At 42.9% G+C, this 57,671-nt stretch carries 47 protein-coding genes and 5 tRNA genes (1 of these 52 running past the window's edge); 17 read left to right on the forward strand and 35 right to left on the reverse strand.

Annotation, left to right across the window (positions count from 1 at the left end; genetic code table 11):
• Positions 1-420: 420 nt before the first annotated feature.
• Together B5F91_RS10735 and B5F91_RS10740 are read left to right on the forward strand one after the other, a co-directional pair.
• Entirely contained in the window at positions 421-3,741 is a 3,321-nt protein-coding gene (locus B5F91_RS10735) for a TonB-dependent receptor (protein WP_087429097.1), read from the forward strand.
• Between the two features lie 10 nt (positions 3,742-3,751).
• Positions 3,752-5,773 carry a RagB/SusD family nutrient uptake outer membrane protein gene (locus B5F91_RS10740; RefSeq protein ID WP_204244683.1) on the forward strand — a complete coding sequence of 674 codons (2,022 nt, stop codon included), beginning with the start codon at positions 3,752-3,754 and terminating at the stop codon, positions 5,771-5,773.
• Positions 5,774-5,936: 163 nt separating this feature from the next.
• Here B5F91_RS10740 and tsf read toward each other — a convergent pair whose 3' ends face one another.
• The 8 genes from tsf to purB form a co-directional block, all read right to left on the reverse strand.
• A complete protein-coding gene (gene tsf / locus B5F91_RS10745; protein ID WP_087429098.1) occupies positions 5,937-6,935 on the reverse strand; it encodes a translation elongation factor Ts in 999 nt (332 codons plus the stop codon).
• Between the two features lie 130 nt (positions 6,936-7,065).
• Complete coding sequence (rpsB, locus tag B5F91_RS10750; RefSeq protein ID WP_087429099.1) at positions 7,066-7,905, reverse strand: 30S ribosomal protein S2; 840 nt, start codon at positions 7,903-7,905, stop codon at positions 7,066-7,068.
• A gap of 209 nt (positions 7,906-8,114) precedes the next feature.
• Positions 8,115-8,501, reverse strand: a complete 387-nt coding sequence (gene rpsI, locus B5F91_RS10755) for a 30S ribosomal protein S9 (RefSeq protein WP_087429100.1) — start codon at positions 8,499-8,501, stop codon at positions 8,115-8,117.
• Between the two features lie 6 nt (positions 8,502-8,507).
• Positions 8,508-8,969 carry a 50S ribosomal protein L13 gene (rplM, locus tag B5F91_RS10760; RefSeq protein WP_087429101.1) on the reverse strand — a complete coding sequence of 154 codons (462 nt, stop codon included), beginning with the start codon at positions 8,967-8,969 and terminating at the stop codon, positions 8,508-8,510.
• Between the two features lie 352 nt (positions 8,970-9,321).
• A complete protein-coding gene (locus tag B5F91_RS10765) occupies positions 9,322-9,804 on the reverse strand; it encodes a DUF4488 domain-containing protein (RefSeq protein ID WP_087429102.1) in 483 nt (160 codons plus the stop codon).
• Positions 9,805-10,000: 196 nt separating this feature from the next.
• Positions 10,001-11,404 carry an asparagine--tRNA ligase gene (gene asnS, locus B5F91_RS10770; protein ID WP_087429103.1) on the reverse strand — a complete coding sequence of 468 codons (1,404 nt, stop codon included), beginning with the start codon at positions 11,402-11,404 and terminating at the stop codon, positions 10,001-10,003.
• Positions 11,405-11,421: 17 nt separating this feature from the next.
• Positions 11,422-12,723, reverse strand: a complete 1,302-nt coding sequence (locus tag B5F91_RS10775) for a pseudouridine synthase (RefSeq protein WP_087429104.1) — start codon at positions 12,721-12,723, stop codon at positions 11,422-11,424.
• Positions 12,724-12,789: 66 nt separating this feature from the next.
• Complete coding sequence (purB, locus tag B5F91_RS10780; protein WP_087429142.1) at positions 12,790-14,136, reverse strand: adenylosuccinate lyase; 1,347 nt, start codon at positions 14,134-14,136, stop codon at positions 12,790-12,792.
• Positions 14,137-14,338: 202 nt separating this feature from the next.
• Between purB and B5F91_RS10785 the strand changes: the two genes are divergently transcribed.
• Positions 14,339-14,515 carry a DUF4250 domain-containing protein gene (locus B5F91_RS10785; protein ID WP_087429105.1) on the forward strand — a complete coding sequence of 59 codons (177 nt, stop codon included), beginning with the start codon at positions 14,339-14,341 and terminating at the stop codon, positions 14,513-14,515.
• Positions 14,516-14,601: 86 nt separating this feature from the next.
• On the opposite strand, the gene B5F91_RS10790 is transcribed toward B5F91_RS10785, so the two are convergent.
• The 7 genes from B5F91_RS10790 to rsmH are packed head-to-tail and all read right to left on the reverse strand — an operon-like array spanning position 14,602 to position 23,369.
• Positions 14,602-15,831 (reverse strand): FtsW/RodA/SpoVE family cell cycle protein, encoded by a 1,230-nt coding sequence (locus B5F91_RS10790; protein WP_087429106.1) that lies wholly within the window; start codon positions 15,829-15,831, stop codon positions 14,602-14,604.
• A gap of 3 nt (positions 15,832-15,834) precedes the next feature.
• Entirely contained in the window at positions 15,835-17,169 is a 1,335-nt protein-coding gene (gene murD / locus B5F91_RS10795) for a UDP-N-acetylmuramoyl-L-alanine--D-glutamate ligase (RefSeq protein ID WP_087429107.1), read from the reverse strand.
• A gap of 9 nt (positions 17,170-17,178) precedes the next feature.
• Positions 17,179-18,447, reverse strand: a complete 1,269-nt coding sequence (gene mraY / locus B5F91_RS10800; protein WP_087429108.1) for a phospho-N-acetylmuramoyl-pentapeptide-transferase — start codon at positions 18,445-18,447, stop codon at positions 17,179-17,181.
• Positions 18,448-18,459: 12 nt separating this feature from the next.
• The gene (locus tag B5F91_RS10805; protein WP_087429109.1) at positions 18,460-19,914 is read right to left on the reverse strand and encodes a UDP-N-acetylmuramoyl-L-alanyl-D-glutamate--2,6-diaminopimelate ligase; all 1,455 of its coding nucleotides are present in this window, start codon (positions 19,912-19,914) and stop codon (positions 18,460-18,462) included.
• Between the two features lie 14 nt (positions 19,915-19,928).
• Entirely contained in the window at positions 19,929-22,076 is a 2,148-nt protein-coding gene (locus B5F91_RS10810) for a penicillin-binding protein (RefSeq protein ID WP_204244684.1), read from the reverse strand.
• Between the two features lie 6 nt (positions 22,077-22,082).
• The gene (locus B5F91_RS10815; protein WP_087429110.1) at positions 22,083-22,436 is read right to left on the reverse strand and encodes an FtsL-like putative cell division protein; all 354 of its coding nucleotides are present in this window, start codon (positions 22,434-22,436) and stop codon (positions 22,083-22,085) included.
• A 12-nt stretch (positions 22,437-22,448) separates the two neighbouring features.
• Positions 22,449-23,369: a 16S rRNA (cytosine(1402)-N(4))-methyltransferase RsmH gene (rsmH, locus tag B5F91_RS10820; RefSeq protein WP_087429144.1), complete on the reverse strand. Its 921-nt coding sequence runs from the start codon at positions 23,367-23,369 to the stop codon at positions 22,449-22,451.
• Positions 23,370-23,682: 313 nt separating this feature from the next.
• Between rsmH and B5F91_RS10825 the strand changes: the two genes are divergently transcribed.
• From B5F91_RS10825 to B5F91_RS10850, 6 genes are all read left to right on the forward strand, one after another.
• Positions 23,683-24,501 (forward strand): 1-acyl-sn-glycerol-3-phosphate acyltransferase, encoded by an 819-nt coding sequence (locus B5F91_RS10825; RefSeq protein ID WP_087429111.1) that lies wholly within the window; start codon positions 23,683-23,685, stop codon positions 24,499-24,501.
• 19 nt (positions 24,502-24,520) lie between these two features.
• Complete coding sequence (locus B5F91_RS10830) at positions 24,521-25,516, forward strand: GNAT family N-acetyltransferase (RefSeq protein ID WP_087429112.1); 996 nt, start codon at positions 24,521-24,523, stop codon at positions 25,514-25,516.
• Between the two features lie 349 nt (positions 25,517-25,865).
• Entirely contained in the window at positions 25,866-26,777 is a 912-nt protein-coding gene (locus B5F91_RS10835; protein WP_087429113.1) for a DNA adenine methylase, read from the forward strand.
• Positions 26,778-26,783: 6 nt separating this feature from the next.
• A complete protein-coding gene (locus tag B5F91_RS10840) occupies positions 26,784-27,644 on the forward strand; it encodes a type II restriction endonuclease (RefSeq protein ID WP_087429114.1) in 861 nt (286 codons plus the stop codon).
• Positions 27,645-27,653: 9 nt separating this feature from the next.
• Positions 27,654-28,175, forward strand: coding sequence for a hypothetical protein (locus B5F91_RS10845; RefSeq protein ID WP_087429145.1), 522 nt, complete (start codon positions 27,654-27,656; stop codon positions 28,173-28,175).
• Positions 28,172-29,047, forward strand: a complete 876-nt coding sequence (locus B5F91_RS10850; protein WP_204244685.1) for a DNA methyltransferase — start codon at positions 28,172-28,174, stop codon at positions 29,045-29,047. The genes B5F91_RS10845 and B5F91_RS10850 overlap by 4 nt, the downstream gene beginning before the upstream one ends.
• Before the next feature lie 100 nt (positions 29,048-29,147).
• On the opposite strand, the gene B5F91_RS10855 is transcribed toward B5F91_RS10850, so the two are convergent.
• Complete coding sequence (locus tag B5F91_RS10855) at positions 29,148-29,594, reverse strand: GNAT family N-acetyltransferase (protein ID WP_087429115.1); 447 nt, start codon at positions 29,592-29,594, stop codon at positions 29,148-29,150.
• A 195-nt stretch (positions 29,595-29,789) separates the two neighbouring features.
• Here B5F91_RS10855 and B5F91_RS10860 point away from each other — a divergent pair, with 195 nt between their 5' ends.
• Positions 29,790-31,130 (forward strand): cytidylate kinase family protein, encoded by a 1,341-nt coding sequence (locus B5F91_RS10860; RefSeq protein ID WP_087429116.1) that lies wholly within the window; start codon positions 29,790-29,792, stop codon positions 31,128-31,130.
• A gap of 3 nt (positions 31,131-31,133) precedes the next feature.
• On the opposite strand, the gene dgt is transcribed toward B5F91_RS10860, so the two are convergent.
• Positions 31,134-32,465: a dGTP triphosphohydrolase gene (gene dgt, locus B5F91_RS10865; protein WP_087429147.1), complete on the reverse strand. Its 1,332-nt coding sequence runs from the start codon at positions 32,463-32,465 to the stop codon at positions 31,134-31,136.
• 271 nt (positions 32,466-32,736) lie between these two features.
• On the opposite strand from dgt, the gene dut reads away from it, so the two are divergent.
• The 4 genes from dut to B5F91_RS10885 all read left to right on the forward strand — a co-directional run bounded on the left by dut (position 32,737) and on the right by B5F91_RS10885 (position 37,262).
• Positions 32,737-33,171, forward strand: a complete 435-nt coding sequence (dut, locus tag B5F91_RS10870; protein WP_087429117.1) for a dUTP diphosphatase — start codon at positions 32,737-32,739, stop codon at positions 33,169-33,171.
• Positions 33,172-33,180: 9 nt separating this feature from the next.
• Positions 33,181-34,965: a tetratricopeptide repeat protein gene (locus B5F91_RS10875; protein ID WP_087429118.1), complete on the forward strand. Its 1,785-nt coding sequence runs from the start codon at positions 33,181-33,183 to the stop codon at positions 34,963-34,965.
• Positions 34,966-35,148: 183 nt separating this feature from the next.
• On the forward strand, positions 35,149-35,970 hold the full coding sequence (locus tag B5F91_RS10880) for a DUF4292 domain-containing protein (protein ID WP_087429119.1): 822 nt from the start codon (positions 35,149-35,151) through the stop codon (positions 35,968-35,970).
• Positions 35,967-37,262 carry a peptidoglycan DD-metalloendopeptidase family protein gene (locus tag B5F91_RS10885; protein WP_087429120.1) on the forward strand — a complete coding sequence of 432 codons (1,296 nt, stop codon included), beginning with the start codon at positions 35,967-35,969 and terminating at the stop codon, positions 37,260-37,262. Before B5F91_RS10880 ends, B5F91_RS10885 begins: the two co-directional genes overlap by 4 nt.
• Positions 37,263-37,382: 120 nt before the next feature.
• Here B5F91_RS10885 and rpoC read toward each other — a convergent pair whose 3' ends face one another.
• From rpoC to rpsU, 17 genes are all read right to left on the reverse strand, one after another.
• A complete protein-coding gene (rpoC, locus tag B5F91_RS10890; protein ID WP_087429121.1) occupies positions 37,383-41,669 on the reverse strand; it encodes a DNA-directed RNA polymerase subunit beta' in 4,287 nt (1,428 codons plus the stop codon).
• A 26-nt stretch (positions 41,670-41,695) separates the two neighbouring features.
• Positions 41,696-45,508, reverse strand: a complete 3,813-nt coding sequence (rpoB, locus tag B5F91_RS10895) for a DNA-directed RNA polymerase subunit beta (protein WP_087429122.1) — start codon at positions 45,506-45,508, stop codon at positions 41,696-41,698.
• A gap of 111 nt (positions 45,509-45,619) precedes the next feature.
• Positions 45,620-45,997, reverse strand: a complete 378-nt coding sequence (gene rplL / locus B5F91_RS10900) for a 50S ribosomal protein L7/L12 (protein ID WP_087429123.1) — start codon at positions 45,995-45,997, stop codon at positions 45,620-45,622.
• Between the two features lie 50 nt (positions 45,998-46,047).
• Positions 46,048-46,563: a 50S ribosomal protein L10 gene (gene rplJ, locus B5F91_RS10905; RefSeq protein ID WP_087429124.1), complete on the reverse strand. Its 516-nt coding sequence runs from the start codon at positions 46,561-46,563 to the stop codon at positions 46,048-46,050.
• A gap of 16 nt (positions 46,564-46,579) precedes the next feature.
• Positions 46,580-47,278 (reverse strand): 50S ribosomal protein L1, encoded by a 699-nt coding sequence (gene rplA, locus B5F91_RS10910; RefSeq protein WP_087429125.1) that lies wholly within the window; start codon positions 47,276-47,278, stop codon positions 46,580-46,582.
• A gap of 16 nt (positions 47,279-47,294) precedes the next feature.
• Entirely contained in the window at positions 47,295-47,738 is a 444-nt protein-coding gene (gene rplK, locus B5F91_RS10915) for a 50S ribosomal protein L11 (RefSeq protein WP_013618475.1), read from the reverse strand.
• A gap of 63 nt (positions 47,739-47,801) precedes the next feature.
• A complete protein-coding gene (nusG, locus tag B5F91_RS10920) occupies positions 47,802-48,344 on the reverse strand; it encodes a transcription termination/antitermination protein NusG (protein WP_087429126.1) in 543 nt (180 codons plus the stop codon).
• A gap of 14 nt (positions 48,345-48,358) precedes the next feature.
• Positions 48,359-48,553 carry a preprotein translocase subunit SecE gene (secE, locus tag B5F91_RS10925; RefSeq protein ID WP_022040815.1) on the reverse strand — a complete coding sequence of 65 codons (195 nt, stop codon included), beginning with the start codon at positions 48,551-48,553 and terminating at the stop codon, positions 48,359-48,361.
• 16 nt (positions 48,554-48,569) lie between these two features.
• Positions 48,570-48,642, reverse strand: a tRNA-Trp gene (locus B5F91_RS10930).
• 58 nt (positions 48,643-48,700) lie between these two features.
• Complete coding sequence (tuf, locus tag B5F91_RS10935; RefSeq protein ID WP_087429127.1) at positions 48,701-49,885, reverse strand: elongation factor Tu; 1,185 nt, start codon at positions 49,883-49,885, stop codon at positions 48,701-48,703.
• Positions 49,886-49,935: 50 nt separating this feature from the next.
• Positions 49,936-50,007: transfer RNA gene (locus B5F91_RS10940), tRNA-Thr, on the reverse strand.
• 18 nt (positions 50,008-50,025) lie between these two features.
• Positions 50,026-50,098: transfer RNA gene (locus B5F91_RS10945), tRNA-Gly, on the reverse strand.
• 11 nt (positions 50,099-50,109) lie between these two features.
• Positions 50,110-50,192 (reverse strand) — tRNA-Tyr (locus B5F91_RS10950).
• An 18-nt stretch (positions 50,193-50,210) separates the two neighbouring features.
• Positions 50,211-50,284, reverse strand: a tRNA-Thr gene (locus tag B5F91_RS10955).
• A gap of 93 nt (positions 50,285-50,377) precedes the next feature.
• On the reverse strand, positions 50,378-50,677 hold the full coding sequence (gene raiA, locus B5F91_RS10960) for a ribosome-associated translation inhibitor RaiA (protein ID WP_013618471.1): 300 nt from the start codon (positions 50,675-50,677) through the stop codon (positions 50,378-50,380).
• A 15-nt stretch (positions 50,678-50,692) separates the two neighbouring features.
• Positions 50,693-51,571: a tyrosine-type recombinase/integrase gene (locus B5F91_RS10965; RefSeq protein ID WP_087429128.1), complete on the reverse strand. Its 879-nt coding sequence runs from the start codon at positions 51,569-51,571 to the stop codon at positions 50,693-50,695.
• A gap of 75 nt (positions 51,572-51,646) precedes the next feature.
• The gene (gene rpsU, locus B5F91_RS10970) at positions 51,647-51,838 is read right to left on the reverse strand and encodes a 30S ribosomal protein S21 (RefSeq protein WP_087429129.1); all 192 of its coding nucleotides are present in this window, start codon (positions 51,836-51,838) and stop codon (positions 51,647-51,649) included.
• A 166-nt stretch (positions 51,839-52,004) separates the two neighbouring features.
• On the opposite strand from rpsU, the gene B5F91_RS10975 reads away from it, so the two are divergent.
• Both B5F91_RS10975 and B5F91_RS10980 read left to right on the forward strand, forming a co-directional pair.
• Positions 52,005-53,792, forward strand: a complete 1,788-nt coding sequence (locus B5F91_RS10975) for an aminopeptidase P family protein (protein WP_087429130.1) — start codon at positions 52,005-52,007, stop codon at positions 53,790-53,792.
• Positions 53,793-53,846: 54 nt separating this feature from the next.
• A complete protein-coding gene (locus B5F91_RS10980; RefSeq protein WP_087429131.1) occupies positions 53,847-54,359 on the forward strand; it encodes a gamma carbonic anhydrase family protein in 513 nt (170 codons plus the stop codon).
• 90 nt (positions 54,360-54,449) lie between these two features.
• Here B5F91_RS10980 and B5F91_RS10985 read toward each other — a convergent pair whose 3' ends face one another.
• Positions 54,450-55,475, reverse strand: coding sequence for an aminotransferase class I/II-fold pyridoxal phosphate-dependent enzyme (locus B5F91_RS10985; protein WP_087429132.1), 1,026 nt, complete (start codon positions 55,473-55,475; stop codon positions 54,450-54,452).
• Between the two features lie 415 nt (positions 55,476-55,890).
• On the opposite strand from B5F91_RS10985, the gene B5F91_RS10990 reads away from it, so the two are divergent.
• Positions 55,891-57,671: the 5' end (the start) of a PL29 family lyase N-terminal domain-containing protein gene (locus tag B5F91_RS10990; RefSeq protein WP_087429133.1), read on the forward strand. The gene runs 1,876 nt beyond the window's last position; the window shows 1,781 of its 3,657 coding nt (coding positions 1-1,781); it begins with the start codon at positions 55,891-55,893; the stop codon falls past the right edge of the window.

Genomic DNA, 57,671 nt, shown 5'->3' on the forward strand with positions numbered 1-57,671 from the left:
ATAGTTTGGTACCTTTAAAGATATAACATTTTTCCAATTGACCGACTGATTTGAGATCTGAAGATGCTTATAACATTATTCTTGAATCAATTCAAAACAGTTTCTTAGTATTATTAATAAGTACGTGATTTGTATTATCGTCATTCATAAATAAGGCTAATCCTTTACACACAATTCTTTCATTTACCATAAGAGGCAGTGTCAAAATAAAAGCTAATTTCTATTTTGACACTGCCTCAATAACGTTATGCTAATATATCTGAAAGACACATAGGTTCGCTCCTACTAATTAATGACATATCGAAAGACATGCGTTTTCACTAAAAAAAAGAATCGTAATATCAATTATATTTTTAACGTCCCTACTTGCATTGTTTAATTATTATTTATACATTCGCAAAATTTATAATGTAATCTAATATGAAAAACCTAAGAACCCTCATGGATAATAAAGCGCAGCAAAAAACGTTGTTTGCTTTATTATTATCTGCAGGATTTGTGGTGAGTCCTGCATTCGTATTTGCTAATCCGGAACCGATTCCGGTAACACAAGAGAATCAACAAAACAAAGTTAAAGTAAGCGGTACTGTTATTGATGCAACAGGATTGCCGGTTATTGGTGCAAGCGTTGTAGAAAAAGGAAGCTCCAATAATGGCACCATAACGGACTTAGATGGTAATTTCACTTTGTCCGTAGCTTCAGGTGCAGTGTTGGAAATTTCTTTTATCGGTTTTCAATCACAAGAAATCCAGACAACGCCTGGAAAGCATGTCAGTGTAACACTGAAAGAAGACAGCGAAATGTTGGAAGAAGTGGTTGTTGTCGGTTTCGGTACACAGAAAAAAGTCAACCTTACCGGTTCGGTAAGTGTGGTTACTTCCGAAGAAATTGCTCAACGTCCGGTTACGAATGTAACTCAAGCTTTGCAAGGTGTTGTTCCTGGATTACAAATTTCACAAACTAACGGTAGTTTGGAGAACACTCCTAGCATTAATGTGCGTGGTACAACAACAATTGGACAAGGAACTAGTGGAGATCCGTTGGTTTTAATTGATGGAATGGAAGGCGATCTGAACACAATCAACCCTCAAGACATTGCCAGTATTTCGGTACTAAAAGATGCTGCGGCATCTTCTATTTATGGTTCGCGTGCTCCGTTCGGTGTAATCCTTATTACTACAAAGTCGGGAACAACCGAAGGAAAAACAAGCGTGAACTATAATAATAGTTTCCGTTGGGGTACTCCGGTGAATATGAACCACATGATGAATTCTGTCAACTTTGCCAGTTGGATGAACGATACGTTCTCGAATGGCGGTAGTGGCGTTTATTTTACTCCGGAACGTATGGATCAAATTGTTGCTTATCATAATGCGGCTCCTTATGGTCCCGGACAACGCATAACAGAAGATGGTACTATTCTGTATAGCATAGCACCTAATACAAGTAACGGACAATGGCTTGACGGATATGCTAACGGTATTGACGATGTAGATTGGTATGATGCCATTTATAAGAAATGGACATTTTCTCAAGAACATAATTTCAGCGTAAATGGAGGAACCAAAAAGCTGAATTATTATGCTTCATTCAATTACTTGAGCCAAGGCGGTTTCATGAATTTGGGAGAAGAAGGATTGAAACGTTTCAACGGAACGGCTAAAATAGGTTCGGAAATCACCGAATGGCTGCGTTTTAATTACACCATGCGTTTTACACGTGAGGATTATAAACGTCCTGCTAATTTGACTGATAATCTTTACAACGATATGGCACGCCAAGGTTGGCCCGTATTGCCCTTGTATGACCGTAACGGATATTATTTCAGTGCTCCGTCGCCAGCTTTAGGATTGGCAGAAGCCGGAACCGACAAGAAACAGACCGATGACATGTATCATCAGATAAGTTTCCAAATAGAGCCGATTAAGAACTGGATTACCCATATTGATTTTAATTATCACATCAATTCTGCAAACCGTCATTGGGATAAAGCAATGCTCTATAACCATGACATCAACGGAAATCCGTATGTGACAGATCAAGGTTCAAATGTTCACGAAGATTATTATAAAGAGAACTACTATAATTTCCAAGTTTACACAGAGTATACTCATTCGTTCAATGAAAAGCACAATCTGCATGTCATGGGTGGTTTCCAGGCAGAAAACTTGAAACAGACCCAATTCGGTTTGCAGAATAACGGTCTTATGTTTGCTAATAAACCGGAAGTGGATTTAACAACTGGATTGGACTATTATGGCAATCCGATTACGCCGGATGTAAACGGTTCGCGTAATGAATGGGCAACTGCCGGTTTCTTTGCCCGTGTCAATTATGACTATCAAGGCAAATACTTGATTGAAGCGAATCTGCGTGCTGATGGTACTTCACGTTTCCGCAAAGGCAACCAATGGAAAGCATTCCCTTCTGTTTCTGTAGGTTGGAACATTGCCCGTGAAAATTTCTTCGAACCCATCAGTAACATTGTTGGAACATTGAAACTCCGTGGTTCTTACGGTTCATTAGGAAACCAAAATACAACGAACTGGTATCAGACTTACCAAACAATGTCAGTAGGAGCGTCCGATGGTTCGTGGCTATTGAATGGTGTAAAGCCTAATACGGCAACCGCTCCAGGTCTTGTGTCTACCGCATTGACATGGGAAACCATTGAATCTTACAACATTGGTCTTGACTGGGGATTATTCAACAACCGTTTGACAGGTTCATTCGATTACTACGTACGTAATACCAAAAACATGGTAGGAAATGCGCCCGAACTTCCAGCTATTTTAGGTACAGCCGTTCCCGTGACCAACAATACAGACTTACGTACCTCAGGATGGGAACTTACCATAGGTTGGAATGATTTGTTAGACAATGGCTTATCATACGGAATCCGTTTCAATGTATCTGACGCACGTACAAAAATTACCCGCTATCCGAATAACCCGACCAATGCAATCGACACTTATATTACAGGACGTTATATCAATGAAATTTGGGGATATACTACGATAGGAATTGCCAAGACAGACCAAGAAATGCAAGACCATTTGGCTACATTACCTAATGGCGGGCAGGACGCTATCGGTTCGTCATGGGCAGCCGGTGATATTATGTATGCTGATGTAAACGGTGACGGAAGAATCTCTGGAGGTTCAGGCACATTAGGTGATACAGGTGACCGTACGGTTATCGGTAACAGCACTCCACGTTATTTGTTCGGTTTAGACTTGAATGCTAGTTGGAAAGGTTTCGACGTACGTCTGTTCTTCCAAGGAGTAGGAAAACGTGACTATTGGCAAGGAAGTACTTATATGTTTGGTGCAGCAAGTAACGGACAGTGGTGGGCTACAGGTTTGGATGCCGTATCCGACTATTTCCGTGACGAAAATACATGGTCAGTACAAAACGGATACCAAGATGTCAATCTTGATAGTTACTTGCCTCGTCCGCTTTATAGCGACAAGAACCAGCAATGTCAAACGGGCTATCTGCAAAGCGCAGCTTATATCCGTTTAAAGAATTTGCAAATAGGGTATACATTCCCTACACGCTGGACAACCCGTATGGGAATCCAAAACCTGCGTATATTCTTCTCGGGTGAAAATTTGTGGACGGGCACCAGCCTTGTTTCTCAATTTGACCCGGAAACTATTGCCGGCGGTAATGGCGGAAACGGAAATGCTTATCCGTTGTCAAAGACGTTGTCGTGTGGCTTAAATGTAACATTCTAACAGGAGGAGTATGATTATGAAACTGATAAAATATTTACCTATAGCTATTTTTGCAACCGCACTCGTTTCTTGTGAAGACTTTTTAGACAAGGAACCCCCTTCTTACGTCGTTCCAGAAGATTATTATCAGACGGAAGACCAATTGCAGGCTGTCTGCAATAAATTCTATCCTGATGTACTTCCTTCGCATGGAGGCTGGAGTTATGGAACATTCGGTACAGACAACAATACCGATAATCAGGCAGGACTTTCAGCTGACGGGAAATACGCTACCGGTCAATGGCTTGTAGGGTTGAATAATGACAATTGGGCATGGACAAATATCCGCAACATTAATTATTCAATTAATACGATTTTGGGACACTACCGGAATGGAGCAATAACAGGTGCCGAACAAAATATACGTCATTATATCGGTGAATTGTATTTCTTCCGCGCATTCTGTTATTTCGATATGCTTCAAAAGTGGGGCGACCTGCCTATCATCAAGGAAGCACTCCCGGATGATAATGCCATTTTGACTGCAGCATGTGTACGTATGCCCCGTAATGAAGTCGCACGTTTCATTCTGAACGATTTAGACAGTGCACGTGTTTGCATGACAAATATGGATTCGCGTAAGAACCGACTTTCGCCCGATGTCGCTACACTGATGAAATCACGTGTTGCATTGTTCGAAGCATCATGGCTGAAATATTTCAAGGGAACTCCTTTCGTACCTAATGGCGAAGGATGGCCCGGAGCAACCAAAGATTATAATGCCAATTATGAATATCCGACCGGAAGCATTGATAATGAAATCAATTACTTCTATCAAGTTGCGGCAGAATGTGCTGAAGAAGTGGCAGATAAATATGTAGGAAGCCTGACCCAAAATAACGGAACAGTACCTCAAGCAGAATCAGATGCCGACAATCCCTATTTCAGCATGTTCGGTAGTACAGACATGTCGGGATTCCCTGATGTATTATTGTGGCGGGCATATAATAAAGGTTTAGGCATAACCAACAATGTGGAAGTTGCTGTGACACGCGGAAATTATGCTATTGGTCCTACCCGAAGTATGATAGAAAGCTTTGTCATGAAAGACGGAAAGCCTATTTATGCTTCACACGATGGTTTCGCTTATTCGGATGAAACAATTGCTGCTGTAAGACAAAACGCCGACCCGCGTTTAACTATTTTCTTGAAAGAACCAGGACAGATTAATTTGTTTAAAAACATGGACGATGGCGCTGGCGACCAAGGTGTGACCATAGAACCTAATCCGTCTATCCTTCGTGGAGATGGTGAATGGGGATATTCTACCGGATATGCCCTTAGAAAAGGTGGTACATTTGACCGTGCTCTGACAGCAGGTAATGGCGGCTATGTAGGTTCTATTACTTTCCGGGCTACAGAAGCACTTCTCAACTATATGGAAGCTGAATACGAACTTACGCATGCTTTATCGGGCAAGATATTGGAATATTGGCGAGCTATCCGTACTGCAGCAGGCTTTAGCGGAGATGCAGTGGATCCACAAGTTACTATTGATGCAACTGATATAGCACAAGAGAAATTGGATTGGGGGTCTTATTCTGCAGGCACACAACTGACAGATAAAGTGCTTTACAATATCCGTCGTGAACGCCGTTGTGAACTGATGGCAGAAGGTTTGCGCTGGATGGACTTAATTCGTTGGCGTGCACTTGACCAAATGATAAACGAACCTTATCACGTAGAAGGAATTCATTTGTGGGGAACCCCAATGGAAAGTTGGGATTTCGGTGGAACTTTCACAGATGATGGCAGTGTTTCGGCAAACGTATCCAGTCGTGACTTGAGTGAATATCTTCGTCCGTATGAGAAAAACATGACAGGTAATAATGTATTCCGTGATGGATATGTATGGCACATGGCGCATTATCTCCAGCCACTGCCTATCCGCCAATTCTTACTGACTGCTTCTGATAGTCACTCTGTAGACTTATCTCCGTTGTATCAGAATCCTTATTGGCCTACTACAGCTGATATGCCAGCAGAACGGTAAAAAGATAGTAATAGCTTTAAGATTTTACGACTAATAATTTTAAAGCAAGAAACATTATTTACTATGGTAAACCCACAAAATAACAACAAATAGTAATAAAAATAGGGACTATTTCAAATGGATTTTGAAATAGTCCCCTATTTTTTCAATACTGACTTATTGATTATTCAGCACGCAAAGTGAAACGTTTGAATTCTGTAACAACCAATTCCGGGTCTGCAGCTTTCAATGCTTCTGCAACGGTCTTCTTCGGATCCATGATGCTTTCTTGGTTCAACAGACAAACTTCTTTTAAGAATTTGCCCAAACGGCCTTTTGCAATATTTTCAATCATTGCCTGAGGCAAGTTGGCAGCCTTTTCAGCAGCAACTGTAGCTTTGATTTCTTTTGCCTTAGCAACGTCTTCAGCTGTAATCCAACCCTTAGCCATGTTGCTTTCCATGTGCTCTTCGCTGTCTACGTGAGCAGGATTGATGCCGGCTTTCTTCAAAGCAGCGTCTACTGCCTTTTGGATTTGTTCAGCTTTAGTCTTTTCAATCGCAACGTTGATTTCTTCTTGTTTTACTGATTCTGGAACACCAGCTTCGTCAATAGCAATCGGATTCATTGCCGCAATCTGCATACAGATTTCGTGTGCAATCTGTGCATCGCAAACCTTATTGAAAGCAACAATGGTGCAAAGCTGATTCTTGTTCATGTGATTGTAAACAGCAGTGCAAGCACCTGAAACGAAGTTATAACCATCCAATTCAGTCTTTTCGCCAGTCACACCGCTACGTTCTACTACAGCATCAGCAACAGTACCATTGCCCATAGGCAACGCTTTCACTTCATCCAATGTCTGACATTTATTAGCGATAGCAGCATCCAAAATAGCTTGAGTCAACGCTACGAAGTCTGCATTCTTAGCCACGAAGTCTGTTTCACACTTCAAAGCAATCATTGCAGCATAATCGCCAGTAGACTTAGCCAATACGCAACCTTCTGAAGTTTCACGGTCAGAACGTTTAGCAGCTACTGCCTGTCCTTTTTTACGGATAATTTCCATTGCTTTATCGAAATCGCCTTCAGATTCTGTTAAAGCGTTTTTACAGTCCATCATACCAGCTCCGGTCATCTTACGAAGCTTGGTGATATCAGCCATACTTATACTTACAGCCATAATAATTTTCTTATTTAAATTAATGAATGAATAATCGTTATAAAGCAAATTGAGAGTTGAGAATAGAGCTATCGAGAATCGCTTATACAGTAACTCTCACTTCTCAATTCTCAACTCTCAACTATCTGTATTAAGCTTCTTCGTCTTCCTTAGACATGAACGCAGCAGCCTTAGACGCATTGATTGCATCTTGTTCAGCCTTGTCCATACGAGCCTTAGCAGCTTTTTTCTTTCCAGCCTTCGGTGCGTTTTCACCGGCAGCTTCCATGTCTACCTTTTCAGCTTTTCTTTCTTCCAAACCTTCTGCCATAGCAGCGCAGCATGCATCCAAGATAACTTCTACAGACTTCGTAGCGTCATCGTTAGCCGGGATTACAAAATCTACATTGGTAGGATCAGAGTTTGTATCTACAATCGCAAATACAGGAATACCCAAACGGTTAGCTTCACGTACAGCGATGTTTTCTTTCATTACGTCAACAACGAACAATGCAGACGGCAGACGAGTCAAGTCAGCGATAGAACCCAAGTTCTTTTCCAATTTAGCACGCTGACGAGAGATTTGAAGAATTTCTCTCTTCGACAAGTTTGCGTATGTTCCGTCATTGGTCAACTTATCAATAGTAGCCATTTTCTTCACAGCCTTACGGATTGTCGGGAAGTTAGTCAACATGCCGCCCGGCCAACGTTCGATTACGTAGGGCATGTTTACAGAAGTAGCTTTTTCTGCTACAATCTGTTTTGCTTGTTTCTTAGTAGCAACGAACAGGACTTTCTTTCCTGATTTTGCGATTTGTTTCAAAGCTTCAGCAGCTTCGTCTACTTTAGCAACGGTCTTGTTCAGGTCGATGATATGGATTCCGTTGCGTTCCATAAAGATATAAGGAGCCATTGCAGGGTTCCACTTTCTTTTCAAGTGTCCGAAGTGGCAACCAGCCTCCAATAATGTATCAAAATTTACTCTTGACATGTTTTAATTCTTTTAATCGTTTACTTTCTTTTTTGTTGTTAATTGAACCAACCGTTTGGTAGTCTCTCTACAAACACATGCAAGGAAAATCCAAACAGTTTAGATACTAAACGCTACTTAGTTGACGAGGTGTCAGTTGACGTGGCAACAAGGTTTGCAAATAACAAAAAATCCTTGTCAACTTGTCCCCTATCCAACTTGTCCCCTCGTTAACGTTTACTGAACTGGAATCTACGACGTGCTTTCGGACGACCCGGTTTCTTACGTTCAACCGCACGTGAATCACGAGTCATGAAGCCTTCTGCACGAAGTGTCTTCTTGTCTTCAGGATTGATTTTCACCAAAGCGCGGGCGATTGCCAAGCGCAAAGCCTGAGACTGTCCTGTAAATCCGCCACCGTTCAGGTTTACTTTGATATCATATTTTTCAGCCACTTCCAACTTGTTCAACGGCTGCTTTACTACATACTGCAGAATAGATGATGGAAAGTACTCTGCAAGGTCTCTCTTGTTAATAGTAATCTTTCCTGTACCTTCAGTAACGAAAATGCGAGCTACTGCACTTTTACGTCTGCCTAATGCATTTACTACTTCCATGCTTTATTATTTAAGTGAATTAATATCAATTACTTTCGGAGATTGAGCTTCATGTTTGTGCTCAGCTCCTTCATATACATACAGGTTGCTTAACAATTTTGCGCCCAAACGGTTTTTAGGAAGCATGCCTTTTACAACACGTCTCATCAGTTTGTCATAACCATTAGGTTTACGAACTAAAGCAGCAGGAGTGATTTCACGCTGACCTCCAGGGTAACCCGTATAGCTCAGGTAAATCTTGTCATTCCACTTGTTTCCTGTAAATTTCACTTTGTCTGCGTTAATGATAATCACATTATCACCGCAATCTACATGAGGGGTGAAGTTGGGTTTGTACTTACCTCTCAACAGTTTCGCAACTTTTGCACCGAGACGGCCAACAACCTGATCGGTAGCATCTACTATGACCCATTCTTTGTTCACAGTAGCCTTGTTTGCAGAAATGGTCTTGTAACTTAAAGTATCCACTCTTAAATCAATTTAAAATGTTAACTACTAAAAAACTATCTTCCACGCTTTCCCCTCTCCGGACAAAAGAGAAAGAAAGGTGTCAGACCTATTTATACTATTTGATAATAATCGGCTTGCAAAGGTACGGCTTTTATCCGAACCCACAAAGATTTTAAATATTTTTTTCTTTGTAAGAGCCTGACCAATGCGAAAATAAGGCACAAATGACATTGATTTAAACAAGAATGCACATACCCCCACTTACTTATCTACCCTCGGCAATACACAAAGGTAAACACATAAGCAAGTGGGGATATGTGCATAAAAGAAGCAGTACTATTACACGCTTCTACACAGAAACAGAGAATCGTCAACGTACAATGTCTGTCGGATAAGTAGACGGCATATCTATTTTCCGCCAAATTTCATGAGACCATACATCGTCTCCCGCTTCAGACGATTTGAACTTTACAAACATCAACTTGCCGTTTTCAGCAAGTTCAAAATGCATCACGTTATCTTTACCGTCTAATTCCGGAAGATGAATGTTTTTCTTAACATGCTCAGTAAAAGTTGAATCAGAATCCAGCGTATACGTACCCGACCCGATAATGATTGCGCCTGTAGGCATCATTACCACATTGGTAAACTCACCGCCTTCACCCAAAATCTTCAAAGAGTTACTCGATTTCAACTCACCCGGAAGAGCCGGCAGAGACGAACTGTAGAAACACATTTGCCATACGCCTTGCAACGATTTCGGAGTAGTTTCATTAAACCAATCTTGAGCATACGTATTCACCACACCCATAAAGGAGCACAATACCGCGATAAATAAAGAACGTGCTTTCATGATGTAAATTTTTAGAGTTAAACAAAATGTTGATGTACAAATATATAGAACTTTTCTGGAAAACGTTACGTTTGAGAGGATAAATTTAAGGAAAAGGTGTGTTAAAGATAGTAAAGAAGCTAAAAGAATTAAGCCCAATAGCCTAGATGATGTTTTTTCATCAACCAAACTATTGAGCTTATTTTTTACTCCTTTATTAAAACTCAGCATTATGCGGAGTGCGCGGGAACGGAATTACATCGCGGATGTTTGCCATACCGGTCACAAACAAAAGCAGACGCTCGAAACCAAGGCCGAAACCGGAGTGCGGGCAACTTCCGTATTTACGGGTATCCAAATACCACCACATATCCTTCATCGGTATATTCAGTTCCTTGATACGGGTCAGCAACTTATCGTAATCGGCTTCACGTTCCGAACCTCCGATAATCTCGCCAATCTTCGGGAACAAAACATCCATGGCACGTACAGTCTTACCGTCTTCGTTTTGCTTCATATAGAATGCCTTGATTTCCTTCGGATAGTCGGTCAGGATTACCGGACGCTTGAAGTGTTCTTCCACCAAGTAACGTTCGTGTTCTGAAGCCAAATCTACACCCCAATATACGGGGAACTCAAACTTATGCCCGTTTGCTACGGCTTCTTCCAATATCTTAATACCATCGGTATAAGGCAGACGGACAAAGCTTTCTTTCAGTACACCCTGCAGACGCTCGATGAGTTCCTTATCGAAATGGTCGTTCAAGAACTTCACATCATCGTAACAATTATCAAGTGCCCATTGCACGCAATACTTGATGAACTCTTCTGCCAAGTCCATATTGTCGTTGATATCATTGAAAGCTACTTCCGGCTCAATCATCCAGAACTCTGCCAAGTGGCGCGGCGTATTCGAATTCTCGGCACGGAACGTAGGACCGAACGTATAAATAGCTCCCAAAGCCGTTGCAGCCAATTCACCTTCCAACTGACCTGATACCGTCAGGCTGGCTTGCTTACCAAAGAAATCATTATCATAAATGATAGAACCGTTTTCATCTTTCTTCAAGTCATACAGATTCATTGTGGTAACTTGGAACATCTGACCGGCACCTTCACAATCGGAAGCCGTAATCAGCGGTGTATGGAAATAGAAGAAACCGCGTTCGTGAAAGAACTTATGGATAGCAATCGCCATATTGTGACGGATACGGAATACAGCTCCGAAAGTGTTGGTACGCGGACGCAGATGTGCGATTTCGCGAAGGAATTCCATTGAGTGACCCTTCTTTTGAAGCGGATAAGTATTATCACAAGCGCCCAAAACCTCAATCTCACGAGCCTGTATTTCAGCAGCCTGACCTGCTCCAACAGACTCCACCAATATACCGTTGACACTCAAGCAAGCTCCGGTAGTGATTTGCTTCAACAGTTCTTCATCAAAATTAGCAAGATCAACAACAATCTGTACATTATTTATTGTAGAACCGTCATTCAAAGCAATAAAACTAACTTGTTTGCTACCCCGGCGGGTACGTACCCACCCTTTTGCATTAACCAGCGTACCGAACTCACGGCACTTCAGCAGGTCAACAATCTTTGTTCTACGAATCTTTTCCATTTTTCTATTCTTAATTATTATTCAAAAGCTCCCATACGGAGTATATTCACTTCACGTTCGGTCAGGTAACGCCAATCGCCCCGGCGCAATCCTTTTTTAGTCAATCCGGCAAAGTAAACGCGGTCCAATTTAACAACCCGATAGCCTAACGACTCAAAGATACGACGGACAATACGGTTCTTTCCCGAATGGATTTCGATACCAACCTGCGACTTATCTGTATCCGACGCATAACTGATAGCATCAGCATGAATTTCACCATCATCCAAAGTAATGCCCGAAGCAATTTGATCCAAATCCGCTTTCGTCACATTCTTATCAAGGAATACATGATAAATCTTCTTCTTCAAATATTTAGGATGAGTCAGCTTCGAAGCCAAATCGCCGTCATTAGTCAATAACAGAACACCGGTCGTATTGCGATCCAGACGTCCTACGGGATAGATACGTTCCGTACAAGCATCTTTTACCAAATCCAAAACGGTCTTGCGTTCTTGCGGGTCATCCGAAGTAGTCACACAATCTTTCGGCTTATTCAATAATACATATACTTTCCGTTCGATTTTAACCACCTGGTCATGAAACTTCACTTCATCACTCCGTTTCACCTTAGTTCCCAATTCCGTTACGACTTCACCATTTACCGAAACCACTCCGGCAGTGATAAACTCATCGGCTTCACGGCGTGAACACAATCCTGCATTTGCCAAGAACTTATTCAAGCGAATCGGTTCGTTCGGGTCTGTAAACTGTTCTTTATATTCGATTTGCTTTTTCTTGCTATACTTAGCATTCGGATTATAATCAGCGGTACGCGGACGTCCTCCTTGCGGACGGCCATAATTTCCCGATTGACCCGGATTATACGGACGTGACGGGCGATAACCACCTTCACCTGATTGCCCGTTATTATAGCGCGGACGATACGGACGTTGTTCACCATTCTCATCCTTATTATAACGGGGATTATATGAAGAACGTTGCGGACGATAACCACCTTCACCTTGTTGCCCATTGTTATAACGGGGACGGTAAGGACGTTGTTCGCCTCCGTCTTCTCTATTATTGAAACGGGGATTATACGAAGAACGTTGCGGACGATAGCCTCCCTCTTCACCCTGATTATTATAACGCGGGCGGTAAGGACGCTGCGGACGTTCCTCCGAATTGGAATTAAAACGAGGACGACGTTCATATCCGCCATTACCTCTTTCTCCCCGATTATACTTATTATATCCTTCTCTGTTGTTATACGATTTGTAACCGTCACGGCCAGACTGGTAGTTTTCACCTTCTTGTCTGATTTCTTTCTCTGTCATAGTCCTTTTTGCTTTTTATAAATTAATATTATACCCTTCGCGGGCGTTATTCTTAATCAACTAATATTACATTCCCGTATAGTTATGCGGAGTAATCTTACGCAATTCTTGTTTTACTTCTTCGCTTACGTTTAATGTTTCGATAAAATTCTTGATTGATGCCTCATTAATCGCTTGATTGGTACGGGTCAAGTCCTTCAATGCCTCATACGGATGCGGATAGCCTTCCCGGCGCAAAATGGTCTGAATAGCCTCAGCTACAACGCTCCAGCAATTATCCAAATCCTCGTAAATCTTGTGTTCGTTCAATAACAATTTGCCTAAGCCTTTCAATGAGCTTTGGATAGCGATAACCGTATGACCGAAAGGCACTCCAATGTTACGCAACACCGTAGAGTCGGTCAAATCGCGTTGCAAACGGGATATCGGCAATTTAGCGGACAAATGAGCCAATACAGCATTCGCCATGCCCAAGTTTCCTTCCGCATTCTCGAAATCAATCGGGTTCACCTTATGTGGCATCGCGCTCGAACCTACTTCCCCAGCCTTAATCTTCTGTTTGAAATACTCCATGGAGATATATTGCCAGAAGTCGCGGTTCATATCAATCATAATGGTGTTGATGCGCTTCATCGTATCGAAGATGGCGCCTAAATTATCATAGTTAGAAATCTGCGTGGTGTACTCTTCCCGTTCCAAGCCCAACTTCTCTGCCACGAACTTATTGCCGAAAGCTTTCCAGTCGAATTCCGGATAAGCCACATGGTGCGCATTATAGTTTCCGGTAGCACCGCCAAACTTCGCCGTAACCGGACAAGCCTTCAATACAGCCAACTGACGTTTCAATCGGTAAGCAAATACTTCGATTTCCTTGCCTAAACGAGTAGGAGAAGCCGGTTGCCCGTGCGTCTTGGCAAGCATCGGGATGTCTTTCCATTCTTCGGCATACGTTTCCAGTTGGTCAATGAGTTTCTGGATTTGCGGATAATACACTTCATCCAGCGCATCTTTGATAGACAAAGGAACCGACGTATTGTTTATATCTTGAGAAGTCAAGCCGAAATGGATAAACTCTTTATACGTTTCCAGCCCGCCCAAGCGGTCGAACTGCTCTTTAATGAAATATTCCACGGCTTTCACATCGTGATTGGTCACGCTCTCTATTTCCTTAATCCGTCCGGCATCCGCTTCCGAAAAGTTACGGTAAATGTCCCGCAACGATTCAAAACGCGCATGGTCTATGCCTTTCAGTTGCGGCAAAGGCAATTCGCACAAGGTAATAAAATATTCTATTTCCACCCGCACCCGATATTTCATGAGTGCATACTCAGAGAAATAAGCAGCCAAAGCACCGGCCTTATTTCTATATCGCCCGTCTATAGGAGATATAGCGGTGAGTAAATCAAGCTCCATCATGATTCTACTAGTAGTTTTTGATTCTTAAATATATAATGATCATTAACGGCAGCAAAGGTACGATTTTTTCCTGAGTTAAACAGACTAATACAGAAAAGTTTAGTATTAATTTCACAATATCTGCCTCAAATGAGAACAACGTATGAAAGAATCACGTAACTTTGCACCTGCAAAAACAAAATATTTAATTTCAAGCACTATGGAATTACCCAAAGACCCGATGATGCTTTTCAGCTTCATCAACACGAAATTACGTGATTTTTATCCTTCACTCGACGCGCTTTGCAAAGATATGAACGTGAAAGAAGAAGACATTGTAAATGCCCTGAAAGCTGTAGGATTTGAATACAACCGCGAACTGAACAAGTTCTGGTAATAAACTTAAAGAAAGTGAGTTTTTGAATATCAATCTCGTAGAAGCATATCAATACACCTCTACGAGATAATATTTCATTATCAATATCAATTCAAATTAGCTTCCTGAATTTGCTCCTCCTGCTTTTCGATAGCAGCTTGTGCGGCTTGCGCCTCTTGTTTCTTTAGTTCATTAACATGCCGGCTAATACTAAGTACCATGCCTATGTAAGCACAATTAATAAGGGTGGAAGTTCCGCCTTTACTGATGAGCGGGAGCGGTTGCCCCGTAACAGGCATGATGCCTACCGCTACCAGCATGTTGAACATGGCTTGAGTCACTAAAAGAAAACCAATACCCATGACCAAGAAGGCATAGTAAGGCTTATCACAATTCCGGGCTATCTTACCAATGCGCATTAATAACCAAATATAGAGAAAAGCGACAATAGTGCCTCCTACCAGTCCTAATTCTTCAATGATAATGGCATAAATAAAATCAGAAAAAGCTTGCGACAAGAAATCGCGTTGTACGCTATTCCCCGGTCCTTTACCCAAAATATTGCTGGTGGCAATAGCAATATTAGCATGGGCTATCTGGGCATCCCCGTCGATATCGAACTTCTCTGGAGGAACAATAGAAGTATCGAAATGATTATTCAGACGGCTTTGCCAAGTGACCATACGATGAATTCCAATCTTGTCCCATGTGTCAGCAGGCACATACTTAATTGTAGCCAACCCGATGATGAGTGCGCCTACACCTACAGCCAGCAATTTGCCTAATTGCCGGAACGGAATACGTCCTATATACATCATCAAGAATACACTAAGTGCTAACAAGACTGCAGTTGAGAGATTTTCTGTAAAGATAAACAAGCAACTGACACCTGTAATAATCAAAATATAACGAAATGCTTTAGGATTGGCTTCTTTTTCTTCCTGCATACGTGACAAAATATAGGCAACAGAGATAATAGTTGCCATTTTCGCCACTTCAGAAGGTTGAAACTGAAAAAAGCCCAAGTCAATCCAACGGCGTGCTCCATTGGTGAAGGCACCAATTACAAATACACTAATAAGCAGTATCCATGATATAGGAAGCAACAAAATGAATGTCTTAAACCAACGGCAAGGGATGTTATGGACAATAAGTACAACAATAGCACCTACTGCCATAAGCACGATATGCATCGTAATGGGTCGCCAATGGTCTCCGCTTTTATAGGTCAGCGTACTGGATGCGCTGAACACTTCAATAACGGACACAAGACAAAGCAAAAGGAAAATAATCCAAATGACTTTGTCGCCTTTAAAGAGGTTTTTAAGTAAATCCATAATTTATAGTTTTCTCACGCATTCTTTAAACTGGTCGCCTCGGTCTTCGTAGCTTTTGAAAAGGTCGAAACTTGCACAACAGGGACTGAGCAATACCGTTTCGCCATTCTTTGCCATACGGTAAGCAGCATCTACAGCATCTTTCATGCTTTGCACATCGGCAATAGGAAGTCCGAAACCATCGAAAAAGGCATGCAGTTTTTCATTATGCAAGCCTAAGAAGATAAGTCCGCAACATTTCTCCCTCACCAAATCAGCTATTTCATTGTAATCGTTTCCTTTGTCTTTTCCTCCTAAAATGAGGATAGTCTTGGTCTTCATGCTTTTCAGGGCATACCAGCACGAGTTGACATTGGTGGCTTTTGAGTCGTTAATATAATCTACTCCGCGCACCCGTGCCACTTTCTCCAATCGGTGTTCCACGCCTTTGAAGTCGCTCAACGCTTCACGGATGCAGCTTTTGCGAATGCCGGCAATGTTGGCGGAAATGCCAGCCGCCATGGAGTTGAATAAGTTATGCGTACCGGTAAGTGCCAGTTCTTCTTGTTCCATATTGAACTCGATAGGTTTAGTGAAATACACCTTATCTTGTTCTGTAAAAGCCGCCAATCCGTCTTCACGCTTCTCGGCAAAAGGATAATATTGCCCATGAATACCATATTTGTGCAGCTCTTCCCGGATAATAGGGTCATCGTTCCAGAAGATGAAAGCATCGTTATCGGTCTGGTTCTGGATGATGCGGAACTTGGCATCGATGTAGTTCTGCATCTTATAATCGTAGCGGTCTAAATGGTCGGGCGTGATGTTCATCAATACGGCGATATTGGCATGGAACTTATACATGTTATCCAATTGGAAACTGCTCAGTTCGATGACATAATAATCGTAATTACATTCTGCCACCTGATAAGCAAGGCTTTGCCCGATATTTCCGGCAAGTCCTACGTTCAGACCCGCTTTCTTAAAAATGTGATAAATAAGCGAAGTGGTAGTGGTTTTCCCGTTACTTCCGGTAATACAAATCATCTTGGCATTCGTATATCTGCCCGCGAATTCAATTTCGGAGATAATGGGCGTACCTTGCTCCTTCAGTTTCAGAATCATAGGTGCATTATTCGGAATACCCGGACTTTTAATCACCTCATCGGCATTCAGGATAAGCGATTCAGTGTGATGCCCTTCTTCCCAAGGAATGCCTCTCTCGTCAAGCATTGCCTTGTATTTGTCTTTGATAGACGACATGTCTGAAACAAAAGTATCAAACCCTTGCTTCTTTGCCAGTACAGCGGCACCCGTGCCACTCTCTCCAGCTCCTAAAATAACAATTCTCTTTGTCATTGTATGTATTTATCTAATCTTCAATGTAATAATCGTAATAGCTGCCAATACTATGGTTACAATCCAAAAGCGCACGGTAATTTTCGATTCATGGAATACGCTTTGCGGACTTGTTATCAAGTATTTGCACGTAGGGTCTAATTGCGCCACCGTAGTCCGGAAATGGTCATGGATAGGCGTGCGCTTGAAAATGCGCTGCTTCACCCCTTTCTTCTTCCCTTTTTGGAAATAGCGCACTTGCAGGATAACCGACAAGTTTTCGACCAAGAATACACCACACAAAATCGGGATAAGCAATTCCTTATGGATAATGATAGCAAATACGGCAATAATTCCTCCGATAGTCAGGCTTCCGGTATCGCCCATGAACACTTGGGCAGGGAAAGCGTTGTACCAAAGGAAACCGATTAACGCACCGATAAGTGCACAAATGAAAATAACCAGTTCCTCGCTTCCGGGGATATACATGATATTCAAGTAGCTGGCATATTCGATGTGGCTCGACACGTATGCCAATATGCCTAACGTGACTCCGATGATAGCAGAATTGCCCGCCGCCATTCCGTCCATACCGTCATTCAGATTAGCTCCGTTAGATACAGCGGTCACCACAAATATCGTAATGATGACAAACAAAATCCACCCCGCCGCTTGAGCGTGTTCGCCCATAAAGCCTACAATATCGGCATAATCAAGGTTATTGTTCTTAAAAAACGGGATAGTGGTTTTGGTGGATTTTTCGTCCTGACTTTTATGTACCACGTCTACTACATGCCCGTCACGTTGTATTTCTACATTCTCACGGATAACTACCTGAGGGCTTAAATAAAGGGTCAGACCGACTATCAACCCTAAGCCGACTTGTCCGATAATCTTGAACTTACCATGCAGTCCTTCTTTATCTTTACGGAATACCTTAATATAGTCGTCCAAAAATCCCAACGTGCCCAGCCAAACCGTAGTAATCAGCATCAATATCATGTAAATGTTATGAAGCTTACCCAATAAAAGGCACGGAATCAACACTGCCACAATGATGATGATGCCTCCCATGGTAGGCACTCCCGTCTTATTGACATTAAAGGGGTCGATAGACGCATCGCGTTGAGTCTCGGTGATTTGTTTCCGCTTCAGCAAGTTAATAAAATACTCCCCAAAGATAGCTGAAATGAGCAAGGATAAAATAACCGCCATTAAAGAGCGGAACGAGACATACCCGAACATCCGCGCTCCGGGGAAATCAAACTGTTCTAAGTAATGGAATAAATAGTATAGCATAACTTCCTCGGATTATTCGTTCGCAAATATCTCGTTTACAATCTCTTTATCATCGAAGTGATGTTTCACGCCTTTGATTTCCTGATAGTTCTCGTGTCCTTTTCCGGCTATCAGAATCACATCTTGGGGTTGAGCCAACATGCAGGCTGTACGGATTGCCTCTTTCCGGTCTACAATAGACAAAACATGCTTCATATCGTCCTTATCCAATCCGGCAAGCATATCATTCATGATGTCTTGCGGCTCCTCAAAACGCGGATTATCTGAGGTAATGACAACCTTATCGCTTTGTTTGACAGCTTCTTGTGCCATAAGCGGGCGTTTCCCTTTGTCCCGATTTCCACCTGCACCTACTACGGTTATCACTCTGCCTTGCCCGCGCAACACTTCGTGAATGGCATTCAAGACATTCACCAAAGCATCCGGTGTATGGGCATAGTCAACAATTGCGGTATATCCCTTACGTGAACGGAGTGCATCAAATCGTCCGGCTACAGGGCGCAAAGTACTTAATGCCAGCAATACATCTTCCGGTTGCTTTCCTAAAAGGCAAGCCGCTCCATATACGGCGAGCAAATTCGAAGCATTGAAGCGTCCGATAAACTGGACATTCACTTCCCGGTTGTTAATATCAAGCAACATGCCGTCAAATCCGTCTTCCAATACCTTTCCTTTAAAATCACAAAGCGTCCGCAAGGAGTAAGCCGCAATGCGGGCTTTGGTATTCTGTACCATGACTTTCCCGTTTTTATCATCAAGGTTAGTCAAGGCGAAAGCGGTTTTAGGCAAGTTATCGAAAAATGCCTTTTTGGCTTTCAGATAATTCTCGAAAGTCTTATGATAGTCCAAATGGTCGCGTGTGATGTTAGTGAAAATGCCTCCCGCAAAGCGCAAACCAGCTATACGATGTTGGGCTATGGCATGCGAACTCACCTCCATAAAGGCATATTTGCATCCTTCGTCCGCCATGCGCCCCAGCAAACGGTTAAGCGTAATAGGGTCGGGCGTGGTATGGTCGGCTGGGATGGCTTCGTCATCGATATAATTACATACGGTGGATAATAATCCCACTTTATAGCCGAACCGGCGGAACATCTTATATAATAAGGTAGCAATGGTTGTTTTCCCATTCGTTCCCGTTACACCAATCAAGTCCAGTTTCGATGTCGGGTCGCCATAGAAGACAGTAGCCAATTTCCCTACTGCCCCTTCAGTATCAGTAAGCCGGATATATGTCACGTCCTGTCGGATTTCTTCGGGGAGTTGTTCGCATACGATAGCGCACGCTCCGTTCTCAATTGCTTTTTGTATATAGGCGTGTCCGTCGGTTTGTGTGCCCTTTATAGCCACAAATAAACTTCCGGGCTTGCTCAAACGGGAATCGATTTGGATATCCATGATTTCCCGTTCCGCATCCCCGATGATTTCATTCACCGTAACGTTTTTGATAATTTCTGCTAATTTCATGTTGTGTTGCCTTTCTAATTTCTTAATGTAAGGGTAATGGTCTGCCCTTTCCGGAGGGTTGTGCCAGCCGGAATGCTTTGCTTGTTTACTCTGCCTATGCCCGACAAATGGACTTTCAAGCCATTGCTTTCCAATAGGTATAACGCATCTTTAGCTCCCATTCCCACTACATTGGGTACTAATTTATTGTTCAGTTTAGTCGTTTTCAAATTGGCATGTTGGGACGTACTTGTCGCTTTGCCCCAAATCGGTTCATTGGATGCAGGAATTATTCCGCTATTCCCCGGAATATCCAATGTCCGCAATACGTATGCCGCTTCTTCGATATCCCCGTCTTTGACTTTCGGAACAAATACGGCGGTAGAATCTTTGGCGTATGCCAAATCGCGGTACAAATGCTTAGCATAGATGCGTTCCGCAATGCGGCTGAAGACACTTCCCGCCTGCAAACCTCCGGAAGCCGGTCCGTGCGGAATCAAGATTGACACAATGCAGCTATATTTCGGGGCTTCCGAGGGGAAATATCCACAAAAGCTGACCTGATAGCTTACTCCTCCGGCACGGTATCCTGCAGTCCCTTGTGATATCTGGGCAGTACCCGTTTTACCGGCTACTGAGAACTGGGTACTTCCAGCAGGTTTTGCCAGTCCTTGCGATACGACTTTCCGCAGGATAGTGCGTATCATGGTGAGTGTCGTATCCGAACAAATCTTCGGATTGACAATTTCGGTCGGGAATTCCTGCAATACCTCCCCGTCCTTGGCAATGGCTTTCACAAACTTGGGTTTCACCATAACCCCGTCATTCGCTATAGCGTTGTAGAAGTTCAGGATATAAATGGGCGGGAACATGGTTTCGTATCCGATGCTCATCCAAGGCAAACTAGTACGGCTCCACACCGCACCTTTGACGTTTTTCCTTTCTTTCGGTCCCCATACCCGCGGGCTTGCTTCACCCACGAACCCTAAATGCAATGGAGTGTCTATGCTCATCCGCTTCAATCCGTCTACAAACTTTTGCGGGTCTTTCTTGTAGAATTTATCAATGATGCTCGATACGCCGACATTGGATGATACCTCCAAGATACGGGTTACGTCTATCGCCCCATATCCTCCTCTGTGCCAGTTCCAGTCTTTCATCCAGCTTCCATACATATTGACCATGCCGTTTCCGGTATCCACCACATAATCGGGCGTGATGTATTTATCCTCCAAAGCCACCATAATCGAAGCGGTCTTAAAGGTCGAACCGGGTTCCATGAGATTGCTCACGGCATTGTTGCGCATCTCGTAATAATGCCCATCATTGCCCCGTGTCATATTGACATTGGCTTTCACCTCGCCGGTTTTCACATCCATGACGACAGCTACACCCGATAAGGCTTCCAGATTGGTCAATTGGTCTACCAGAGCTTTCTCGGCTATATCTTGCATATCCACATCAATGGTCGTAATAATATCACATCCGTCTATGGGAGGTTGGTCTACAATATTCAAATATTTGTTCATCACTTTTTGGCGGTGTGTGACACCCTCCTTCCCTTTCAGGATAGAGTCGTAAGTCAGTTCCAAACCGTTCTTTGCCCCTTGCGCCATATCCGGGAACATATCTCCCAAAGTACGCATAGCCAATGAGCCGAATGGCTTTTTTCGCTGGTTGAACTTCTCTTCGTGCAAACCGCCTTGATTCGGGCTTAAGCAAAGCACGGGGAGTTGCTTTACCTGCTTGTATTGGATATACGAAATCCGCTTGGGATAAAGCAAGTAATGACGGCTCTTTTGGCGTCTCCCGCGCAAGATATGCTTGCGGAACTCTTGTGCGCTCTTGTCTGGAAATATCTCGTGTAAGCCTTGGCATATTTCCGTTAAGTGATTGGTGAGAAGCGTATCGCTTTTCTGATATCCTCCGGCACGGAAATCCATGTAAATCTTATATTCGGGCAAGCTGCTTGCCATGAGCTTTCCATCGGAAGAGATAATATTTCCGCGTGTAGGCGAAACCGTTACGTTTTCTTTAATGAAACGGTCGGCTACATCCTTCCAATATTGCCGTTCGGCGAACATAATGAATCCAGCCTTCACGATAATAAGCACCGCTAAGGTCAGCATAATCACTACAATAAACGTGTAGCGCAGCATGATATTTTTAATTCCCGGTATCATAATCTGTTATTTATCAGTTTTAATGACATACGGAGGGGTTGTAGCGGTCTGCAATCCCGTATTTTCGGTCTCCAGATATTCTTCGATGCGCGACTGGCGGCTTTTCTCTGTCAGTTCCGATGAAATGGTAAGGGCATCGTATTTAATGTCGGTCAATTCTTTCTTCAGCCGGTCTATCTCAATCAGTTCTTGCTGGCTGGTATAGCGGTTGTCGATGTATAAAATAGTCAAGATGACAATCAATATCACAAGATTGGTTTGCCTTCTGAGGAATTTATGAGCAAGAATATCCCCTCCCATTATGCTCTTGAACGTAATATGAGGTCGTTTGGGTTGTTCTGTATGTTCGTTGTTTGCCATATCTGTATTCAATTATCCGTTTTCCACTTTTTCTGCTATTCTCAGTTTCGCACTTCGCGAACGGGGGTTGCGGGCTATTTCGTCTTCGTTGGGCACAATCGGTTTTCCAACCGCACGCAAGGGAGCACGGAAATTGCCGAAAAAATCTTGTTCGACTTTCCCTTCGATATTTCCGGTTTTCATCATGTTCTTGACCATACGGTCTTCCAGCGAATGGTAAGTAATTACCGCCAGCCTTCCGCCCGGTTTGAGGACGCTTATCGCGGCTTGCAGCATTTCTTTCAAGGCATCCATTTCATGATTTACCTCGATGCGGAGTGCCTGGAATATCTTAGCCAATTCTTTTTTCTCGCGTTCTTTGGGACAATAAGGCTTTACAATATCTATCAAATCTCCCGTTAAGGCGATAGGCTTTTGCGCTCTCGCCTTTACCAATGCGGAGGCAAGGCGCCGGCTGTTCTTCATTTCGCCATAGAGATAGAAAATGTCCGCCAACCTGCTTTCGTCATAGGTGTTTACTACATCCGAGGCGGTCAGTTTAGCACGTTTGTTCATCCGCATATCCAATGGAGCGTCAAAGCGGAAAGAGAACCCACGGCTTGCATCATCCAGGTGATGCGAAGACACCCCTAAGTCTGCCAAAATGGCATCAGCTTGCTCCACGCCGTAATAACGCAGGAAATTGCGCAAGTACCTGAAATTGCTCCGCACGAAAGTAAAACGCTTGTCTTCCGGAGCGTTTTGCATGGCGTCCTCGTCCTGGTCGAAACCGAAAAGACGGCTTCCGTCATCCATACGCCGCAGGATTTCACGCGAATGCCCTCCCCCTCCGAAAGTGACATCAACATAGATGCCTTTTTCATGCAGGTTCATGCCGTCAACGCTTTCATTCAGCAGTACGGGAATATGGTATGTCTGAGTATCTTCGTTCATCGTTGTATGCTCCTTATTTTTCTGTCTTTTCACCTTATTATTCTATGAGGGGGTAAAATTACACATTTTAGGACAAATAGGATACAAGGTTTAGGAAAAATATTTGAAGAAGTTATCAACAGGTGTTGAATGGGTAAGTAAAAAGCGGTTTTCGACTTTAAAAGTTGCACACCGACACTTGTTCTTGTGCAGTTTTGTTGCGTTTTAATTTCGGTTTGCTATTTTTTTATGATTCTTGTTGCATTTTCTTGTGTCAGAATGAGCAACTTTCCAAAAGAAAAATTACATTTGCACAGAAATCTATAATAAGGCAATGGCAGATAATTCGATTTTTTTAATAGACATTGATAAAATCTTGAAGGAAAAGGCTGGGAAGAAGGCGAAATACGTCCCTCCATTTTTGGTGTCATACCTGAAACGCATTGTTCATCAGGATGAAATTAACGGGTTCCTGACTGGTGTGAAAGACAAGGTAGGGGTTGACTTTTTGGCTGCCTGTATGGATTTTCTGGATGTGAAACTGGAAGTGGAAGGGCTGGAGAATCTGCCCAAAGAAGGCTTGTGTACATTTGTGTCCAATCATCCGCTAGGCGGACAAGACGGGGTAGCCCTAGGATATGTGTTGGGGAAGCATTATGACGGGCGCATCAAGTATCTGGTAAACGACCTGTTGATGAACCTCCACGGGCTGGCTCCCTTGTGTATCCCAATTAACAAGACGGGGTCCCAATCGCGCGATTTCCCCCGCATGGTAGAAGCCGGATTCCGTTCGGATAGTCACATCATCATGTTTCCAGCCGGAATCTGTTCGCGCCGCCGGAATGGAGTGATTCAGGACTTGGATTGGAAAAAGGCGTTTGTAACTAAGAGCGTGGAAACCCAACGGGATGTGGTGCCCATTCATTTTGAAGGAAGAAACTCGAATTTCTTCTATAATCTGGCGAATATCTGTAAGTTCTTGGGGATACGCTTTAATATCGCGATGCTGTATTTGGCGGATGAAATGTTCAAGAACCGGCATAAGACCTTCAAGGTCACGATAGGAAAACCGATTCCTTGGCAGACCTTCAATAAGTCGAAGACACCTGCCGAATGGGCGGCATACGTACGGGACTTGGTATATAAATTGTAATCATTACACAAAAACATATATGAAAGAGATTATTGCACCGGTTGACCGGGAATTGCTGAAGTCGGAACTGACCCCTGATAAGCGGTTAAGATCGACGAACAAGAGCAACAACGAAATTTACATTGTAAATTGGAAGAACGCGCCGAACACATTGCAGGAAATCGGGCGTTTGCGTGAAATTGCTTTCCGTGCGGCAGGGGGAGGCACGGGAGAGCCCGTCGACCTGGACGAATATGACTTGATGGAAAATCCATACCAGCAACTGATTGTATGGAATCCCGAAGCTGAGGAGATTTTGGGAGGATACCGCTATTTGCTGGGTAATGAAGTGGAATTTGATGAACACGGACATCCGATACTTGCCACTGCCCACATGTTCAATTTCTCGGAAAAGTTCCTGAAAGAATACCTTCCTACCACTATCGAACTGGGACGTTCGTTCGTGACCCTCGAATACCAGTCGACACGGGCAGGCTCGAAAGGCTTGTTTGCCCTCGATAACTTATGGGACGGACTGGGTGCGCTCACGGTGGTGAAGCCGAACGTAAAATACCTCTTCGGCAAAATGACGATGTATCCCAACTACAGCCGTTTCGGACGCGATATGATTCTGTATTTCCTAAAAAAGCATTTCACGGATAAAGATAACCTGATTACGCCCATGGAACCGTTGAAAATAGAAACGGACGAGGCGGTATTGAAGGAAATCTTCTGCTACGATACATTCAAAGAAGACTATCGGGTACTGAACCGCGAGGTGCGCAAATTAGGTTATAACATCCCGCCATTGGTCAACGCTTACATGAGCCTCTCGCCTACGATGCGTATGTTCGGCACCGCTATCAACGATGGATTCGGCATGGTGGAGGAAACCGGCATCCTGATTGCGGTAGACGAGATATTAGAGGAAAAGCGTGTACGCCACATCGAATCTTACCTTCGCGAGCACCCCGAAGCATTGCAATTAACATCGGGAGCCAATCCGGTTGTATCCAAAGATACGGAGAAAGCCTGATAAATAACAGAGAAAGAAAGTGAGCCACCGCCCGCAAGCGGTGGTTTTTTTGTGCCTAACCCAATATCCAGTCCTCCCCTTCTCAGTCCTGCATAAATCCCACTAGGGTAGGACTGCAATCTTACCCGTATAAAATTGCAATCCTACCTATATGAAACAGCAATCCTACCCTAATGAGTTTGGCAATGCTATTTCTTTCGTCTTTTTTCAAAGCGTATTACATCTTCCGGCTTATTTTTATAAGAGATAAATCTGAAAGAATAAAGTCCATACTAAAGAAAATATAATAAGATTTGCCTTGTTTCAAGGCATTTTATATTTTTGTACTAAAATGATAATCACATAAAAAATGAACAAAACATATACATCAGCAAAACCATTTGTAAAGTGGGTAGGCGGGAAAACGCAACTTTTGGAAGACATCAAGCGTGCTTTGCCAACAGATTTCTCACAAAAGAAGGATATTATCTATGTGGAACCTTTTGTGGGAGGTGGTGCTGTGTTATTTTGGATATTACAGCAATTCCCCAATATTAAAAAGGCTATAATCAATGATATAAATCCCCATTTAATTACTACATATCGGGTTATTAAGGAATATCCTAATAAACTTATCGAACTATTGAAGTCTTTTCAAAGTGAATATATACCTTTAAATGAGGAAGAAAGGAAAAACTTCTATTTGAACAGGCGTGATATATACAACTCCTTTTCTTTGTCGGATATAGAAACTGCTGCATTATTCATTTTCTTGAATAGAACGTGTTTTAATGGCTTGTATAGAGTAAATTCCAAAGGAAAATTCAATGTCCCTCACGGAAGATATGCCAATCCTAAAATCTGCGATGAAGAAACTATTTGGGCTGATTCTCAGGTTTTACAAAATGTCGAAATATTATGTGGCGATTTTGCAGAGACGATAGCTTATGCTGCACCAAATGCATTGTTTTATTTCGATCCTCCATATAAGCCATTGAGCAAGACTTCTTCCTTTAACTCGTATGCGAAAGAGGAATTTGACGACGACGAACAAATAAGATTACGTGATTTTTGCCACCAAATATCAGCCCATAAAGCCAATTTCATTTTGAGCAATTCGGATGTAAAAGGCAAAGATGAAAATGATAATTTCTTTGATGAAATATATCATGCTTATAATATTCGAAGAGTAATGGCAACACGAATGGTCAATGCTAACCCGGATAAAAGAGGTAAGTTGTCAGAACTAATGATTTCTAATATCAATGTAAGTTATAGATGAGAAGTTATGAAAAGAGATTTTAATAACTGGCTTGCGCAATTTCGCACAAGTATTGCTAATTATCAATATTACACAGACTTTGATAAAGTCTTTGCTAATGTTGATGCCATTAAGGTAGAACTGAATATAATGAATTCCCTCATTGGCAGTAAGAATATCGAAGAAGAGTTTGATAAATTATTGACTACATATCCCAATATCTTGAAATGTATTCCTATCTTGATCGCCAAACGTGAGATGGATATTGAGACAATTGATGAAGAAGGCAGTTTCTGTTACAATTTCAAGAAAATGAATTATAGCATAGAGCAATACAAGACATTTATGCGCAAAACAGGCATATTTAACTTGCTTGAAAATCGCATCATAGGAAGTCTTGTTGATTATGTTACCGGTGTAGAAACAGGTCTTGACTCCAACGGAAGGAAAAACAGGGGCGGTCATTTGATGGAAAATCTTGTCGAGTCTTTTATCCAGAAAGCTGGCTTTGAAAAAGACACTACATACTTTAAAGAAATGTACATTCACGATATTGAAGAAAAATGGGATATTGACTTATCCGCCATATCCAATCAGGGGAAAGCTGAAAAACGATTCGATTTTGTTATAAAAACTCCTTCAATGATATATGGCATAGAAACAAATTTTTATGGAAGTAACGGTTCCAAGTTGAATGAAACGGCAAGAAGCTATAAAACCATTACATTGGAAACAAGAGACCTTGCAGATTTTACTTTTGTTTGGTTTACTGATGGACAAGGCTGGAATAGTGCCCGGCATAATTTGGAAGAGACTTTTGATGTATTGGAACATATCTACAATATCAATGACATGGAGAATGGAATTATCAGTAAAATAATGAAATAAATAATGGCAATGAAAAATATATATCAACATAGCATTAATTTAGAGAAAATCCGTATTGATAATGCAGATAAAGCAACTTTTGCGCAAAAACTCATCAATCTGCCTTATCGTGGATATGAGGTAGAAGAACTCTCTGATGGACGTAAGATTGTTATAACAAAACCTGGTGGTAAAACTGTATATGGGAGGCCTAAAAAGGAGGATTTTTTAGTCTTCATATATGATCCGAATAACGAGAATCTTTGGCAGATATCACACCAGCAAATTTTAAACGATATTCAAGGTAAGGTTCAAGAAAATAAGGCTGAAGCAAAGAAATTTTTGCTTTTAATGGAAAGAACTTATAATGGAGAAGAACCTGCTAATTTTATAAATGATATACGTGCATTACATTTTTCATCTGGTGAATCTCCCGAAGCTTTAATAAAAGCATATAAATGGATTTGGGGACAGGAGGATGTCAATTACCCCAATGGTGAAGGACGGTTAATGTCGTGGAAAACTTATCAAGAAATTATATCTTCTTTATGATTGTCCCTTATTTCCGTTCCCCCGACCGCACCTTCACCCTCCTCCACGGCGATTGCATCGAACTGTTGAAGCAATTCAGTTTCAAGTTCGACATGATATTTGCTGACCCGCCTTATTTCCTAAGTAATGGCGGAATAAGCGTGCAGAGCGGGAAAGTCGTATGCGTGGATAAAGGTGAATGGGACAAGGGCGGAACGCCGGAATACGTGGATTCGTTCAACAGGGCGTGGATAAAGGAATGTCGTGAGAAACTGAAAGATAACGGGACAATCTGGATTAGCGGGACCTACCACAATATTTTTTCCATTGCCAATATATTGACAGAATTGGGCTTCAAGATCTTGAATGTCGTAACATGGGCAAAGACCAATCCGCCGCCCAATATTTCCTGCCGTTATTTTACCTATTCCACGGAGTTCATCATTTGGGCACGGAAATCACCTAAAGTCCCTCATTGCTATAATTATGAAGTGATGAAGCAAATCAATGAAGATAAACAGATGACGGACGTTTGGCAACTGCCTGCCATTGCCCGATGGGAAAAATCATGCGGAAAACATCCCACACAGAAACCATTGTCTGTGTTGTCTCGCATTGTTTTGGCATCAACCCACAGCGGTGCGTGGATTCTTGACCCATTCACCGGAAGCAGTACCACAGGCATTGCAGCCAACTTATTGGGCAGACGTTTCTTGGGAATTGACAAAGAAGAAGAATATCTCATCCTTAGCCAAAACCGCAAGAAAGAGATAGAGCAAATATCAAACTTCACTCTTTTTCGCAAGAAGATTAAAGATATTGCACTTTTGGACAGGAAAAGACTGCTTTCAGTGAAAGAAGAAAATACTTTCAGTTATGATTTGCCATTTTGATAAGCGTTTTCATCTGATACGTTTCTTCAGGTAAATAACGGAGCAGACGATTAGCGAGTCTCTTTAAAAATAAATTGAGGAGAGAGTAGAAATGAAATTTTCATGTTTTCATCTCCAAAATGGGAAACGGATTGCCTTCGCTATCAAGTTCGTTGCGTTTGAATACCTTGAATCCCATTTGCTCGTAAAATTTTAGGGCATCGGGGTTCTGCTCATTGACATCCACGTATTCCACATCCAATTCACGAAACGCACGTAGCACCAACTCTTTACCCAACCCTTTTCGGAAATAATCAGGATGAAGGAAAAGCATTTCTATCTTATGCTCCTGTACGCCCATAAAACCTACGGACAACAAACCGTCTTGCACAACCCATAACGTTTCAATCTGCCGCAAGGCTTCCTCCGCTTGTGGAGTCAAAACACGGATATCTTCTTCGGTCAGGAAATGATGACTAGCTCGAACGGATGCTTGCCAAACGTCCAGCAAACGGCTGATTAACTCAGTATCCCTATTGTCTTTTTCAATTGAAATAATGCGTATCATGATTCTTGTCAAGTTTCTTTTATTCAGGTAATTTTTATTGATTACGAGACAAAAATAAGAAAAACGGAAGAAATACGAATGGCATGATAAACATTAATCTTACGACTAAGTATAAATAAGTTTAAAGCCTTGGCGGAATCCGTTTTAACATGTCAGATTTTGTGTAACTTCGCAACGATTTTAAGTCTATAAGAAATGAATGTAAAGAGAAGTAAAGGAGAGTGGGTGCGCCGCTACGTTAGTTTTATTGTAATTCTTTTTATAATTGCTTTTGGAACTTCGTTATCTATCCGTGCCAATCTTGGCTCGTCTCCCATATCTGCCCCACCTTATATCCTATCGCTGATTCCGGGCATGAAGCTCACAATGGGGCAACTCACCATTTGCATGCACGTGTTTTTCATCTTGATTCAGATATTATTGTTGCGCAAGGATTTCGAGAAACGCCAGTATGCGCAGATTTTGGTATCCTTCCTTTTCGGTTTCTATACCGACCTGACTATGTGGATGACCGGATTCCTGCAAGTCCCGTTCGACATGAATCCGATGATAGGCTATCCGTTAAGACTTATCGAATTGCTTATCGGAGGAGCTATCTTGGCATTCGGCATCGCTTGCGAGGTGCGTTGCGATTCATTAATGTTAGCGGGCGAAGGGCTTCCATTAGCTATCTCCAAGTTCCTGAAAAAGGATTTCGGGAAGGTGAAGATTTGTTCCGATACGTCTTTGGTATGCATCGGCACGGTGTTCATGCTTATTTACTTCGGCGGATGGAGCTGGAAGTTGGTAGGTGTGGGTACCTTGATTTCCATGTTCTATGTCGGCATGATGGTTCGTGTATTCGCACCGCATATCGTATGGCTCGACAAGATATTCATTTCCAAAGGCGAACGCACTACTTCCAAAGAGACAAACGTCTCCAATGAATGGGAAGGAAACCGTATTATTACCATTGCCCGTATGTATGGAAGCGGAGGAAATGCCATAGGCGAAGCCGTAGCGCACAAATTAGGATGCCCGTGCTATAGCCGCCAGATTATCGACCAGACCGCCCTGCAAATGGGATATTCCACGGAGTTTGTAGCCGAGAATGAACAAAACATCTCTACCGCCCGCTTATGGGAACTGATATTCTCCGATAGCGGTATTCCGGCTTCCCTAAATCCTTCGAAAGAAGATGCAATTTACGTTAACCAAAGCCGTACCATCCGCGGATTGGCTCACAACGGTCCGTGTGTTATTATCGGCAGGTTAGGCAATTGGATTCTCCGAGACAATCCACACGTGTTTCGGGTATTTATCCGTTCGGGCTTGGATTTTGCCATTCATCAAGTGACCAAAAGATTTCATATATCGCCGGAAGATGCAGCAAAGAAAATCGAACGTGTGAATACCGGACGCGCCAACCATTACTGGCATTATACCGGAAAGCAATGGACAGACATCAACGGATATGATTTGGTTATCAATACCGATTATACAGGTATCGATGGAGCCGTAGACCTGATTCTGCGTGCAGCTAAGAATATGAAATGAGCATCATACCGCCGGAAGGCTATTCCCGTTTATCTTCCGATACAAATCCAAGGCATAAACATCGGTCATGCCCGAAATGTAATCCAGTACCGCTTGTATTTTGCCGTAGAGGGTAGGTGCTTGCATGTCGTATTGATGCGACACACGGTTTATCAGGAGTTGGGAATAGGCTTTATGCGGATAGCGCACGGCTTCTATCATCAGGTCGACCAAGGTGGTAATGACCTGATAACCTGCCAATTCGATGTCGAGCACGTCCTTAGCGCAATAGATTTTGGCGAATGCCGTTTCCGAGCATTTCTTGTAAGCATCTCTTACGGGCGGGGCGATTTGCTTGATGAGCGGTCCTTGGAACGTGCCCGAAAGGATTTCTTCTTCGTGTTCCACAAAGGTTTCTACGCAGGCTTTCGTGAGTACGCCGATGGCGGAAGAGCGCAGGTAGGCGATTTGCTCGTTGGTATCGGTCACTAATTGGCAAATCTTGTGGATGCGCTTCAGGCGTTCTTCGGTGAAGAAATGCGAATAGAGTTCCTTAGTCTCTTGCGAAGTCAGGATTTTCAACTTATGCGCGTCTTCGATGTCCATCATCTGATAGCAGATGTCATCGGCGGCTTCTACTAAGTAGACTAACGGATGTCGAGCGTAGCGTACTGGTTCTCCCTCCTCGCTTAACCGGGTGATGCCTAATTCGTTAGCTATCCGCTCATAGTCTTCTTGCTCACTTAAGAAGAAGCCGAACTTCTGTTTGTTTCCGGCTAATTGGGACGAGAAGGGGTATTTCACGATAGAAGCCAACGTAGAATAAGTAAGCACAAAGCCTCCCGGACGCCTGCCTCGGAACTGGTGAGTCAAGAGGCGGAACGCATTGGCATTGCCTTCGAAGTGGGTTAAGTCTTCCCATTCGGCTGGAGCAACCAAAGGTTTCAATGCCAGCCCTTTGCCTTCCGAGAAATAGGTGCCGATGGCTTTCTCGCCCGAATGCCCAAAAGGAGGATTTCCCATATCGTGTGCCAGGCAAGCCGCAGACACGATAGCACCGATTTCAAGCAAATGGGAATCTGATAATTCGGGATGTTTTTGCAAGAGAAGCCGTGCGGCATCGTTGCCCAAAGAGCGTCCTACGCATGACACTTCCAAGCTATGCGTCAAGCGGTTGTGCACGAAAATGCTTCCCGGAAGGGGAAACACTTGCGTTTTGTTTTGAAGACGCCGGAAAGGGGAAGAGAATATCAGGCGGTCGTAATCGCGTTGGAATTCCGTCCGGTCTTCTTTCCGTATTTCGTGTAACGCTTCCAGTCCGAAGCGTTTATTTGATATCAGTTGGCTCCAGTTCATCATCATTTTTCTTATGCTCAAGTAAAAGTGAGTATGCAAATGTATAAAAGTTTCGATAAAAAATGGTAAACGTATGCATAAATCCTACGAAATATGTATTTTCGCAGATAATTTAATGTGATTAATGTGAAGCTTTGATAAGGAAACGCAGATTAGCGCAGATTTACGCAGATATTTTAATTTTATCAAAGCGATTCATGAAAGTGAAAATAATAATTTGCGTAAATCTGCGCTAATCTGCGTTTCCTTGAAATAAAAAACAAGATTTACGATGAAAGTACAGATTATCAATAAGTCGAAGCACGCGCTTCCGAGTTATGCCACTTCTTATTCGGCTGGAATGGACTTGCGGGCTAACCTGAACGAACCGATTGTATTAAAGCCTTTGCAACGTTGCCTGGTCCCTACGGGCTTATATATCGCTTTGCCCGAAGGATATGAGGCACAGATACGTCCGCGTAGCGGATTGGCGTTGAAGAAAGGAATCACTTTGCTGAATACCCCCGGCACAATTGATGCTGACTATCGGGGCGAAATCGGGGTAATCATGGTCAACCTCTCTACCGAAGACTTTACGATAGAGGATGGAGAGCGTATCGCCCAAATGGTCATCGCCCGTTATGAGCAGGCGGAATGGCAGGAAGTGGAAGTATTAGACGAAACCGAACGCGGAGCAGGCGGATTCGGACATACGGGAACGAAATGAGTGAAATAAATGAAGAAACTAATTTATATCGTATCGGTGGGTGTGCTGATGACACTTGTGGCATGCGGAACAACCGGAAGGCAGGCGGGGAAAAAGCAGAAGGGAGAAACGGAACAGGTCTCTTTAAGCTTCGAGCAACGCCGGAAGTTTGATTATTACTTCTTAGAAGCCGTGCGGATGAAAGAACAAGGGAAATACGATGCCGCATACGAACTCTATACACATTGCCTGGATATCAATCCGATGTCAGGAGCGGCTTTGTACGAGATTTCCCAGTTCTACATGTACTTGGGACAGGAGGAGAAAGGCGAGGAAGCCTTGAAGCAAGCCATCCGTTCAGATGAGTCCAATTTCTGGTATAAGCAGACCTTAGCCGCCTTCTATGAACAAAAGCGGAATGTCCCGAAAGCCATATCCGTTTACGAGAATATGGCGGAGCAATTCCCTTCGCGTCTGGAGCCTTTGATGTCGTTAGTTGACTTGTATAGCCGGACCAAAAGCTATCAAAATGTAGTCAATGCCTTGAACCGCTTGGAGGAGTTGGATGGGAAGTCAGAGCAAATCAGTATGGAAAAGTTCCGCATGTATCTGCTCATGGGTAAGCAGGATAGTGCCTTTATCGAGATAGAAAACCTCTCGAAAGAATATCCTTACGATTTACGTTATCAGACTATCTTGGGCGATGTTTATTTGAATAACGAGAAGTATCAAGAAGCGTTGGATATTTACCGGCATATATTAAAGGAAGAACCGAATTATGCTCCGGCGGTGCTTTCCATGGCTTCGTATTACCAAAAGACGGGTCAGGACAGCCTGTACCAGCTTCAGCTGGATACGATATTAATGAACGACAATGTCCCCTCGGACACGAAGATGGAACTGATGCGCCAGAACATCCTGCAATCGGAACAAACCACGAAGGATAGCACGCAAATCGTGGCATTGTTCCAACGCATCTTGGCTCGTCCCCAACAAAATGCCGATTTGGCGATGCTTTGCGCCCAATACATGATTACCAAGAACATGAAGAAGGAATCCATTCCGGTATTAGAGCAAGTGCTTTCATTAGACCCGGAGAACAAGCCTGCCCGCTTGCAATTATTGAGCTATGCCATACAGGACAATGATTTAGATGAAGTGATACGGATTGCCACCTCTGCCTTAGAGTATCATCCGGACGCATTGGAGTTTTATTATTATCAGGGCATCGCTTATTATCAGCAAGAGAAGCTGGACGAGGCGTTGGATGTATTCACGCGTGGCGTAAGGCAAATCAATGAGAAGAGCGACAAGCAAATCGCTTCCGACTTTTATGCGATATTGGGAGACATTTATCACCAAAAAGGGAGGTCGGAAGAATCTTACGCGGCATATGATTCTTCGTTGGTATATAATCCCGACAACATCGGAACATTGAATAATTATGCGTATTTCCTTTCCGTAGATAAGAAACATTTGGATAAGGCGGAAGAGATGAGTTACCGCACGGTGAAGGCGGAACCGGATAATGAAACCTATCTGGACACGTATGCTTGGATTCTTTTTGAGAAGGGACGTTATACCGAAGCCCGTATTTATATTGAGCAGGCATTGCGCAACGGCGGAGAGAAGAGCCGGGTCATCGTAGAGCATTGCGGAGATATTTATTACATGTTAGGCGAGAAAGAGAAAGCATTGGAATACTGGAAGAAAGCCGATGCGATAAAAGAGACAGAAGAAGGCGAGACACCTCCTACGGAAGAGGAAATCAAACGCTTGAAACAGAAGATTAAGTTGAAAAAGTATATTGAATGATTATTAAAAACAAACGCAGAGACACAAAAGCGCAGAGGAATAATTATAAGCAGAACAAAGAAGTTAGAAGGAGTTATGCTTTCGGCAAGAGTTAAAAGACAATAGTCTTGCGATATTAGATTCTAAACTCATTAAAATAAAAGTTTTGCGTTTTTGCGTCTCTGCGTTTGAAAAGTAAAAACGATGAAATACGTATACATTATAATTATAGCGGTTCTTTTAGCTTCGTGTTCTTCCTCACGGAAGGCGGCTAAGGCACCGATGATTGGAGGATTGACGGGAGAAGCCTATATAGAGAAGGTAATCGAACTGGCTCCCGCTTGGCAAAGCCTGAGTGGGAAAGTTGCTTTAGACTTATCATTGGGCGAAGGAAAACATGCCGAAGTAAACGCTACCTTACGCTTGAAGCGGGGTGAATCCATTCAATTATCCGTGGCTCCCTTCTTGGGCATCGAAGTAGCACGGCTGGAGATCTCTCCTGAAGGATTGTTGGCACTCGACCGCTTGAACAAGCGTTATGTACAGGTCTCGTTTGAGGAGATAAACCGATGGGCACGTACGGACTTGAGTTTTGCGGTGCTTCAGTCTTTGTTCTTAAACGAATTGTTTGTGCCGGGCAAGACACAAGTGGACAGGGACGATGCAAGTGATTTCCGTCTTTCGTTAGCCGAAGGGCGTGCGATATTAGAAGCAAAAGGAGAGCATCAACTCACCTACCGCTTCTTTACTTCTACCGAACAAGGTTGGCTGGAGGAAAGCCGGATAGGAGTATCGGGTACTCCGTATGCCTTGCAATGGAAATACGGTGCGTTCAGAAAAGTAGAACAACGCTTTTTCCCAGAGCAGATGAAGCTTTCCATTGAAGGGACGGGCAAGCCTTTGGCATTGGGTATGGATTTCTCGCGGTTAAGTGTGGGAGGAGACTGGAAAACCCGCACGGAGATACCGGCTAAATATACGCGTGTAAGTATAGAAGAACTGTTAAAGATATTGCAGAACGGATGAAACGGATGATAGGCATAGTGTTGATAGGGCTGGTTTCCATTTCGCTTTGCGCGCAAAGCACGAAGAAGATTCGGGAACTGGAGAAGCAACATGCTGCCTTGCAGAAGCAAATCTCCGATTCAGAGACCTTGCTTCAGTCCACCAAGAAGGATGTAAAGAGCCAACTGGATAACTTAGCGGTCTTGTTGGGACAGATTGCGGACCGGAAGCAATATATCGAGACAATAGAGAAGGACGTACAGGTCATCCAAAATGAAATAGACCGCTTGAAGACAGATTTGAAGACATTGGAGCGTGAACTCGCCGACAAGAAAAAGAAATACGAAAAGTCGGTGATGTATATGTACAAGAACAAGTCTATTCAAGAGAAACTGATGTTTGTCTTCTCGGCAGATAACCTGAGCCAGATGTACCGCCGAATGCGTTATGTGCGCGAGTATGCCGATTACCAGCGGAGGCAAGGAAAAGAAGTGCAACGCAAGCAAAGGGAAGTGTCGGATAAGCAAAAAACATTGCTTGCCAGCCGGGATGCGAAAGCGGATATGCTGAAACAGGGAGAAGCCGAAAAGCTGAAATTGGAAGAACAGGAAAAGGAACGGAAGGCTTTGCTTTCCGCCTTGCAAAAGAAACAAGGGGCAATCCAACGGGAAATCAAGGAGAAACGCCGTTCAGCCAACCGCCTGAATGCGGAGATAGACCGCCTGATTGAAATCGAAATAGAAGCTACACGCAAACGGAAAGAAGCCGAAGCGCGCCGGAAAGCGGAGGCAGAACGGAAGCGGAAAGAAGCGCAAAAGGAAACAATCGCGGAGAGTAAGAAAGCGGCAATCCCTGAATCGAAAGTTGAAGTCTATAAAGTGGATAATGAAGACTTGCGTCTCTCGAATGTCTTCGAGAAAAACAAAGGCAGGCTTCCGATGCCGATTACAGGGGCATACGCCATTGTGGGGCATTACGGTAAATACCAAGTAAAAGGCTTGCGCAATGTCCGCTTGGATAACAAAGGTATAGATGTCAAAGGAAAAGAAGGCGCACAAGCCCGTGTCATCTTCGACGGGGAAGTGTCTGCTATCTTCCAATACAACGGCTTGTCGAATGTATTGGTGCGTCATGGGAATTATATTTCGGTCTATTGCAATCTGAGTTCGGTACAGGTAAAGAAAGGAAGCGTTCTGAAAACCAAAGACATCATCGGGCAGATACATACTGATACGAACGGCAATACCGTCCTTCATTTCCAGCTTCGGAAAGAAACCGCCAAGCTGAACCCGGAAATATGGTTGGCTAAATAAATTCTTGATTTATATTTGATGACAAAAACAAAAGTTCCAAAACATAAATGGCATGTGAAATGATTACTATCCAATCATTAGCACATGCCATTCTGTATTCTAGAGGATTATTCTAAAGAATTATTCTACTTCGTTATAATCAAGCACATTTTTACGGTTAGCCAAAATGCGGTCATACTCTTCCTTCGAACCTACAATAACTTTGTCAAACTCGCGCTGTCCGGTACCTGCAGGAATCAAGTGACCACAAATCACATTTTCCTTCATACCTTCCAAACGGTCTACCTTTCCATTGATAGCAGCTTCATTAAGAACTTTCGTAGTTTCCTGGAATGATGCAGCCGACATAAAGCTAGAAGTCTGCAATGCAGCACGAGTAATACCTTGAAGAATCTGAGTCGAAGTCGCAGGAACAGCATCACGCACTTCTACCAACTTCAAGTCACGACGTTTCAACATACTATTTTCATCACGCAACTTACGGGCTGTTACAATCTGACCCGGCTGGAGGTTTTGAGAATCACCTGCATCAACTACCACTTTCTTACCCCAGATACGATCGTTCTCTTCATTAAATTCCAAACGGTCTACCACTTGCTGTTCCAAGAAACGTGTATCACCCGGCTCGTTAATCTGTACCTTACGCATCATCTGACGTACGATAATCTCGAAATGCTTATCATTAATCTTCACACCTTGCAGACGGTATACGTCTTGGATTTCATTAACGATATATTCCTGTACTGCCGTAGGACCTTTAATTGCCAAAATATCAGCAGGAGTAATAGCACCATCAGACAATGGAGTACCTGCACGCACATAGTCGTTCTCCTGTACCAGAATCTGCTTAGACAAAGCGACAAGGTATTTCTTCACATCGCCAGTCTTCGAAGTCACGATAATTTCACGGTTACCACGCTTAATCTTGCCCATTGTAACCTCACCATCGATTTCAGAAACGACAGCAGGGTTAGACGGATTACGAGCCTCAAACAATTCCGTAACACGAGGAAGACCACCGGTAATATCACCCGCCTTACCTACTGCACGAGGTATTTTCACTAAGATATCACCCGCTTTCACGGTCTGCTTATCTTCTACCACCACGTGTCCACCTACCGGCAAATTGTAAGTACGGATTTCATTACCGTTCTCATCAAGAACATGTAATGACGGAATCTTGTTCTTATCTTTCGACTCAGTGATAATAATCTCACGCAAACCGGTAGCTTCATCTGATTCAACCTTATAAGTCACATTCTCAATAACAGATTCAAACGCAACTCTACCGCTAGCTTCTGTTACAATAACAGCATTAAACGGATCCCATTTGGCAATCAGTTTGCCTTTCTCTACTACTTCACCATCCGATGCATACAATTTCGAACCGTAAGGTACATTATGGGTAGACAATACAATACCTGTATTAACATCAATGAAACGTACTTCTGCCAAACGGCCTACTACAATCTTCACCGGTTCGCCTGTCTCTTCCACCGCATCTACGGTACGAAGTTCCTCAAATTCCAAACGTGCATCATTCTTCGCCGTAATACTTGCATTAGCCGCCATATTACCGGCAATACCACCGGCGTGGAATGTACGCAAAGTCAACTGAGTACCCGGTTCACCGATAGATTGTGCAGCAATAACTCCGACAGCTTCACCTTTCTGAACCATACGGCTGGTAGCCAGATTACGTCCGTAACACTTCGCACAAACACCTTTTTTCGATTCACAAGTCAATACCGAACGAATTTCAACACTTTCTATCGGAGAGTTCTCTATTTCTTCGGCAATGCTTTCAGTGATTTCCTCGCCCGATGCCACAATCAATTTACCCGTAGTAGGATGAATCACATCGTGTACCGATACACGTCCCAAGATACGTTCGTATAATGTAGCAATGACTTCATCATTATTCTTCAATGCCGTACAAACCAAACCACGCAATGTGCCACAGTCTTCTTCATTGATAATCACATCGTGCGAAACATCGACCAAACGACGGGTCAAGTATCCGGCATCGGCAGTCTTCAATGCAGTATCGGCAAGACCTTTACGAGCACCGTGGGTAGAGATAAAGTACTCTAACACCGAAAGACCTTCCTTAAAGTTAGAAAGAATCGGGTTTTCAATAATCTGCGCACCTTCAGCACCCGCCTTTTGCGGCTTCGCCATCAAACCACGCATACCGGACAACTGACGAATCTGTTCCTTAGAACCACGGGCTCCAGAATCCAACATCATAAATACAGAATTGAATCCTTGGTCATCGTTCTTAATGGTCTTATACAAAATGTCAGACAAATCACTATTGACATGTGTCCATGTATCAATAACCTGATTATAACGTTCGTTATCGGTAATGAAACCCATATTATAGTTCATCATGATTTGTTCCACTTCCTCATTACCACGTTTAACCAAGTCTTCTTTTTCTTTCGGAATGATAATATCACCTAAGTTAAATGACAGACCACCTTCAAACGCCTTTTGGTAACCCAAATTCTTAATACCATCCAAGAATTCGCAAGCACGTGCCACACCGACTTTCTTAATAACGTCGCTAATGATATCACGCAATGATTTCTTTGAAATAATCGTATTCAAGTAACCACATTCATCCGGCACCAATTCGTTAACGATGACACGTCCAACCGAAGTTTCCTTAATCATCTTCTTAACGATGTTACCGTTCTCGTCAAGGTCGTTTGCCACCACGCTAATTATAGCATGAATATCCACTTTCCCTTCATTGTAAGCAATCATCGCTTCTTCCGGTCCGTAGAAAATCAAGCCTTCACCTTTCGCCCCCTTACGGAGTTTAGTAATATAATAAAGTCCTAACACCATATCCTGTGCGGGCACGGTAATCGGCGCACCATTAGCAGGATTCAATATATTATGTGACTGAAGCATTAATAATTGAGCTTCCAATACTGCTTCATTACTCAAAGGCAAGTGAACCGCCATTTGGTCACCATCGAAGTCTGCATTAAACGCCGTACAAGCTAACGGATGCAACTGGATAGCCTTACCTTCAATCATCTTCGGCTGGAATGCCTGGATACCCAAACGGTGCAAGGTCGGCGCACGGTTCAGCAATACGGGATGACCTTTCATCACGTGTTCCAAAATATCCCAAATAACCGGCTCTTTACGGTCTACAATCTTCTTGGCAGATTTCACGGTCTTTACAATACCTCGTTCTATCAATTTTCGAATGATAAACGGCTTGTACAATTCAGCTGCCATCAATTTGGGGATACCGCATTCACCCATCTTCAATTCTGGACCGACAACAATAACTGAACGTGCTGAATAGTCGACACGTTTACCCAACAGATTCTGACGGAAACGTCCTTGTTTACCCTTCAAGCTATCCGACAAAGATTTAAGCGGACGATTGGCATCTGTTTTTACCGCACTTGACTTTCTTGAGTTATCAAACAAAGAATCAACCGCTTCTTGCAACATACGTTTCTCATTACGCAAAATTACTTCCGGTGCCTTGATTTCAATCAGCCGTTTCAAGCGATTGTTACGGATAATCACACGACGATACAAATCATTCAAGTCAGAAGTAGCAAAACGTCCACCATCCAATGGAACCAACGGACGGAGTTCTGGCGGAATAACCGGAACAATACGTACAATCATCCATTCCGGCTTATTGCGACCGCGTGATGCACGGAATGATTCCACGACCTGCAAACGTTTCAACGCTTCATTCTTACGTTGTTGTGAAGAATCATTATTTGCTTTATGGCGCAATTCATACGAAAGAGCATCCAAATCCAAACGAACCAACAAATCATAGATAGCTTCTGCACCCATTTTAGCTATGAACTTGTTCGGATCTGTATCTTCCAAATATTGGTTATCTTTCGGAAGTGTTTCTAAGATTTCCAAATACTCTTCTTCTGATAATAAATCATATTGATTTACGCCATCTTCTGCTTTTACTCCCGGCTGAATAATGATATAACGTTCATAATAAATAACGGCATCCAATTTTTTGGTAGGCAAACCCAGCAAATAACCAATCTTATTGGGCAAAGAACGGAAATACCAGATATGAGCAACAGGAACTACCAACTGAATATGTCCGCTACGTTCACGGCGCACCTTCTTTTCTGTAACCTCAACTCCACATCGGTCACACACAATGCCTTTATAACGGATACGTTTATATTTTCCGCAATGGCATTCATAGTCTTTTACCGGTCCGAAAATACGTTCACAAAACAATCCGTCACGTTCCGGCTTATAAGTACGGTAATTGATAGTTTCCGGCTTCAGCACTTCACCATACGAGTTTTCCAAGATTTCCTCAGGTGATGCTAATCCAATCGTAATTTTTGAAAAATTACTTTTTATCTTAGTATCTTTTCTAAAAGCCATACTTTCTTATTTTCAAAGTTTTTAAATTATTCCAATGTAATACTCAAGCAGAGACCTCTCAACTCATGCAACAATACGTTCAAAGATTCAGGAATGCCCGGAATAGGCATCGGCTCACCCTTCACAATAGCTTCGTATGCCTTCGAACGTCCGACAACATCATCCGACTTAATTGTCAATATTTCCTGAAGAACATGGGCTGCTCCAAATGCTTCTATAGCCCAAACCTCCATTTCTCCGAAACGCTGACCACCAAACTGAGCCTTACCACCAAGAGGCTGCTGAGTAATCAAAGAGTACGGACCGATAGAACGTGCATGCATCTTATCTTCAACCATGTGACCCAATTTCAACATATATGTCACACCTACCGTAGCAGGCTGGTCAAACTGTTCTCCTGTACCACCGTCATACAAATACGTTTTGCAATAACGGGGCAGACCTGCCTTATCAGTCCATTTATCCAAATCATTCAATGTAGCACCATCAAAAATCGGAGTAGCAAACTTCACTCCCAATTCTTTTCCGGCACGTCCAAGTACAGCTTCAAATATCTGACCGATGTTCATACGAGAAGGCACACCCAACGGATTCAAAACGATATCAACCGGAGTTCCGTCTGCCAAGAACGGCATATCTTCCTGACGCACTACACGGGATACAATACCCTTGTTTCCATGACGACCAGCCATCTTATCACCAACACCAATCTTACGTTTTTTCGCAATATAAACTTTCGCCATCTGAATAATACCAGAAGGAAGTTCATCGCCAATAGTCAAAGCAAATTTCTTCCGCTTCAATTCAGCATCCAATTCCTTGTATTTCTTCAGATAATTCATCACCAAATCACGAATCATCTCATTTTTATGAGCATCTGCAGTCCACTTGCTTAATTGAACTACTGTATAATCCAATGATTCTAAAGCGAATTTCGTAAATTTGGCGCCCTTCGCAATTACTTCAGTACCCAAATAATCTTTTACTCCTTGCGAAACCTTTTCCTCAGTTAATACCAATAATTTTTCTACAAGGATTTCTTTCAATGCTGCTGCCTTTTCTTCAAACTCTTCATTCAATTTCGGAAGAATCTGCTTATCGGCATTCTTTTCACTACGTGTCTTAATAACACGAGAATACAATTTCTTATCGATTACCACACCACGCAATGAAGGAGAAGCTTTCAATGAAGCGTCCTTTACATCACCTGCCTTATCTCCAAAGATAGCACGCAACAATTTTTCTTCCGGAGAAGGATCCGATTCACCCTTCGGAGTAATCTTACCTATCAAAATATCTCCTGGCTCAATACGTGCACCGATACGAACAATACCGTTCTCGTCCAAATCTTTAGTAGCTTCTTCGCTAACATTCGGGATATCAGATGTTAATTCTTCCATTCCACGCTTGGTTTCGCGGACTTCCAATATGTACTCATCCACATGCACAGAAGTCAAAATATCTTCACGAACCATGCGTTCATTCAATACAATCGCATCCTCGTAATTGTATCCCTTCCATGGCATATAAGCTACCAGCAAATTCTTACCCAAAGCCAATTCTCCATTAGCGGTAGAATAACCTTCAGTCAAAATATCGCCTTTCTTCACCCGTTGTCCTTTGCTGCAAATCGGACGCAAGTCGATTGTCATGCTTTGATTTGTTTTGCGGAATTTCGGAATACGGTATTCTTTCAATGCCGGCTCGAAACTTACAAATTCTTCTTCTTCAGTCCGGTCATATAATACACGAATTGTTGTAGCATCCACAAATTCAATCACACCATCTCCTTCAGCAGCAATTTGTGTGCGAGAATCTTCACACAATTGCTTTTCAATACCTGTACCTACAATCGGAGCTTCCGTTCTCAACAAAGGTACTGCCTGGCGCATCATGTTTGAACCCATCAATGCACGGTTCGCATCATCGTGTTCCAAGAACGGAATCAATGAAGCAGCAATAGATGCAATCTGCTGTGGAGAAACGTCCATTAATTCTACTTGGTCAGGAGTAACAACCGGATAATCCGCATCACGACGTGCTTTTACTTTGTCACGGATAAATGTACCGTCATCATTCAATGGCGCATTTCCTTGTGCAATAATCTTATCTTCTTCTTCCTCTGCCGACAGATATTCGATACCCTCTGGAGATAAATCCACTTTAGCGTCTTTCACCTTCCGATAAGGAGTTACAATAAAGCCTAAATCGTTAATCTTTGCATACACACACAAAGAAGATATCAAACCGATATTCGGACCTTCAGGAGTTTCAATCGGACACAAACGCCCATAGTGAGTATAGTGTACGTCACGCACCTCGAATCCGGCACGGTCACGCGACAAACCTCCAGGACCTAACGCTGACAAACGACGCTTATGCGTAATTTCCGCCAAGGGGTTCGTTTGGTCCATAAATTGTGACAACGCATTCGTACCGAAAAATGAGTTAATCACAGATGAAATGGTTTTCGCATTAATCAAATCAATCGGAGTAAACACTTCATTATCTCGTACATTCATTCGCTCACGAATCGTACGAGACATACGCGCCAAACCGATAGCAAACTGATTGGACAACTGTTCGCCTACTGTACGGACACGACGGTTACTCAAATGGTCGATATCATCCACATCAGCCTTCGAGTTTATCAATTCAATCAGATACTTGATAATCTCGATAATATCTTGCTTTGTCAACACCTTGACATCCATCGGTGTATCAAGATTCAATTTTTTGTTGATACGATAACGACCGACTTCGCCCAAATCGTAACGTTTTTCCGAGAAGAACAAGTTATTAATAACTTCACGTGCACTTGCATCATCAGCAGGATCCGCATTACGCAACTGGCGGTAAATATACAATACAGCTTCTTTTTCCGAATTGCTCGGGTCTTTCTGTAATGTATTAAATATAATAGAATAATCCGAAGCATTAGCTTCTTCATTATGAACAAGTATATTCTGAACTCCAGACTCTAGAATCAAGTCAATGTGTTCCGGTTCAATAATTGTCTCACGGTCTATAACCACTTCATTACGTTCGATAGAAACAACTTCACCGGTATCTTCATCTACAAAGTCTTCTGTCCATGTCTTTAAGACACGCGCTGCCAACTTACGTCCGATAATCTTTTTCAGATTAGCTTTGTTTACCTTTACATCCTCTGCCAAATTAAAGATTTCAAGAATATCTTTATCATTCTCAAATCCTACAGCACGCAACAAAGTAGTTACAGGCAATTTCTTCTTACGGTCAATATAAGCATACATGACATTATTAATGTCTGTAGCAAATTCAATCCACGAACCTTTGAACGGAATAATTCGAGCAGAATACAATTTTGTTCCGTTCGCATGAATACTTTGTCCGAAGAATACGCCTGGAGAACGGTGTAATTGAGAAACGACAACACGCTCTGCTCCATTAATAACAAAAGTACCTTTCGGAGTCATGTAAGGTATAGGCCCCAAGAACACATCCTGAATAACGGTATCAAAATCTTCATGATCAGGGTCTGTACAATAAAGCTTCAATTTAGCCTTCAATGGGACACTATAAGTCAAACCGCGTTCTAAACATTCATCAATAGAATAGTAAGGCGGGTCTATGTAATAATCAAGAAACTCTAATACAAAATTATTACGTGTATCCGCTATTGGAAAATTCTCAGCAAACACCTTATACAATCCGTCATTCTTACGGTTTTCAGGCGGTGTATTCAATTGCAAAAAGTCTTGAAATGACTTCAACTGCACTTCCAAAAAATCCGGATACTTCATCGGATTCTTAATAGAAGCAAAATTAATTCGTTGGTTATTTGTATTTGAAGACATCTGTATGGAGTTAATTTGTTAATTTCAGGAATAAAAACCTGTGTAGACGCAAAAAGGTTAAGAATCCTCTTTGAGGACTCTTAACCGGATTACCTGTTAAACAGGCCAATATTATTTAAGTTCGATTTCAGCTCCAGCTTCTTCCAGAGTTTTCTTCAAAGATTCAGCTTCATCTTTAGCCAAACCTTCTTTTACAGTGCTAGGAGCACCGTCTACCAAGTCTTTAGCTTCTTTCAAACCAAGTCCGCAAGCTTCTTTAACAGCCTTAACTACCTGCAATTTAGCAGCACCTGCGCTCTTCAAAACTACATCGAATGAAGTTTTTTCTTCAGCAGCAGCTGCACCAGCAGCAGCGGGACCAGCAGCAACAGCAACAGCTGCAGCAGCAGGTTCAATACCATATTCTTCTTTAAGGATAGTTGCAAGTTCATTAACTTCTTTTACTGTCAAGTTAACTAATTGTTCTGCAAAAGCTTTCAAATCTGCCATTTTTGTATGAAATTTAAATGTTTGTTACTAATTGAAAAATATTAAAGTTGTTATTCGGGACGTTCTGCAAGTGTCTGAAGAACCCCATGAATGGTGTTGCCACCTGATTGAAGAGCCGAAACAACATTCTTCGCCGGAGATTGCAACAATGCAATGATATCTGCGATAACCTCGTTCTTGCTCTTGATAGTTGCCAAAGCTTCGAGTTGTTCAGCACCGATATAGAATCCTTCTTCTGCGTATGCAGCCTTCAATGAAGGAACACCTTCTTTGTATTCTTTCAGCAATTTTGCAGGAGCGTTAGCAACCTCACTAAACATTACTGAAGTCGTACCCTTCAAAGAATCAAACAACGGTGAATAATCAACATCCAAGTTCAGCAAAGCCTTGTGAAGCAAAGAATTCTTCACAACAACCAACTTGATACCAGCTTTATAGCATTTTCTACGCAAATCGCTAGTAGCAGCTGCATCCATAGCAGTTGTATCTACCAAATAGAAATGTCCATATTGCTTTACGGTATCAGCCAACTGACCTATAATTACGCCTTTATCTTCCTTTCTCATGATTCCTCCTTAATTATTAGTTTTCATCTACAGATTTCGGGTCAATCTTAATACCCTTACTCATAGTACTTGAAAGATAAATGCTCTTAATATAAGTACCTTTAGCTGTTGCCGGTTTCAGTTTAATGATAGTTGCGATAAATTCTTTCGCATTCTCACGAATCTGATCAGGAGTAAAAGAAACTTTACCGATAGAAGTATGAACGATACCGCTCTTATCTACCTTAAAGTCAATCTTACCTTGCTTAACTTCCTTAACAGCTTTAGCTACATCCATAGTCACAGTTCCACTCTTTGGATTCGGCATCAAACCACGAGGACCGAGCACACGACCAAGAGCACCAATTTTACCCATAATAGACGGCATTGTGATGATTACATCCACATCTGTCCATCCACCTTTGATCTTTTCTATATATTCATCAAGACCAACATAGTCAGCACCTGCTTCTTTTGCAGCAGCTTCAGCATCCGGCGTACACAAAACAAGTACACGAACCTGCTTACCTGTTCCATGAGGCAGAGATACAACACCTCTTACCATCTGGTTAGCCTTACGAGGATCTACACCTAAACGTACGTCAATATCTAACGAAGCATCAAATTTAGTAAAAGTGATTTCCTTTACCAATTCAGAAGCTTCTTTCAGTGAGTATGCTTTCCCTGCTTCAATTTTCTCTGCAGCCAACTTTTGTTTTTTTGTCAGTTTACCCATTATCAATTGAAGTTAATTAGTTATTACCCGGGAAGTCACCTTTTACAGCGATACCCATACTTCTAGCTGTACCTGCTACCATTGTCATAGCAGCCTCAACAGTAAAACAGTTCAAGTCAACCAACTTATCCTGAGCAATCGTACGGATTTGATCCCAAGTCAACTCTGCAACTTTCTTACGATTCGGCTCAGCAGAACCACTCTTAATCTTCGCAGCCTCAAGCAACTGAATAGCTACAGGAGGAGTCTTAATCACGAAGTCAAAAGACTTGTCTGTGTAGTAGGTAATGATAACAGGCAATACTTTACCTGCCTTGTCCTGGGTTCTGGCGTTGAATTGCTTGCAAAACTCCATAATGTTAATACCCTTAGAACCTAAGGCAGGTCCAACGGGAGGAGATGGATTTGCAGCGCCTCCTTTAATCTGTAATTTGATTAGTCCAGCAACTTCTTTAGCCATTTCTTTAATTTTTAATATAAAAATAATTCAACGAAGGGAATAGCAGCACGTAACAGAATGCCTTTATTCCTTTTCCACATCCGTAAAGCCTAATTCAAGCGGAGTCTTCCGCCCGAATATCTTGACCATTACTTTCAATTTCCGTTTTTCCGCACTCACTTCTTCAATGACACCACTGAATCCGCTAAACGGTCCGACAGAAACTTTCACTGTTTCTCCTACAACGTAAGGCACATTTGCGTCCTCACTTACTTCCTGCAATTCGTCTACCGTACCCAATATACGATTAACCTCTGATTGTCTCAAAGGTACCGGATGATCCAAACCGCCCAAGAAACCGATTACGTTAGAAATGTTTCTCAACTGATGAGTAACTTCACCAACCAATGCAGCTTCCACTAAGACATAACCAGGAAGGTAACTTCTCTCCTTCACAATCTTTTTACCATTGCGAACCTGATACACCTTCTCGGTAGGGATCAACACCTGAGATACGTATTCGCCAAGGTCAGTATTCCGCATTTCTGCTTCGATATACTCTTTCACCTTGGTTTCCTTACCACTCACAGCACGAAGCACGTACCATTTTTTTTCAATCTCAGACATTCTCTAACTGTTTATTAGTGCGGATAGATAACATCTTCCATGATAAACTGGAAGGCAGAATCCATAAGAAAAACAACGAGTGCAATAAGCAGGGAAGCATATAAAACAACTACTGCACTACTAGAAAGTTCTTTACGAGTAGGCCACGATACTTTATGGACTAGTTCGTCATAAGATTCTTTACAATAATTCGTTATCTTTTTAAACATATTCGTATCAATTTAGCACGGGAAGAGAGGCTCGAACTCCCGACACTCGGTTTTGGAGACCGATGCTCTACCAACTGAGCTATTCCCGTAAAAATAGTTCCCGAAAACTAGTCCGGGAACTATATGATAAATGATTTAACTTGCTAATTAGTCAAGGATTTCAGTAATCTGACCAGCACCTACTGTACGTCCACCTTCGCGGATAGCGAAACGCAAACCTACGTTCAATGCAACCGGGTAAATCAATTCTACAGTGATAGTTACGTTATCACCCGGCATTACCATGTCTGTTCCTTCCGGCAAAGTGATTTCACCTGTACAGTCCATAGTACGCAGATAGAACTGAGGACGATAGTGGTTGTGGAACGGAGTGTGACGACCACCTTCTTCTTTCTTCAAGATATAAACCTCAGCTTTGAACTTAGAGTGAGCCTTAACCTGACCCGGGTGGCAAAGAATCATACCACGTTTGATTTCGTTCTTGTCGATACCACGGAGCAACAGACCTACGTTGTCACCAGCTTCGCCTTCGTCCAAAATTTTACGGAACATTTCAACACCAGTTACAACTGACTTCTTGTCTTCACCCAAACCAAGGATTTCAACTTCGTCACCTACTTTAACGCGGCCAGCTTCGATACGGCCAGTAGCAACAGTACCACGACCAGTGATTGAGAATACGTCTTCAACCGGCATCAAGAACGGTTTATCAATATCACGCGGAGGCAGAGGAATCCATGTATCAACAGCATCCATCAATTCCATTACCTTAGCTTCCCATTCTGGAACACCATTCAATGCACCCAATGCAGAACCACGGATAATCGGAGTATTGTCACCATCATAGTCATAGAATGACAACAATTCACGCATTTCCATTTCTACCAATTCCAGCATTTCTTCATCGTCAACCATATCGCACTTGTTCAAGAATACAACCAGACGCGGTACGTTTACCTGACGAGCCAACAGGATGTGTTCACGAGTTTGAGGCATCGGACCATCAGTTGCAGCAACTACGATGATAGCACCATCCATCTGAGCAGCACCAGTTACCATGTTCTTTACATAGTCGGCGTGTCCCGGACAGTCAACGTGTGCATAGTGACGGTTTGCAGTTTCATACTCAACGTGAGAAGTGTTGATAGTGATACCACGTTCCTTTTCTTCAGGAGCGTTATCGATAGAATCGAAAGAACGCAATTCAGAGAGACCTTTCTTTGCCAATACTGTAGTGATAGCAGCGGTCAAGGTTGTTTTTCCGTGGTCAACGTGACCAATCGTACCGATGTTTACATGCGGTTTCGAACGTTCAAATTTCTCTTTAGCCATAGCTTTACTTTTATTTATTTTGATTAATAATCAGCTTTTACATATTCACGAGCTGTTACCGGGACTTGAACCCGGGACCTCTTCCTTACCAAGGAAGTGCTCTACCGCTGAGCTATAACAGCAAAGAAGAAAAGAAAGAGAGCGGAAGACGGGACTCAAACCCGCGACCCTCAGCTTGGAAGGCTAATGCTCTATCGACTGAGCTACTTCCGCATGTCATCAAGTGGGCAAAGATGGATTCGAACCACCGAAGGCGTAAGCCAGCAGATTTACAGTCTGCCCCATTTGGCCACTCTGGTATTTGCCCAACTTTTCTTTTACTTCGAGCCTCTTGTCGGATTCGAACCAACGACCCCGAGATTACAAATCACGTGCTCTGGCCAACTGAGCTAAAGAGGCAAATTAAAACTTTGCAGCCACACCGCTTTCGTAGCTTAGCGGCTGCAAAGTTAGCTATATTTTTTGAATCACAAAACTTTTACCGTGTTTTTTTTATTTTCCTTGCAGTTTTTCTTTTGCTTTCAGCAATTGTTTCGACAAGGCTTCCATACAAACATCGATGGATTCTTCAAATGTATCACACACTTTTTCAGCGTAAAACTCGGTATTCAACGCCAATACGCGCACACCGGCTTCCTTATTCATAGCCGTTTCCGGTTTTACTACTTTTAATGACACCTCTACTTTCTTTATATTATCGCAAAATCTTTCTAACTTCTCTGCCTTCTTCTGGATAAAAGCTTCCAGTCTCTCAGATGCGTCGAAATGAATCGATTGAATTCTTACTTCCATAAAAACCTCCTTTTTTTACGCTCTTGGATGAGCTTGTTGATAAACTTTTTTTAATTCTTCGAAAGTCGTGTGCGTATAGATTTCAGTCGTAGTCAAGCTCTCGTGCCCCAACAGCTCCTTCACCGATTCCAGCTCCGCCCGATTATTCAGCATCGCCGTCGCAAAGGAATGCCTCAACACGTGAGGACTCCGCTTCTTCAACGTAACTACTTTCGACAAATTTTGTCTCACCAATAAATATACCATACTCGGATACATCGCCTTTCCTTCCTTCCGGATAAAAAACGCTTCGCATCCCGCCTGGCAATATTCATTTCTTGCAGAAAGATAAAGATGCAAGATATTCCTCAATTCCTCGCCAAAAGGAATCACACGTTGCTTATTCCTCTTTCCTGTCACCTTAATGGTGCCCGCCGAGAAGTCCACATCCGCGTCTTTCAAGCCTATCAGTTCCGAGAGACGGATGCCGGTTTCGTAAAAAACAGCTATAATTGCCTTATTCCGGATGCTTTCAAAATCGTTTCCGCATTCAGCGTCAAGCAATCTGTCCATATCGGCTTCTTTCACGAACACAGGCAACGGTTTCTTCTTCTTTGGCCCCAGCACCTTTCGGGCAGGGTCCTCCGAAACCACCTTTTCCCGCAACAGATAACGATAAAAAGAGCGCAGCGAACTCAGTTTCCGGTTTACCGAAGAAGCGGCATAGCCTTCATCCATCAATGAGACGACCCATCCCCGAATGATATCCGCGTCAACCGTAACAAAGTCCAATGTTTCATCCATCGCCTTAAAGTATGCCTCAAAGCCCGAAAGGTCGATTCCGTAACTGACTACCGTCTTCTCGGAATAGTTCTTTTCGAACCGAAGATACCTCAAGAAAGATTCTTTCAACATAAAAATATCGCCTTTATCATTTACAGCAACGAATTTATGAAAAAGAATTCAATAATTCAAAGAATTTCGCGGAAATTATTCTTCTACTTGATGCATTTTTTGAACGTAGATAGCACGTTCCATCTTCAATCTCTTCAAAACAGACGGTTTGTCATACTGTTGTCTGCGTCTCAATTCTTTTACAACACCTGTTTTTTCAAATTTTCTTTTGAATTTCTTCAGCGCTTTTTCAATGTTTTCGCCTTCTTTTACTGGTACGATAATCATGTTTTAAAAAATTAATATGTTGTTATTAAATTATTTTGCGTAGTCAATTCGCGGCGCAAAATTACATATACTTTCTTTATTTACAAAACTTTCCGTCAGATTTTATCAAATATGGCGAAGAAATCGTATCTTTGTTTTCCATAAACGAACCTTAACACGCAAAAGCATGAATACAAAGAAAGAAATAAGAGAAAGAATCGAAGCGTTGCGCGCCTTTATGCAAGAAAACGGACTTGCAGCCTTCATCGTCCCCAGCACCGACCCGCATTCGGGCGAATACGTGCCCGAACATTGGGAATCGCGCAAATGGATTTCAGGATTTACAGGCTCTGCTGGGACCGCGGTTATCACCTTATATAATATAGGAGGACTTTGGACCGACTCGCGCTACTTCCTGCAAGCGGAAGAGCAACTTAAAGACACAGGCATCCTTTTATTCAAAGAACGGATGCCCGAAACGCCTTCTATCCCCGAATGGTTAGGAAGCGTGCTCCCCGCCGGAAGCAAAGTGGGAATCGACGGCTGGGTACATACCTCCACAGATACAATAAACCTAAAGTATGACCTCAAATCTTACGACTTACAACTTACAATTACTGAAGACCCGTTCGCATATATATGGAAAGACCGTCCCAGCCTGCCGGATAACCCGGTGCATATACTTCCGTTGGCTTACGCAGGCATATCCGTTCAAGAAAAGATACAAGAGGTCCGTGACCTTATGACGAAATGCAAAGGAGGCAGCACACTGGTTTCGGCACTTGACGAAATAGCCTGGACGCTCAACCTCAGAGGGAGCGACGTGCATTGCAATCCGGTATTTATCAGCTACCTGCTCATCACCGCCGACCAAGCCACCCTATTCATCTCACCCCGGAAGCTTACTCCCGAAGTGAGCGCATACCTCTCAGCCAACGGAGTACAGGTCAAAGACTATTCCGAAATAGCCGATGAAATCGCTCACCTTAAAGGGGAAAGCATCTTGTTAAGCAATGAAACGAATTACGCTTTATACAAGACCATTCCTCCTTCGGTTTCTATCATCCACGCTCCTTCGCCCGTCAAATACATAAAGGCTATCAAGAACAGGACCGAAATCGAAGGCTTCCGCGAAGCGATGAAGCGCGACGGCGTGGCAATGGTACGCTTCCTGATGTGGCTGGAGCAAGCCGTAAAAAGCGGAGAGGAAACCGAAGTCAGCATCGATAAGAAATTATACGAATTCCGTTCGCAACAAGATATGTTCCAAGGAATTAGCTTCGACACCATAGCCGGTTACCAAGCACATGGAGCCATCGTCCATTATGAAGCGACTCCCGAATCGGCTTCCACATTAAAGCCGGAAGGGCTTCTCCTATTGGATAGCGGAGCGCAATATACCGACGGAACAACCGACATCACCCGTACCATTGCCCTCGGTCCGGTATCTGAAGCACAACGCACCGACTACACCTTAGTATTAAAGGGATTCATTGCCCTCTCGCAAGCCGAATTCCCGAATGGAACTTGCGGCACCCAACTGGATGTATTGGCACGCCAATTCATGTGGAAAGCCGGAATCAATTACGGGCATGGCACCGGACACGGCGTAGGACATTACCTGAACGTCCACGAAGGGCCTCATCAAATACGCATGAACCACATCCCCACCCCTCTCCTACCCGGCATGACCCTTACCAATGAACCGGGCATTTACCGTGCTGGAGAATATGGTGTACGTACCGAAAACACCATGCTCATCGTAGAAAGCCAAACTACCGAATTCGGACCATTCTATAAATTCGAGCCGTTAACACTCTGTCCGATAGACAAGACTCCTATCCGCACCGAGATGTTGACACCCGATGAAAAGCAATGGCTGAACGAATATCACGCACATATCTATGCCCAACTCAGCCCCCTGCTCAATGAAGAAGAACAAGCATGGCTGGCGAAAGCGACTTGCGAAATCTAAGCATATTCACCCCAATCACTATTCATTATTAATTATTCACTATTCACTAACAAAATGGCTCTAATCAAATCAGTACGAGGATTCACGCCTCAAATAGGAAAGAATTGTTTCCTTGCCGATAACGCCACTATCATTGGCGACGTTGTCATGGGAGACGATTGCAGCGTATGGTTCAATACTGTCCTGCGGGGAGATGTCAACTCCATTCGCATCGGGAACCGGGTCAACATTCAAGACGGAAGTGTCCTGCATACGCTTTATGAGAAATCAACCGTAGAAATCGGCGATGATGTATCTATCGGACACAATGTCACCCTGCATGGAGCTTGCATCCACGATAATGCCCTCATCGGTATGGGAGCTACCCTACTCGACCATGCCGTAGTGGGTGAAGGCGCAATCGTAGCCGCCGGAGCATTGGTGCTTTCCAATACCATTATTGAGCCGCATACCCTTTGGGGAGGTGTCCCGGCAAAGTTCATCAAGAAAGTAGACCCTGCCCAAAGCAAAGAGTTGAATCAAAAGATTGCGAACGGATACTTAATGTATGCCTCATGGTACAAGTAAGAATGAACATCCGCAAAGTGACAATGTAGGGGCGGGGTCTGCCCCTACAGATAATTTGGTAAAATGCGGACATTCTTCATTTTTCAATTTTTAAAGCATTTCAATCAGCGCATCCACATCTTCTTCTTGTGTTGCCCAACTGGTGGCAATACGTACTGCGGTATGATGCTCATCCGGATATTCCCAAACTTCCAAACCTGCCTGAGACGAGATGCGTTTCCATTGCTCGTTTTCCATTACCACAAACAACTGGTTCGTCTGAGGAGTTATCAGGAAACGATAGCCTTTCTCTTTCAATGCCTTCACAATCTTATCCGCTAATTCAATGGCATGCCGGGCGATACGCACATAAAGTCCATCGGTAAAGAGAGTATCAAACTGAAGTCCGAGCAAACGCCCTTTAGCCAACAATACACCGCGTTGCTTGATAATCGTATCCAATTGTTTCACCACTCCCGGGCGAGGAAGAACCACCGTTTCGCCAAACAATGCCCCGACTTTTGTACCTCCGATATAAAACACATCACAAAGCGAAGCGATTGCCTCTAATGTCACATCCGTGCCAGTAGCCGCCAAAGCATATCCCAAACGTGCGCCATCCAAGAACAAAGGTACATGATGCTTGCGACATACCTCCGACAGAGCTTCCAATTCATCCAATGTATAAAGCGTACCGTATTCCGTAGGATGCGAAATGTACACCATACCCGGTGCTACCATCGCGCTCCAGCTTGGACCTTGATAAAAATCTGTTATGTAACGGTCAACATCCTTTGCCGAAAGCTTGCCTTCTGTATGAGGCAATGCCAACACTTTATGCCCGCCAGCCTCAACGGCACCCGCTTCGTGCTGGTTAATATGCCCGCTTTCGGCTGCTATCACCCCCTCATACGGACGAAGCATCGCCGTTATCATCGTGGCATTGGTCTGCGTACCACCCACCATAAAATGCACTTCCGCATCAGGCGCATTGCACACCCGACGTATCTTTTCCCGCGCAGCTTCGCAATAACAATCCGTTCCATACCCCGGAGTCTTCTCCATATTCGTCTGCATCAACCGTTCTAAAATCAACGGATGAGCCCCTTCCAAATAATCACTCTCAAAGTGTTGCATGTCTTCTATTTTATATTAAACCTATTTTATCCTCTATCTCAAAATTACCCATTCATATATCTTCTTTAAAGCAATAACGATGCAAAGATAAAAAGAAAAACCGTCCGTTCAACTTTTATAGACTTTTAACTTTCCACTTCTTGTAAAGCATACAATATCAGGCACTTATTTCGAACTTTTACGTCAGGTTTTGGACTACAAAACCGGCACATATTTGCGCCGCGTGAGTTCCGAGCTTTCCGGAATCATTTATTAATGCGTTATTTATCAACCACTTAACCACACCCACGTCAGTTTCCGGCGCGGCTACTGACGTGAGAAAACACGGGAAGGGGCGAAGGGGTGTGGCGGTTGTGTAACGACTTGAGTTAGAACGATTTGAGTTTTTTAATTTATAAATTAAATTTATTTTGTTATGAGAAAAAAGTATTTAAGTGCACTTTTGATCGGAACGTTATTGCTCTCTGCAGGAACGTTCCAGTCTTGCAAGGACTATGACGAAGACATCAGCGGTCTTACACAGCGTGTGGAAGCCGTAGAAAGTCTGGTCAAAGACCTTCAATCACAGATTCAAAAAGGAGCAGTAATTACTGATGTGCAAAAAACCGATCAAGGTGTAGTTGTCACATTAAGTAATGGTAATTCTTTTGAACTGACTAATGGTGCGGATGGAAAACCGGGAACTATCGTTACAATTGGCGAAAACGGCAATTGGTTCTTAGACGGTGTAGATTCCGGCAAGCCTTCCCGTGGTGAAAAAGGTGAGCAAGGTGAACCGGGAACTCCTGGCGGTGACGGTTCTGGCTCAGCTTCTGTTTATTACTATCCAGGAGTGAACGGTGAAGAAAATGGTTATTGGGTAAAAGTATCCGTTGCTGCTGATGGAACAGAGTCAAAAGAAGTTACTGATACCTCTTGGAAAGTTAGCGGAAGCGGCTTGACTGCCATTTGGGATGAAGGTTCTTTGATTTTAGACGGTGTAGAAGGTACTGATGAGCCTGTAGTCATTACGTTGGATGCCGATTTGAGAGCTCTAATTTATGAGCCTGAAATGGTACTTGACGGTAACAATGCTATGGAATACATCTATATTCCTTATAAACCTTATTCTATAAGTGAAGGAACGCAAGGCGGCATGCTTGTTCACCAAATCCAAACAGCTGTAGGTTATGAAGAACGTGAAGAGAAGTATACGGTAAAGGAAACAACAATCCAAGCTCAAGGATGGGAATTCCTCAACCCGACTTATACGAAAGAATATCACATGGATCCTACTACAGCCATTGTTCCAGAGTACACACAGCAAAACTTAAATGTCGTTTCTAATGATTTGGATTTTGTAGCTACTCAAAGAGGCAGAGCTGCCGCTTCTGATCCTACAGCTGTGTTCCAAGATGTTGAGGATGGCAAGATGCTGGTAGGTCTTACTATGGATGGTAAGAAAGTAAAAACACAAGAAACTGTTGACCGTTATGATCTTGGCATCTTCTATCCTGCAGTAAACGATCCTAAACAAATTACTGATTTGGCTATCCAGGCTCCGTTAGATGAAGACGAAACAGAAGTGATTACTTCTACTTTTGCATCGGTATATGCTTCACAGATTGCGGTAGAAGCTATTGCATACGAAAATTCTTCTTATGCTAATGACTATATCATCAAGACACCGCAATTCGAAACAGACAAAGTGGTAGGTCCTGAAACAGTTCATAAGACTCCGTTGGAAGGCGGAAGACATTTGTATGACGACGTGAAAGATGCAGCAGAACAATCTGCAACTGTGGAAATCGCTTATAATAATAAAGGCGGTATCAATTTGAATGAATTGGTTACCACACACGTAGGTGCAAACTCTCAACGTTCTTGGAACACACAAAGCACTTATGCATGGACTGAAGATGAACTGAAAGCACACGGTATGAAGTATAACTTCGAACAAGTGCGGTTCACTATTGGTGATAACCAAACAGAGCAATCACAAAATCATAGTATCTTGAAAAAGCCGAATGGCGAATACGGAGATACTTATATCTATCCATGTGGTGTTAGATCAAATAGCGACACCGACATCATTGATTCAGAAGCAGATGAAAGCTTGTTAGGTGAATCTATCGCTTCTGTAGGACGTACGCCTTTGATTCGTGTGGAATTGACCGATACTGTCAACAACCGCATCGTATCTGTAGGTTATATCAA

It is taken from the genome of Bacteroides sp. An322 (assembly GCF_002161765.1).
Classification (GTDB): Bacteria; Bacteroidota; Bacteroidia; order Bacteroidales; family Bacteroidaceae; genus Phocaeicola; species Phocaeicola merdavium.

Coding starts and splice junctions, on each gene's coding strand:
- B5F91_RS10735 (WP_087429097.1), top strand. CDS start 421: ATGAAAAACCTAAGAACCCTCATGGATAATAAAGCGCAGCAAAAAACG.
- B5F91_RS10740 (WP_204244683.1), top strand. CDS start 3,752: ATGATTATGAAACTGATAAAATATTTACCTATAGCTATTTTTGCAACC.
- tsf (WP_087429098.1), bottom strand. CDS start 6,935: ATGGCTGTAAGTATAAGTATGGCTGATATCACCAAGCTTCGTAAGATG.
- rpsB (WP_087429099.1), bottom strand. CDS start 7,905: ATGTCAAGAGTAAATTTTGATACATTATTGGAGGCTGGTTGCCACTTC.
- rpsI (WP_087429100.1), bottom strand. CDS start 8,501: ATGGAAGTAGTAAATGCATTAGGCAGACGTAAAAGTGCAGTAGCTCGC.
- B5F91_RS10765 (WP_087429102.1), bottom strand. CDS start 9,804: ATGAAAGCACGTTCTTTATTTATCGCGGTATTGTGCTCCTTTATGGGT.
- asnS (WP_087429103.1), bottom strand. CDS start 11,404: ATGGAAAAGATTCGTAGAACAAAGATTGTTGACCTGCTGAAGTGCCGT.
- B5F91_RS10775 (WP_087429104.1), bottom strand. CDS start 12,723: ATGACAGAGAAAGAAATCAGACAAGAAGGTGAAAACTACCAGTCTGGC.
- purB (WP_087429142.1), bottom strand. CDS start 14,136: ATGGAGCTTGATTTACTCACCGCTATATCTCCTATAGACGGGCGATAT.
- B5F91_RS10785 (WP_087429105.1), top strand. CDS start 14,339: ATGGAATTACCCAAAGACCCGATGATGCTTTTCAGCTTCATCAACACG.
- B5F91_RS10790 (WP_087429106.1), bottom strand. CDS start 15,831: ATGGATTTACTTAAAAACCTCTTTAAAGGCGACAAAGTCATTTGGATT.
- murD (WP_087429107.1), bottom strand. CDS start 17,169: ATGACAAAGAGAATTGTTATTTTAGGAGCTGGAGAGAGTGGCACGGGT.
- mraY (WP_087429108.1), bottom strand. CDS start 18,447: ATGCTATACTATTTATTCCATTACTTAGAACAGTTTGATTTCCCCGGA.
- B5F91_RS10805 (WP_087429109.1), bottom strand. CDS start 19,914: ATGAAATTAGCAGAAATTATCAAAAACGTTACGGTGAATGAAATCATC.
- B5F91_RS10810 (WP_204244684.1), bottom strand. CDS start 22,076: ATGATACCGGGAATTAAAAATATCATGCTGCGCTACACGTTTATTGTA.
- B5F91_RS10815 (WP_087429110.1), bottom strand. CDS start 22,436: ATGGCAAACAACGAACATACAGAACAACCCAAACGACCTCATATTACG.
- rsmH (WP_087429144.1), bottom strand. CDS start 23,369: ATGAACGAAGATACTCAGACATACCATATTCCCGTACTGCTGAATGAA.
- B5F91_RS10825 (WP_087429111.1), top strand. CDS start 23,683: ATGGCAGATAATTCGATTTTTTTAATAGACATTGATAAAATCTTGAAG.
- B5F91_RS10830 (WP_087429112.1), top strand. CDS start 24,521: ATGAAAGAGATTATTGCACCGGTTGACCGGGAATTGCTGAAGTCGGAA.
- B5F91_RS10835 (WP_087429113.1), top strand. CDS start 25,866: ATGAACAAAACATATACATCAGCAAAACCATTTGTAAAGTGGGTAGGC.
- B5F91_RS10840 (WP_087429114.1), top strand. CDS start 26,784: ATGAAAAGAGATTTTAATAACTGGCTTGCGCAATTTCGCACAAGTATT.
- B5F91_RS10845 (WP_087429145.1), top strand. CDS start 27,654: ATGAAAAATATATATCAACATAGCATTAATTTAGAGAAAATCCGTATT.
- B5F91_RS10850 (WP_204244685.1), top strand. CDS start 28,172: ATGATTGTCCCTTATTTCCGTTCCCCCGACCGCACCTTCACCCTCCTC.
- B5F91_RS10855 (WP_087429115.1), bottom strand. CDS start 29,594: ATGATACGCATTATTTCAATTGAAAAAGACAATAGGGATACTGAGTTA.
- B5F91_RS10860 (WP_087429116.1), top strand. CDS start 29,790: ATGAATGTAAAGAGAAGTAAAGGAGAGTGGGTGCGCCGCTACGTTAGT.
- dgt (WP_087429147.1), bottom strand. CDS start 32,465: ATGAACTGGAGCCAACTGATATCAAATAAACGCTTCGGACTGGAAGCG.
- dut (WP_087429117.1), top strand. CDS start 32,737: ATGAAAGTACAGATTATCAATAAGTCGAAGCACGCGCTTCCGAGTTAT.
- B5F91_RS10875 (WP_087429118.1), top strand. CDS start 33,181: ATGAAGAAACTAATTTATATCGTATCGGTGGGTGTGCTGATGACACTT.
- B5F91_RS10880 (WP_087429119.1), top strand. CDS start 35,149: ATGAAATACGTATACATTATAATTATAGCGGTTCTTTTAGCTTCGTGT.
- B5F91_RS10885 (WP_087429120.1), top strand. CDS start 35,967: ATGAAACGGATGATAGGCATAGTGTTGATAGGGCTGGTTTCCATTTCG.
- rpoC (WP_087429121.1), bottom strand. CDS start 41,669: ATGGCTTTTAGAAAAGATACTAAGATAAAAAGTAATTTTTCAAAAATT.
- rpoB (WP_087429122.1), bottom strand. CDS start 45,508: ATGTCTTCAAATACAAATAACCAACGAATTAATTTTGCTTCTATTAAG.
- rplL (WP_087429123.1), bottom strand. CDS start 45,997: ATGGCAGATTTGAAAGCTTTTGCAGAACAATTAGTTAACTTGACAGTA.
- rplJ (WP_087429124.1), bottom strand. CDS start 46,563: ATGAGAAAGGAAGATAAAGGCGTAATTATAGGTCAGTTGGCTGATACC.
- rplA (WP_087429125.1), bottom strand. CDS start 47,278: ATGGGTAAACTGACAAAAAAACAAAAGTTGGCTGCAGAGAAAATTGAA.
- rplK (WP_013618475.1), bottom strand. CDS start 47,738: ATGGCTAAAGAAGTTGCTGGACTAATCAAATTACAGATTAAAGGAGGC.
- nusG (WP_087429126.1), bottom strand. CDS start 48,344: ATGTCTGAGATTGAAAAAAAATGGTACGTGCTTCGTGCTGTGAGTGGT.
- secE (WP_022040815.1), bottom strand. CDS start 48,553: ATGTTTAAAAAGATAACGAATTATTGTAAAGAATCTTATGACGAACTA.
- tuf (WP_087429127.1), bottom strand. CDS start 49,885: ATGGCTAAAGAGAAATTTGAACGTTCGAAACCGCATGTAAACATCGGT.
- raiA (WP_013618471.1), bottom strand. CDS start 50,677: ATGGAAGTAAGAATTCAATCGATTCATTTCGACGCATCTGAGAGACTG.
- B5F91_RS10965 (WP_087429128.1), bottom strand. CDS start 51,571: ATGTTGAAAGAATCTTTCTTGAGGTATCTTCGGTTCGAAAAGAACTAT.
- rpsU (WP_087429129.1), bottom strand. CDS start 51,838: ATGATTATCGTACCAGTAAAAGAAGGCGAAAACATTGAAAAAGCGCTG.
- B5F91_RS10975 (WP_087429130.1), top strand. CDS start 52,005: ATGAATACAAAGAAAGAAATAAGAGAAAGAATCGAAGCGTTGCGCGCC.
- B5F91_RS10980 (WP_087429131.1), top strand. CDS start 53,847: ATGGCTCTAATCAAATCAGTACGAGGATTCACGCCTCAAATAGGAAAG.
- B5F91_RS10985 (WP_087429132.1), bottom strand. CDS start 55,475: ATGCAACACTTTGAGAGTGATTATTTGGAAGGGGCTCATCCGTTGATT.